The organism is Psychrobacter sp. TB67, assembly GCF_000511065.1.
Classification (GTDB): domain Bacteria; phylum Pseudomonadota; class Gammaproteobacteria; order Pseudomonadales; family Moraxellaceae; genus Psychrobacter; species Psychrobacter okhotskensis.
The window spans coordinates 1-57,671 of record NZ_AYYA01000067.1; the positions used below are offsets into that span (position 1 = coordinate 1).

The following is a 57,671-nucleotide window of genomic DNA, read 5'->3' on the forward strand; positions in this document are numbered from 1 at the left end:
ATACGACCACGAGTCTCAGCAGTTAAACGCTGCCGATAAGGCTTGGCTTTACGTCTGAGACACTGCCATAACCTGCCGCCCTTACGCTTGTTTGTCCATATATAGCGATAAATGCTCATATGACTGAGTCCACCATGAACACCTGCTATTTGCTGGGGACTCCAGTTCTCTTTAAGCTTGTCTGTGACCCAGTCCCATACGTCAGCGATGATGCTGAGCGCATTGTTTGATCGTCTTGCACAAGCTTTCTTATGAGCGTTATTGACTCGATAACCGCGCAGGCTTTTATTGCGTCTGATTTCTCTTAATATGGTACTGGGACTTCTGTTTAACGCCCGCGCTATAAAATTAATACTATGTTCTGCCCCTATAAGGGCATAAATCTGGTATCGTTCCCCTAGGCTTAGATGCGTATAGTTCATGGTTGCAATCTCACTTTGGTCGGTGGATAAAGACTTTGATGCTAGCGCATCTAGGTCTTTTTTTCACCTCACATTTGGTATTGCACTTCATGTGTTAATCTAAGTACCAAATAAAAATGATAAAAACAAAAAAGAATTATAAATAGTTTTATGGGGCATTATCAACAATGGCTGCTTAAGCAAAAGCGATTGATAAAAGACTGTAAGCAACTGATTATATGCGTTATAATGGCCGCTGTTAGATGTAAGTCAGTATTTATTACTATTAGTAAGCATTTTGCTTGAGTGGCAGATTCGATCGACTTAACCATCAGTCACACTGCCATTCCCTCTATATTAATAGATGTAGTAGTATTAGCGCTGGTTTAGTGTAATCACCTTACAAAAACAAGAGGCGCGGCTTGCTTTTATGAGCAAAAAGCCGTAAAATCTTGCCTTTAATTTTTCCCTGTCGTGTTCGTCGTAAAAGCGTTGGTATAATATCATCCACGGCACACGGGTTAAACGGAGTCAGACAATGTACGCAGTAATCAAAACTGGTGGTAAACAGCACCGTGTAGTCGTCGATGAGCTTTTAAAAGTTGAATTACTAAAAGCAGAAAAAGGCGAAACAATCAAATTTGAAGATGTGTTGATGGTTGTTGACGGTGAAACTGTCAAAATCGGTCAGCCTATCGTTGAAGGTGCTAGCGTAGAAGTAGAAGTGGTTGAACATGGTCGCGGCGAAAAAATCCGTATCATCAAGCACAACCGTCGTAAGCATTATCACAAAGAGCAAGGTCACCGCCAATGGTACACCTTGTTAAAAATCAAAGCGATTAATGCCTAATTATCCACTTAGCAATTACTGCTAAATAGCGCACTAAATGCTTAAGAGTTGTCGCATTAGCGATAAGTCACATTAACAAGGAGATTTTCTCATGGCACATAAAAAAGCTGCCGGTTCAAGCCGTAACGGTCGTGATTCAAACCCAAAAATGCTCGGCGTAAAAATCTTTGGCGGTCAAGCCATCGTTGCCGGTAACATCATCGTTCGTCAACGTGGTACAGAATTCCACGCAGGCGAAGGCGTTGGCATGGGTCGTGACCATACTTTATTTGCACTGAATGACGGTGTGGTAAAGTTTGCGACCAAAGGTAAATTCAACCGTCGTTATGTTATGGTTGAAAGCGCATAATTGCCCATCTAGGTTGTTTTATTCTTTTCGAGTAAAACAATCTGATGACTAAAAAATCCTCTATTACCGTTTGGTAGTAGAGGATTTTTTATGTCTGTAAGCCAGAGCAAGTCTAAGCTTGTGAACCAATCGACCCTATAAGGTTTTATATAAATATCTTGATATAGTGTGTAACAGAGGTGGTTACAAGCGCGTATGGCAGGCGTAGTAATGATTGCAAATCATGACTAGGCGCGTAATGAAAAAACTGGCACACTGTGCGCATTGCTTAATAAGGCTGGTTTTATCTAGGCTATTAAACAGTATTGAAAACAAAAATTTTAATAACAACATTTATTTTTTAGCGATTACGCATTTTGAGAGAGGATTAATAATGACTTTACTAAATAAACAAACCACGAGCCTAAAACAAAAAATGAGGAGCGGTGCTTTAGCAGGTGTGTTGATGACCTCACTTGGTGTCGCAGCGCCGATGATGGCACTCACACAATCAGCGACGGCTGCCCCTGCGGATAACTTGACGGCTGCTAAGCGTTTAAATACACTGTTAGCCAATACCAAGAGTATGACGGCTAACTTTAGCCAAACAACCAAAGGCGCTAATAGTGGCACGTTTTCTGGCTCTATGAGTGTGCAGCGTCCAAACAACTTTCGCTGGGAAACAAAGTCACCTTCACAGCAGCTAATCATTGCTAATGGCAGATCGATGTGGGTTTATGACAAAGATTTAGAGCAAGCGACTAAGCAAAACGTCGATAGCCAAGTGGGTAATACCCCAGCACTCTTATTATCAGGTGATCCAAGCAAAATCGATAAAAACTTTAAAATCACCCAGCCGTATGATAATAAAAACTACTATGTGCTTTATCCAAAGTCGGATAGTGCCAGCTTTAAGAGTTTATCAATGAGCTTTAGTGGTGGTAAGCCAGTCATGATGGTGCTAAATGATACCTTAGGTCAAACGACCTCTATCAAGTTTAGTGGCATCAAACTGAACCCGAGCATCAGCAGCAGCCAGTTTAAATTTACCCCGCCAAAGGGCGTTGATATTATTAACCAATAATTAACAATCAGTACTGTTAATCTAACTGTAGTGATTTAGAAAAACTGGTTTAAAAATTTGCTTCAAAAAAAGGACAAGCCTATTAGGTTTGTCCTTTTTTATGGTCTTAAAAATAGTATACAGTTCTCATTGCAAGCTGTTTAAGAGCGTACTTTGAGGCTAAGAGAGCGCTTTAATGGCTGCCATATCTGGCATCGGTGGTAACTCATCTAAATGATTCAATCCAAAGGCATCTAAGAATTGTGGCGTGGTATGTAGCAATGCTGGTCGACCCAAGGTTTCCTTATAACCCTTCTCTTCAATCCAGCCTTTATCGAACAGCTGACGCAATATATTACTCGATAGCGTGACACCGCGCACGTGCTCGATGTCACTGCGGGTCACTGGCTGCTTATAAGCAATCACACTCAGTGTCTCAAGTAAGGCTTGGCTAAGGCGCTCTTGACGCTGCGGGAATACACGCTGAATCAAGCCACTGTAGCTATCCGCAATTTGTAGGCGATAACCACTGGCCGTCTCATGCAAGCTTAGTACACCCGTATCCAAGCGCTGCTGTAATAATGCCAAAGCTTGTTTGAGATCTTTGCTAGACACAGACAAGTGCTTCTTTAAATCATGAGCGGTGAGTGGTGCTTCGGATGCATGCAGCAGCACTTCAATATGTTTGCTCATCTCTGCTAAATGTAGATGCTGCGTATCTGTCATTTTACATATTCTCTATTAAAAACCATTAAGCCAACCACTGTAACGTTAATGACCCTAGGTGGCTGTCTTCAGCAGATTCATTACCAGTAGCAGTATCGTTAGGGTGACTCTCTAAATCAGCGTTTATAACACCAACTAGCTGGCGTTTCATCAGCTCGAGCACGGCAACGAAGCTAACCACCACACCTATCTTGCCTTGAGTTTTATCTAATAGCCCATAAAACGAGCGCGCGCCATTCATACTTAATTGACGGCTAATACTGGCGATACGGTCAGCAAGAGGAACGGCATCGACTTTAATGGTATGCATCTGATAGTCGGGCTGTAACTGCATTTTAAATAAGCTATCAATCAACAGATTTGGCGAGTAATTGGGCAGCTCGGCATTCATAATATCTTGACTGGGCATACTAGCCATCGCCAAAAACACATCGCGTTCAAGACGCACAAGACTGTCCAAACGCTGACTGGCGGCTTTGATTTGGGCGTATTCCTCAAGGCGCTCAATCAGTTCAGCCTTTGGATCGCGCTCATCGGTAGGGGTTTCTGGCTTTGGTAACAAAAGCTCCGTTTTGATTGCAATTAATGTCGACGCCATTAGAAGATAGTCACCGGCCAATTCAAAATGCTCGGTGTCCAACTCACTAATATAAGCCAAATACTGCTCAGTGATGGGCAATATTGGCATTTGGGTCAGATCAACGTTATTTTTTTTGACTAAATATAACAAAAAATCTAAGGGCCCAGCAAATTGCTCGAGCCAAATGGCAAATGCTTGCGGCGGCACATAGAGATCTTCTGGCAGATGCTGCACTGGCGTTTGATAGATACGCAGTGACATATCATGAATTTCTACGCTAGACTCAATTAATCGTTCACTCTGCATGTCGGTAGTCTAGTATCGTAATCAATGATAATTTATTTAAGTTTAGCAAGCGGACGGATACCAATCGCACGGCGCGTTTTATCCAACTGTTTTTGGCTGTGACGACGGGCTTTAGCAGCGCCCATTTGCAAGATTTCCTCCAACTCTTTTGGATTAGCCATCAGTTCTTCATAGCGTGCGCGGAATGGCGCAATTTCATCGTTGATTTTATCAAACAGCGCTTGCTTGGCATCACCCCAACCTATACCTGCAGCGAATTGCGTACGCATATCAGCAATTTCTGCAGGTGTGGCAAAGGCTTTATAAATCTCAAAAATAGCAGAATCGTCAGGATCTTTTGGCTCTTCTGGCAATTGTGAGTTGGTCACAATTTTCATGATCGCTTTATGCATCTGCTTTTCAGCGCTAACTTGTGGATTTAGCTCACCAAATAGCGGAATAGTATTGCCATAGCTCTTACTCATCTTACGTCCATCAAGACCCGTCAATAGCGGCATCTCATCATCGACCACCGCAGAGGGTAGCGTAAATAGCGGCTTATATTTATGATTAAAAGTACCCGCAATATCACGCGCCATTTCAATATGTTGAATTTGATCACGTCCTACTGGTACGTGAGTAGCATTAAACATTAAGATATCCGCAGCCATTAATACCGGATAGCCAAACAGACCCATCGTGATACCTTGGTCGGGATCAACATCTTCTTTATTCATGTTGGCATCTACCGATGCTTTGTAAGCATGAGCACGATTCATTAAACCCTTGGCACATGAACAATTTAAAACCCAAGCCAATTCTGGTATTTCGGGAACATCTGATTGACGATAAAAGGTCACACGCTCAGGGTCAAGACCGCAGGCAATCCAAGTTGCAGCAATCGCTTTAGTAGACTCATGAATAATAGCAGGGTCATGGCATTTAATAATGCCATGATAATCGGCTAAAAAGAAAAAAGCTTCATCATTACTGTTCTGAATAGATTGAATCGCTGGGCGAATGGCGCCTACATAGTTGCCTAAGTGTGGAATGCCTGAAGTGGTAATGCCAGTTAAAATGCGTTTGGCTTGTGTCGAGTTATCAGAGATTTGGCTGTCAGAAGTTTGATTATCAGAAGTGCGGTTATTATTCATGGAAAATCCGTTATTTATTTATAAAGGTTTTATTTATCGAATTATTATAATTGCGTGGTTATTGAAACGCTATTTATGTGGTTATTTATGTATTGATGACAAGATAAAATATTAGCTGCAAAGTATAGCAAATTTTCCCAGCAATTTTCTTAAGAATAGGAGTCTACTTATAAATACCAGTCCGACCATCAGGCCCATTTTTGAAGCGGCGATGGAACCACATCCACTGAGTCGGATCAATACGAATCAACCCTTCTAAGATTTCATTGACACGGCTAGCATCACCAACCTCGTCGTTACTGGGATAATGATCTAATGCTGGGGTAATGGTTAAATGATAATGCGGGCGTTTGCCACTCGGCAGATTATCAGGCGTCTGCCGATAGGTATGCAATGCCATGACCGCAGGTGGCTTGTCTTTGCTACCTAGCTTTGCCATGCGTCTTGAAGCGGTGATAGTCGCTGCTGGCACACCAAAAAATGGTGCCATTACTCCTTGCTTAAGACCATAATCTTGGTCAGGAGAGTACCAGATAACATGTCCGGCTTTGATAGAGTTGACCAAACTGCGCATGTCTCGACTAGAAATCTGTGTACCGAATATATTGGTGCGGCCATTATAAATAAACCAATCAAGTAATGGATTATTCTGCGTGCGATACATACAGTCTACAGGGAAAAATTGTGCACAAAGTAAGCCGCCCAAATCGAGCATGGTATAGTGAGCGCCTAGTAGAATGACTGGACGACCTTCGTTTTGGGCATTAACGAGATGCTGTAATCCAGAGATAGAAACGGTGCGGGTAAAGACATTTGGTCGGAACCATGCACATAAGGTTTCGAACACACCAATACCTTGGTTGACAAAGACTTGCTTAGCCATCAGCTCACGTTCGACTTCTGGCTTCTCTGGAAAGGCCAGCCTTAAGTTAATCAGCGTATCACGTCGCCGCGATCCTGCTACTTTATAGGTTAAAATACCTACTTTACGCCCAAGCCAAAACTGCCAACGTAGTGGCAGATAAATCATCGGTAGAAAAATAACCAGTAGTAGCCAAATCGCCCAATATTTAGGCAATAAAAACTGCCATTGAAAAGGCTTTTTATCTGCTTGTGCCGTACGTTTATGGGTTTGAGTAATCGTTGGCGTGCCGATAGGAATAGCGGGTGACTTCGCTGCTTTCCCATGCTGCGCGGCAGTTGGCGCTGGCATATCGGTCTTTGATGACTTGCTTGGATCGTATTGTTCGGGCGCTTTCATAATATCCTTCTGCGCTATAAATAACGGCGTATCATAAATAGATAGGTAATATGATGGGGTAGCGTTAGGCGCTTTGCAAGCAACATTTTCGCAAAGTGCGGCAATAAGAGCGGTGTGCAACGCAACCGCTTACGCCATACATCGCTTGTCAATAAAGAGATGAGTGGGCATAAAAAAACCCCATAAGCTGTGACCAGCTTATGGGGTTTTGCAAATCTATTCTTTTGCTTAATACGGTTAAATCGACTCTGAGAAAAAGACGATAACCACAAAAAGCAAAGAAGTAGTTTTGATTAACGTTTCGAGAATTGTGGACGTTTACGTGCTTTACGTAGGCCCAATTTCTTACGTTCAACTTGACGTGAATCACGAGTCACAAAACCAGCTGCTTTTAGAGCAGGTTTGTTGGCTTCGTCAAGCTCGATCAATGCACGCGTGATGCCGTGGCGAATAGCGCCCGCTTGACCACTGATACCGCCGCCTTTAACCGTAATGAAAAGATCATAAGCAGTAGGTGAGTCAAGTAATTCTAGAGGCTGACGAACAACCATGCGTGAGGTTTCGCGGCTGAAATATTCATCAAGTGGCTTGCCGTTAACAACAATGCTACCAGTACCTTTAGCTAAAAAGACACGAGCAGTAGAAGTTTTGCGGCGACCAGTTCCGTAATTGCGTTCCATAAGTGTATCCTTAGATGTCTAGTGCTTTAGGTTGCTGTGCTTCATGTGGATGTTCAGTACCCGCATATAGTTTCAGCTTCTTGATCATCGCATAGCCAAGAGGACCTTTTGGAAGCATACCCTTAACCGCTTTGTGTAGAACATCTTCAGGCTTATGTGCAAGCAGTTTACTGAAGTTGGTTTCTTTGATACCACCTGGATAGCCACTGTGACGATAGTATTTTTTATCTTGCGCTTTTTTACCCGTTACCGTGATTTTGTCAGCATTGATGACAACAATAAAGTCACCAGTGTCAACGTGCGGCGTAAAAGACGGCTTATGCTTGCCACGTAAGCGAGTAGCGATTTGAGTGGCTAAGCGACCAAGGGTTTTGCCGTCAGCATCTACGACATACCAGTCATGGGTCACTTCAGCTGGTTTTGCACTAAGTGTTTTCATGATAAAACCTTAAAATTAGAATTCGTTGAGAGTTTAGCTGGGAACGGGGCTCTCAAAAAACAGACTGCACATTATAAGCAGTAGCGCCTACGCTTGCAAGCTGCATTGGGGTTTATTTTCGCCTTATATACATTAAACTGCAGCGTTGGCCAGTTTTTTAGCGGTTCTAAACATTTGTAACGTTTGTTAATCGTTTTTATTAACCAAACAATTATGACGATGATAGCTGATAAAGTCCAGCGACAACTTGTCCCACTTTGGTTTGTTTGAGGCAATCAAAGCTGATTGGCGCTTGTATCATTGATGTTTCATTGAATATATTCGCTAGCTGATTCAATTGTGCTGCTAAGTCTTTATCGGCCTCTAAATAAATAAGGGTCGTGGGGCTAATGAGCGACTGGCTGATAAGCGTCGTTAAAATCGGCTGCCACAAATCTTCAGCATAGGGCGGATCGATAAAGACAATATCAAAAGGGCGCGAGACAAGGTGACTTTGCATCAATACTTGCTCTGCGGTGCCATTGATAATCTGATAGGTATCAGCGTCGAGGCGCAACTGCTCAGCGCTTTGCTGCAGCATGTCGCTTTGTGCTCGATTCATCTCGATAAAGGTGCAGTGTGCCGCACCACGAGACAGTGCCTCAAAGCCTAAGACGCCACTACCGGCACAGCTGTCGAGCACGTATGCACCATGAATATCAGCAAGTAACCAATTAAATAGGGTCTCCCGCAGGCGATCAGGGGTCGGACGTAAACCTTCGGCATCGATGAAGCTGACGCTGCGCCGTTTAAACTGTCCACCGATAATACGTACCTGACCGGCAGCCGACGATTTTGCTTGATGAGACGTTTTACGCTTAGTGCTATGCGATGTTGCTAATTTTTTCATGGTCACCGTTCTTATTCTTTATGGGTCTTTATTCGCTCGCTGTCGTGGGTGCTGCTTGCGCGGCTGCCTGCTCTGCTAACGCTGCTTCTTTGTCGCGCAGGGCATCACGCATGACTTTTTCAAAGGCTTTTTGACGTTTGATGACTTTTAGTTGGTCAGCTGTTGGTGGCAAGATAGGATCATTTTTGCGTTGTAATACCCAATAGTCAAATAGCGCGCGACCAATAGGTGCTGCCACGGCACTACCGCCGCCACCGTTTTCGACCAACACGGCAAGGGCGATTTGTGGGTCTTCTACTGGCGCAAAACCGTTGAACCACGCATGATCCCAGTGGCGCTTGTCTATCGCAGACTTATCATAACGTTTGCCTTGAGCGATGGATTTTACCTGTGCCGTACCAGTCTTACCCGCGATACGATAGCGCGGCGTATAGATACCACGTCCCGTGCCACCTTTCACCACACTTTCCATCGCATCATGCATGCGTAGCCAATCAGAGGGTTTGCCGTTATAGTCGATTTTGCCATCGGGTTTGGTGATGACCTTGACCTCTGCTGCCCCATCGCTGCTTTTCAGCAGATGCGGGGTAATGTGATAGCCCTTGTTGGCAGTCATCGCTGTCGCATTGGCGATCTGTAGCGGCGTGGCTAAGAAATACCCTTGACCGATGCTGACTGAGATCGTCTCACCCGGTAGCCAGCCTTTATCGTACGTGTCTTTTTTCCATTTTGGCGATGGCATAATGCCTGACTTTTCATTGGGCAGGTCAATGCCAGTCTCCTCGCCAAAGCCAAAACGTACCATCCAATCATGCAGACGCTGAATGCCCATCTCATAGGCCAGCTTATAATAGTAGGTATCAACCGACATCACGATAGACTTTTTGAGATCGACTGTGCCGTGACCACCACGTTTCCAATCGCGAAAACGGTGGGTATCTCCGGGCAGACTGAAATAACCAGGATCATAAATAGTGGTGTCCCAATCACGCAGACCGTAATGAATCCCGCCCAAACCTTCAAAAGGCTTGATAGTAGAGCCGGGCGGGTAAGTGCCCTGTAATGCCCGATTATATAGTGGCTGATCCAGATCGTCCCGTAGTGAGCCATAGTCTCTAAACGAGATGCCAGAGATAAAAGGGTTGGGGTCATAGCTTGGATTACTGACAAAGGCCAGTACGTCACCGTTTTGCGGGTCTATCGCCACAATAGCGCCGCGACGACCATCGAGCTGCTGCTGAGCGACGGTTTGTAAACCGTAATCTAAGCTCAGGGTAATATCATTACCTGCAATCGGCGGTTTGGTGTCTAGTTGGCGAATAATATTGCCGTGAGCGTCTGTCTCTACCGATTGGTAGCCCGGTTGTCCAAGTAAAATATCTTCATAAAAATCTTCAATACCGATTTTGCCAATGAGATCCGTGCCCGCATAGCGATCTTTGTCAATGCGCTTGCTTTCTTTGTCGTTGATACGGCCGACGTAACCAATGACGTGGGCGAACAGCTCGTCGTAAGGGTATGAGCGTGTCAACTTGCTCTGGATAGTAACACCGCGAAAGAAAGGCTTGCGCTCGCTGAACTGCGCCAATTGTGCTTCGGTTAAATCGATTTTAATGGTCACTGGATCGTTTTTACTTTTGCTCAGACGTGCCAAAATATCCGTGATGTCTTTATCGGTAAGCTCAAAGATGGGCGCGAGCAAATTTAAGGTACGTTCTGGGTTTTCGACCTCATCAGGGCTGAGCATCGCCGTAAATACAGGCTGATTGTCCGCCAGTATCACCCCATTACGATCATAAATATAACCACGGCTTGGCGGTGCAGATATCAGCTTAATGCGATTGTTGTCTGCCTGTGTCGTATATTTATCATGAGCATAGACTTGCAAATAACCATAGCGTAGTAGCAAACCACTCAGACCCAAAAATATTAGTAGCCCAAAGATAATGATCCGGTGCGCAAAAATACGGTTGACCTGTTCGGTGTCGGAAGCTAGCGGTTTATTCATATAAAATCAGTACTCAGGCGGTCGGCGAAACATCAGAAGCGGGATAAAACGGTGGGATAGTCAGTCTAAGCGCGATGAATATAAAGGATAAGATTAATGATTTCAATCAGATACAGTGCTATGCGCAATCATTAACTTGCAATGACTGGTGTGTTGAATTTCGCTGCAAATTAATCACAAATTATAACAGAACAAATGCGAGGGCGCAGTACTCTGCGATTTATTTTATCGTTGGCATCATGAGTGATTGAGATAAATGGGTTTGAGATATTTACGATTATGAGGATGATTCTTTTACGATTACTTTCACAATACCAGTGAGGCAACAGAACTTGTCATCTCTAGTCACAACTTGGCTAGGGTCGACGTGTGCTAATGAATAGCAAGTATGCTAAAATCAGGCGATTTATTTTATATCGTCAATTCTATATAGCATTGACGCGCTGTCAGAGTCGCGCAGGCTATTATAGAGTATTACTTGCATTGATAGGACTTGCACTTATCTGTCTTATATTCAAAAATATTAAATCAATTAAAAATATTTTAAACCAATTAAAGGTACCTTGAACGAATTAACAGGGTCTTGAACCGGTTGGTTATTAGTAGTTATTTTGGGGGAACGTCTTTTGAGCGTTCTTAATTTGCTAAGCATATTTTATTAGCAACGACAATCATCATGTCAGGGACAACCAAAGTCATGGACGCAACTTCATTGTGGCAAACGATAGCTGAGCACCCAGAGTTTTTTGCCATGCTAACCATCCCACCCGTGACGGCATTCGTCACTTGGATACACGTGTGGATGGCGCTCAAAATGCTGTTTTATCCTGTTAAGTTTTGGGGTATTCGTATTCCGAACTTTCCGTTTTTTGGCCTACCGGGTATCGGCTGGCAAGGTATCGTGCCGCGAAAAGCGGGCAAGATATCTGGGGTAATTGTAGATCAAACGCTCTCTAAGCTCGGTTCGCTTGATGAGTTTTTTAAGGCGATGGAGCCGGATCAAATGGCAGTTTTTATCACTGATACCGTGGATAAAAACCTTGAGCCACTGATTGATGAGATTATGCTCGACCATTCGCCAGCCCTCTGGGGCAACTTGCCCTATGCCTTAAAGCGTCGCGTCTACGCCCAAGCACACAAAGAGTTGCCCAGTATCATGCAGTCGCTGGTGACGGATTTGACTTATCATGTCGAAGACTTGGTCGATATGCGTAAAATGATTGTTAATACCATGGAAAACGATCGGCGCTTAATGGTCGATATGTTTTTGAAGGTAGGCCAAAAAGAGATTAACTTTATTTGGCATATCAGTGCGCTGATTGGATTGGTTTTCGGTATTGTGCAAATGTTCATTTTTTTGGTGGTGCCGCAGCATTGGACCGTACCTTTCTTTGCCGCTATTTGGGGGTTTCTCACCAACTGGATCGCCATTTGGATGGTGTTTAATCCAATAGAGCCGCACTTTATACCGTATGTGAAGTTTTTTGCGCTACAAAGTCGCTTCCCGTTCATTAGGCCGCAGCTGCCGCATATTGGCCAGTATCGTTTTCAGGGCGGCTTTATGAAGCGTCAAGAAGAAGTCTCTGAGGTTTTCGCTGAGATTGTGGTAAAAGATTTGGTGACGCTTGAGAACATCATGAATGAGATGATGTATGGTGACCGTGCTGCACAAACGCGTGAGCTCATGAAGTCGCACTTATATAAGGTGTTAGAATCGCCGGTCATTAGTACGACGTTAAGAGTAGGGCTGGGTCGCCGTGAGTATGGGCAGTTAAAAAATACTATTATTGATAAATCCATCGTCGCGACCATGGTGCCACTACGTGATCCTGAGTTGAATGAAAGCCGTGCCAGTAAGATATTTGGGCTGTTCCGAGATCGTATTCGCGCATTATCGCCAAATGAGTTTCAGAACTTATTACGTCCGGCGTTTCGGGAAGATGAGATGACGCTTATCGTCTTGGGTGGACTGACTGGGTTTTTGGCAGGTTGGTTGCATCTGGTGTTGGTGTTTTTCCCAGCGATGCAGTAGGGCAGTAGGGCAGTAAGTAACTTTTTTTACAGACTTAATAAAAGCACAACCAGTGTAAGACAGCTTCTTTGTATTAATAAATCGTATTAGTACATCACGATAATAGTAGCGGGTTTTATGGGCTTCTATAGCGATTAAAACCTCTGTTTGTAACCGTAAACTATGACCGCATTAAGGACTATATAGCGTTCGCCAGTGGCTAATAAATGCCATCGGCGACTCTTAGATAGTATCCAAGGTAAACAAGGTTAGACCATATGTTAATCACAGAATTGGGTTATTTTGCCTTGCTGGCCGCCTTTATATTGGCGATTTTGCAAGTGGTGTTGCCAACTATTGGCATCATGCGTGATCACGTTGCTTGGCAGCGTTTGGCACCAAGTTTGGCATGGGCACAGTTTGCTGCCATGATTACCTCATTTGGCGCTTTGATGGCCGGCTTTTATTACAATGACTTTAGCTTGGTCTACGTCACCCAGCATTCTAATACCTTGTTGCCTTGGTACTATAAGCTATCAGCAACGTGGGGCGGGCATGAAGGTTCGTTATTGTTATGGATGACCATCATGGCCACTTGGTGTGCCTTGGTGTCATATTTTAGCCGTGGTCTGCCGCTGTCGATGCGTGCGCGGGTATTGGTGATATTGGCTGGCGTACAGATGATGATGCTGGCGATGTTAATCTTTACCTCGTCGCCGTTTGATCGTACTTTGCCAAACCTGCCTGTCGATGGCGCGGATCTGAACCCTGTTCTACAAGATTTCGGTCTGATTATTCATCCGCCGATGCTATATATGGGCTATGTGGGCATGGTCGTGCCGTTTGCGTTTTGTATGGCAGCATTATGGGAAGGGCGCTTGGATGCCGTTTGGACGCGTTGGTCGCGTCCATGGGCACTCGCTGCTTGGGGTTTCTTAACCATTGGTATCGCGCTGGGTTCTTGGTGGGCCTATTACGAGCTTGGCTGGGGCGGTTGGTGGTTTTGGGATCCAGTAGAGAACGCGTCACTGATGCCATGGCTTGCCGGTTTGGCATTACTACATTCGTTGGCAGTGACTGAAAAGCGTGGTGTCTTTAAGGCATGGACGATTATGCTGGCGATTTTTGCCTTTGCGCTGAGCTTACTTGGCACGTTCCTAGTACGCTCTGGCGTTATCACTTCGGTGCATTCGTTCGCCGCTGATCCAACTCGTGGCTTAGTCATCTTAGCTATCTTAGGGGTTATTATTGGTGGCGGCCTGTTGATGTTCGCAGTGCGCGGTTGGCGTTTGACGGTCGAGAGTCAGTACCAGCTTATCTCGCGTGAGTCATTCTTAGTCATCAATAACGTCATTATTCTGATTGCTACCTTAGTGGTCTTGCTGGGTACGCTATATCCTATCATTGCTGATTCCTTTAATTTGGGTCAAGTATCGGTAGGCCCTCCTTACTTTAATGCGCTATTTGTCCCCTTAACGTGGTTGTTATTGATTGCGATGGGTATGGGCTCTAATATCCGCTGGAAAAAAGACAAGCGCCCATTACTTGGCGTTGGTATGGTCATAGCTGTTAGCAGCTTAGTATTGGCAGCGATTATTGCTTACTTTGTCCACCCGTCTTCTATGCTCAATATTGGTGTCACTTTGGCCGTTAGTTTTTGGGTATTGTTCTGGATGGTCGTCGACTTTAAAGACAAAACCAAAAATGCACCGAGCTTTTTTAAAGGCTTGGGTCAATTGCGTTTGAGCTACTGGGGTCAGCAAACGGCACATATTGGTGTGTTGATAGCGGTTATCGGCATCGCCTTCACTAGTAGCCTAAGCATCGAGCGTGATGTGGCATTGGGCGAAAATGATAGCGTGCATGTGCAAGGTTATGACTTTACTGTAAAGGATTTTCATGAAGTCAGAGGCAGTAACTTCGATGGTATGCAAGCGGAAGTGGAGGTGACCAAAGACGGTCGCGCAGTGACTACCTTGTATCCTGAAAAGCGTACTTACGTGGTGAGTATGATGCCGATGACTGAGGCGGCAATTGATGCCAGTCTCATGCGTGATGTCTATGTCGCACTTGGCGAACCAATTGCTGAAGACAGCAACCAATGGGCGGTACGTATCTATGTGAAGCCGTTGATTCGTTGGATATGGCTTGGTGCTATTATCATGGCTCTAGGTGGATTGCTAAGTATGCTAGACAAGCGTTATCGCATCAAAAAGCCTAAGACTGTCAGCCAAAATGCGATGGATTCAGCAGGCTTTGTGACTGTAGCAGATGTGGAAGCACCGGCAGTAAAGATGGGGGACAATTAGTATGAGTACGTCAAACAACACCTCTAACCAAAATGCTAATAAGACCATCAATAAAAAGCAGCTAAAGATATGGTTTCTGATTCCGCTCATCGTTTTTGCAGGCTTTGTGGTTATGCTCTATATGCGTTTGGGCCAGCCGACTGAAATCGTCACCAATACTGCTCTTGAGCGTCCGGTGCCTGCATTTGAGCTGCCGTTATTGTCAGATACCAGTCGTATTATGACCAACGACAATCTGCCTGATCGGCCGTTTTTGATGAATATTTGGGGCTCTTGGTGTCCCACTTGTATTATCGAGCATCCTTTTTTAATGCAGTTAGAAGAGCGCGGCGTCAATTTGGTTGGCGTCAATTACAAAGATGACATCGGGGATGCGCTAGGATATCTTAACCGCGGCGGCGATCCCTTCTCGATGTCTATTCAGGATTTGTCGGGTCAGTTTGCGTTAGATTTAGGTTTGACGGGAGCACCTGAGACTTTCGTGGTCGATGGTGAAGGGGTTATTCGTCAGCATATTATCGGTGAGATTAATGAGAGTAATTGGCAAAGTCGTATCACGCCTTGTCTCATGGTACTCAACGAAGCCAATAAACGCAATGTCAGTCCCGACCCCAATCAGGTCAAGGAGGCGTGCAAATGATAACGATGCCTATAATGACTATGAAGACAATGACTATGCCGACAAAGCACATGAAAACTCTGACCACAGCATTGGCTAGCTTCATATTTGCGTGTTTGCTAAGTATAAGCCTTGGTATAACTATAAACATGGGCATAAGTATGAGCGCTTATGCCGCCATCGATGTTTACGACTTTGACTCTATACAACAAGAAGCTCAGTATCGAGGTCTCATTGAAGAGTTTCGTTGTCCAAAATGCCAAAATCAAAACCTTGCAGGTTCTGATGCGCCTATTGCCCAAGATTTAAAGCAAAAAACCTACAATATGGTCAAAGATGGTCGGAGTGATACCGAGATTCGCAGTTATATGCAGGAGCGTTATGGCGACTTCATCAGTTATAAACCGCCTGTCCGTCCCTCAACGTGGATACTATGGTTTTTTCCACCATTATTACTCGTGCTTTTAATAGTTGGTTGGTTTTGGCGAAGCAAGCGCCATCAGCGTGTTGCTAGTGGTCAAAGCGGCGTGACGGTAAATAATGGCGCTGCTGCATTGACGGTAGCAGAACAAGCTGAACTTGATCGCCTGTTATCACGTGCTGATAGCAAAGATAGCGTCAACAGAACAGATCATGACATCACCAGCATCGAGGACAAAAAATGAACCTATTTTCTACTGTTGGCTTATTTATTGCCCTAAGCTTACTTATCGCTTTAGTTCTTGGTTTTATCACCATAATGCCGTGGTTAAGAGCCTCACGCGCAACAGATAAGCCCGTGGACAATCAGCTACTCGATATTAATATCGCTGTCTTTCGCGCTCGTCTAGCAGAGCTAAAAACTGATAAGGATGCTGGCACGATTGATGATAGTCATTATCAATCCCAAAAGCTTGAGCTTGAACGTCAGCTTTTAGATGCGCAGCGCGTAGTGACGCCGATGATTGCGCCCGGTATCAAAAGCCGGTTAATCATTGTAGTCTGGGTGCCAGTGTTGGCAGCGATGGCGTATCTGATGGTCGGTGATCGCACGCCTGTATTTGAGCTGTGGGCGGCCGAGGATAAAGTCGGTCAAGTTGCTGATGATTTATTGGCAGGTAGGATTGACCAGCCGCCAGCTTGGGCCATCGAAGATGGTCAACAGTTGATTAGCGCTATGCAGACCAACGTCTATCGCCATGCTGATGATTATAATCGCTGGATGCGCTTGTCCGAGCTGTTCTTATCACTAGAAGCGACAGATTCTGCACTAGAGGCTTTGTCGCGTGCCTATCGCTTAGCGCCCGATAATGAAGAGATTGCGACGACCTATGCGCAGATTAGCTTTTTTGCTAATAAAGGGCAATTAGATGCTAATAGCCGCCGCGTTCTAGAAGGAGTGCTGGCCAAAAATCCACAGCATGAAGGCGCGCAAATGCTCATGGCAATGGGTGAGGCACGCAGTAGTAACTTTGATCAAGCACAAGGCTGGATTACGCGTCTGCGCGCTAGCATTTCAGCAAAGCCAGGGGATCATACGCAAGCGCTGGCCAGCTTGGATGAGCTGAGTGCCAATGTGAGCGCTCAGCAACAACAAGCGTCTGAAGGTATTGACGTTACAATAACCATCAATACTAGCTTGTTACCGTTGGTCAAAGCCGATGATGTCTTGTTTGTAGCGATACGCGATGTCAAAGGTGGTCCGCCGTTTGCTGCTAAGCGTTTGCCAATTAGCGTGATTAAGCAAGGTGAGGTTAATATCAGTCTAAGCGATCTCGATGCCATGATGCCGACACGGACACTAAAATCTGCCCGTGCGGACAAGGTACAGCTGGCCGTCATTGCCCGTATTAGTCACAGCGGTAATGCAGTCGCCGAGTCCGGCGATTTATCAGGTAATCCTGTGGTGATTAGCGCTGAGCAAAATCAGGTCAATGTCGACATTAATCAACAGGTTCCTTAATCTTTATTTCTATGTTTTTTACTTTTGATACCAGCGCTGTTGCCCATCCGAGCAGCGCGCAATAGCATTATTTGAACAGCTAAGTCATGGCAACTTATCGCTGTAATACTGAAAATACTTGAGCTTTGTAAAGCCACAAGGTAAGGTAGCTTTGCAATCAACCAATCCCTGAGTTTTATTTGTCCCAAAATCCCAATTATTAAGGAGAATCGTGTAATGATGCGTATTATTTTGCTAGGTCCACCAGGCGCCGGTAAAGGTACCCAAGCCCAGTTTATCTCTAAAGAATATGATATTCCGCAGATCTCAACGGGTGATATGCTGCGTGCAGCAATCAAAGAAGGTAGTGAGCTTGGCAAACAAGCCAAAGACATTATGAATGCTGGTGGTTTGGTTTCTGACGATCTCATCATTAACCTAGTGAAAGAACGTATCGCTAAGCCTGATTGTGTCAATGGTTGTATTTTTGACGGTTTCCCGCGTACGATTCCACAGGCGCAAGCGCTTGCTGATGCAGACGTCGCGATTGATCATGTGATCGAAATCAGTGTCCCTGATGACGAAATCGTCAAGCGCCTATCTGGTCGCCGCCAACATCCAGGCTCAGGTCGCGTCTATCATGTCGATCACAATCCACCAAAGGTCGAGGGTATCGACGACGTGACTGGCGAAGCGCTTATCCAGCGTGAAGATGACAAAGAGTCGACCATTCGTGATCGCTTAGCGACGTATCATGAGCAGACATCAGCGCTCGTTGGTTTCTATCAAGACAAAGCCAGCAAAGGCGCTGATGCGCCTAAGTATGATAAGTTTGATGGTACTCAAGGCATTGATGATGTGAAGCAGCAGATTTTGTCTGCGCTAAAAGGCTAAAATATCCTCGATATGTAGTCTATTTATATAAAAGAGACCTCGACTTTGAATAGTCGGGGTTTTTTTATTTGAAAGTCATAGCTTTTAGTCAATATTTGCGTAGCGCGAGATAAAATAACCAGTGTATAGTTAAATATAAATCGTCAAGCTATTGTTAATGGAACAGATGTGACATGGATAAACCAACACTAAATATCATATTTCATCCTGATCTCATAAAGCCATCCTTTGCATCTGAAGTCTTTTTAATATTAAAAGAGACCGTAATTTGGAATAAGCAAATGACTTCTAGGTATACAGAAAGCTTTGGTCTTTCTTATCATTATTCAGGAATGAGTTATGATGAGAAAAAAATGCCAAAGATTATTCAAGAGATAGCTTTGATCATAGCAGGGGTAGTTGGTTATTTACCGAATAATTGCTTAGTAAATTATTACCTAGATGGTAGTAGCAAGATGGGCTTTCATTCAGACGATACGAGTCAGTTAGCTGATGGAACAGGTGTCGCTATTTTGTCGTTGGGGGTGGCTCGAGATATGCTCTTTAAGCACAAATATTTTGAAAATATTACGGAGTCTTTTCATCTTACGAATGGAACGTTAATATATATGAATGATAGTATTCAAAAAGAGTGGTTACACTCGATTCCTAAAAGTGACACTCAGTCCGGCAGAATCAGTCTTACCTTTAGAAAATTAATAAAGTGATGACTAAAAACTAATTATATCTTAAACATAAAAAAGCCGCTTACTCATTATAAGTAAACGACTTTTAGATACTGCTATATCAATACGTCATCAAGCTAAAACTTATGCGTTACCTTCAGCATCGATTTGCGCTTGCTGTTGGCTTTGCGCATAGGCTTGATCAAAGTTAACAGGCGCTAGCAATAACTGTGGGAAGCTACCACGGGTAACGATGTCACTGATGACTTCACGAGCATACGGGAACAAAACGTTCGGGCAATAAGCACCTAGGATTTGACCGATTTGATCTTCTGGAATGTCTTTTAGCAAGAAAATACCCGCTTGATGCACCTCAGCGATAAATGCCGCTTCTTCTGCATTTTTTGCAGTAACGCTAACGGTCAAAATCACTTGATAATGATCGTCGTCTAGCTTTTCAGCATTGCTTGATAGATTGATATCAAGCTCAGGGTTCCACTCTTTGGTGAATACGCCTGCGCCTGGTACTTCAAGTGACATGTCTTTGACATAGATGCGCTCTAGTGCCAATTGTGGTTGTGCTTGTTCTTCAGCCATGATAATTCCTCTAAAAGTTAATCAAATGAGTGGGCAAACAATAATTGTAATATAAATCGAGACTATGTTTCGAAGTTATTTTGAAGTTATTTCGATATGATCTCGATGTTTTTTACCAATATTTTTTATTTGCCATTGTCTCTCTTTATGCACGTTATACATGCGGTATTTGCACCTGCGATTCTGACACAGGTGGTTTTCACCAACGTAAAGATAGCACAGGTAAAGAGAGACCGTCAGCAAAGTTAGCAGATTAACCTGCTAATAGCTCGTCAAGTTTGCCCTGTTGATTCATTTGATTCAGCTCATCAAACCCACCGACGAAAGTGTCACCGACGAAAATCTGTGGCACAGTGCGGTAGTTATTGGTTTTTTTCATTAGCGCTTGGCGTTCTTCGCTGCTGATGTCATGCATGCCGACTTCTTCGTAATCAACGCCTTTAGATTTTAGTAGTTGTTTGGCGTTTGAGCAGTAAGGGCAGATAGGGGTGGTATAAACTTTAACAGATACAGTCATGGTAAATCCTTATTTATTGGTTTTTGGCGACAGTTTTATTATAAACACTCATGTTATAAAAAATATTATAATCCGTCACCAACGAGTAAATGGCAAATGTAATTGCGTATGCTCATTATAAAGTGGGGATGGGTAGGATAAATTCAAGCCAATCCAGTCCAAAAGCTGTGACAGTAGCATAAATGCCACACAAAAAAAGACACCCAATAAAGAAGTGTCTTTTTTCGAATTTTGCGCTACTAGCAGTGAGAACGAGCGCGTAGGCTAAACAAGCTATTTAATTCAGTAATTTTAAGCAAGTTATGCAAACTACTTATGCAAGCTCGGTTTTGCCTTGCCTTTATTTTTAGACTTGGCATCTTTTACACCGACCAATGGCATGCCAGCACTTTGCCAACCGCCCACACCGCCTTCTAAGCGGTAAACACTGTCTTTGCCAATCATTTGGATGGCTGCGCCTGCTTGCACGCCCATATCGCAAATGATGATGACTGGCTGCTCAATTGCACGAATCTCTTCGATGCGGTCTTTGAGGTCAGTAAAAGGTATGTTGCGGCTGCCTTGGATATAACCGGTCTCAAACTTCTTTTTGGCGCGAATATCGATAAGCTGCGCGTTTTGCGAGTTCACCATCATCCCAAGGCTATTGGGCGATATTTTCTTACCGCTACGTTTGTTTTCGATGGCAAAGAACAGTACGGCAAGTACGGCCAATATGCCAAATAAAAACGGGTGGTTGCCCACAAATTCTAGCGCACGATCCAAAACATACCTCCAAAAATAAGTGTTCTATTAAGCTGAGAAGACAGCCTAACGATTGCGAACAAGGCGCTATTATACCGATAAGGCCATCTATAGTAAACGTGTGATGCTCAACCTAGGGTTCAGCGCTTAATAAGACAATGTATGAGTAAGACAATGCTTAATAAGGCTTAGTGTCCGCTTCTTCTCTTAACGTGACCAAGTTCTCAACGCGGCGCTGTAATACCACGCCATCAGCGACCGCTTGCCATAACGCGCAGCCTTTGCTGTTGTGAGTGTGCCGACAATCACGGAACTGGCAATCACCTGCCAGTGGCGCAAGCTCCACAAAGCCTGAAATGATATCATCTGGCGTCAAATGCCAAATGCCATATTCGCGAATACCTGGGGTATCAACGATTCCGCCTTGGGTTAAATCTTCGGGCTGGAAGGGTAACAAGCGGCTCGTAGTGGTGGTATGTTGACCAAGCTTTGAGTTCTCCGAGATGATATTGACGATTTGCCCAGAGGCTGGTAATAGCGCATTGATTAAGCTGCTTTTACCGACACCAGACTGACCCGCAAAAATCACCAATTTTTTATCGATGTAGCGCTTTAGCTCATCTAACCCTTCTTGCTCATCGCTATCAGCAATATTTTCTGGGCAGTCAACAGAGGTCAATACACTTTCATAACCAAGCGCCGCATATTGCGCCAATAATTCACTAGTATCGACGCCGTTTTCTTGCGCCAGTAAATCAGCTTTATTAAGGACGAGTAGAGGTCTTACACCCGCATGATGACAAACGACCAAATAGCGATCAATGAGGGTCGGTGCAGCAGCAGGTAGCGGCGCAAATACAATGGCGAGAATATCGACATTGGCAGCGACGGGTTTGAGCTTATGATAACGGTCAGGACGCGAAACCAGCGAGGTGCGCGGTTTGACGGATTCGATACGTCCAAAGCCAGTGTTAGGGTCGGCGTTCCAGCGTACTTGGTCACCAGCGGCCAACATCGGCAAGTTGGTACGTACGTGACAACGCCAAATATCGCCTAGCCCCAGCTCCTGCCAAAACGGCTCAGGGTCGTCAGGCGCAACCTCCGGCTGCACTGGAATGACAGCGGGCAAGCTGGTCACTTGTACTTCTAATTGCTTACCATAATGCGCCATGACCACGCCATCCATCAAACTGTCATCGATGCTGTCTTGACTGTCCAGCTGTTGTTTGTCGATGCGACGAATCTGTTGTTTAGTCAGCTTGCGTTGCCGGATTAATGCCATGGGAGTGTGACCTATTAAAAAAATATTGCTAAGTGTAGCGTGAAAATTTGCTAACATACAGCCTAAAGCGCTTGCGCCAGACAGTGGTTTTGTAATGTTTGAGTTTTTTTAGGCGTTACGAGCTAATAGGCGCATCGCCATGTCATTTGCACATTGCCAGCTATTGATGATTTATTTAAGTAACATTGCTACAAAATTGTCTCAGCTGCAAAACTGTCTCAAACTTTATTGACCATAGGATATTTTATGACTACCGGCGACCATCCCAATAAAATCAAAATCAAAAATCAAGGTAAAAAAGGGTTGGTATGGATTGACCTAGAAATGACCGGACTTGATACCATCAACGATGAAATCATCGAGATTGCTACCGTGGTGACGGATGAGGATCTCAATGTCCTTGCCGAAGGGCCTGTGTTTGCGATCAAGGTATCGGATCAAGTGTTAAATAAAATGGATGACTGGAATACCAAGCAACATGGCCAATCAGGCTTGGTTGACCGTGTACGCCGTAGTACCGTGACCTTGGCAGAAGCAGAAGCTGAAACCATTAAGTTCCTTAATAAATGGGTCGATAGTGGTAAGTCGCCCATGTGTGGTAACTCAATCTGCCAAGATCGCCGCTTTATGGCGCGTCAAATGCCAGAGCTTGAGCGATTTTTCCACTATCGCAACCTGGATGTCTCATCGATTAAAGAGCTGTGCTTTCGCTGGCGTCCTGATATTCTCAGAAATTTTGAAAAAGGTGGCAGTCATTTAGCCTTAGACGATATTCGCGATTCTATCCGTGAGCTAAAACATTATCGTCAGCATTTCTTTAAACTCATGCCTTAGGATAATGGTGAGCAGAATAACGGTTCGCAGAATGTGAAATGTGAAAAGCTATAAAAAAGGGTCTGTTACTTATGCAACAGACCCTTTTTCTTTTAAATGAAGGGTACTTGATGAGGCGAACTCTACACTGAATATTTAAATTCAAACAAGCCAAATTCAGTACTGTTACCTTTAGAATGGTTGCTTGCTGAATCTTCACCTTCTGTCGTAATTGCGCCAACGACCACCACGACTTTGGGTTGACGTTTGTCTTCGTCGAGCAAGCGCCAATCACCAAGAACGTAACGGATTTTGTCATTAGCCGTCTGATGAATATCTGGACGATGAGTATGTCCGTGTAATAGCGCATCGTGATTATTCACTGCGGCTGCCACTGCTTGCTCATTAACGTCCATAATATGCGCCGCTTTATTGGCGTTATTTTTTTGACTTTTTTTACGCATGTTCTCGGCGATAGCCAAGCGTTTTTTTAGCGGTTTATTCAGCAAATACCACTGGATTAACGGGTTACGCATCACTTTGCGAAAAAACTGATATTTCTTATCATCAGTACATAGCGCGTCGCCATGCTCTAAGCGATAATTCTGCTGTCCAACCGCTACAGGGTAAGGCTCAAAAATAAGTTCGCCACCAAATAAATTGCAAAATGGCTGCCCTAATAAAAAGTCACGATTACCATGCATGACTAAAATCTCGCAACCTGCGATCCGTAGTTTTTTTAATTTGACAATTAATGGTGTGAGCCAATGGGTTTGACGCTCGTCTTCTGATAAGGACAAATAAACATCATCACCCAGCCAAACCTCAAACCAATCGCCTAAGATAAACAAACGTTTTAACGCAGGCAGAGCAAGGCAATCATCGAGCAGCGCCAAAAAAGCCTGCACTAAGGCAGGCTCTTCCGGTGATAAATGCAAATCGCTAATCAATACTTGCCGCACGCTATGAGGGCGGGTGGTAATTAGGTGGTCAAAACTTTGCATTTATCCTTGTCCTAATGTAGTAAACCAAATATAAACCTATTATGGCGTCAGACTCGCTTACTGTACTAGTCGTACAATTTTCGCTTGTCTTCCTTGTACTATATTCATCTTTGTTTCACTATAGATTATTAAAAATGTACTCGTTCAAGTTGCTTATTCAGAAACAACTTATTCAGAGACAATAGTCGCTGAATTGATAATGACTGGCTCTTTTGGTACGTCAGCATGCATGCCGAAACGACCCGTTGGTACGCCGCGCATTTTTTCGATGACATCCATACCGCTGGTTACTTTACCAAATACCGTATAGCCCCAACCCTGCATGTTTTTGCCAGAGTGGTTTAGGAAGTCGTTGTCTTTGACGTTAACGAAAAACTGGCTGGTTGCTGAATGCGGATCTTGCGTACGCGCCATCGCAATCGTACCTTTGTCGTTTTTTAGACCATTGTCCGCTTCGTTTTCAACGGGTGCGTTGGTTGCTTTTTCATTCATTTCAGCGTCCATTCCGCCGCCTTGAATCATAAAGCCATCAATAATGCGATGAAAAATCGTGCCGTCATAATGACCAGACTTTACATAGTTTAAAAAGTTCTCTACCGTTTTTGGTGCTTTTTCTTCGTTGAGTTCGATAACGATCGCACCCATACTGGTGTCAAGTTCTACTACTGGTGGCATGTCTACCATGGGATAATCCTTTTTGATTGCAGCGCCTAAAATGACGCTGTTAAGTGGTGGATAAAAAGTTGGTGGTTAAAAGTTAGCGTTAGTCTAACGGCTTTTTTGTCGTCTGTCATGTATCAGGCTGTTAATGCATTTGCAAAAGCTGATAGAATAACGCAACTTTCCCTTTTTAATGGTTTTTGAACGCCAGTGTCAATACGTTAATTTTGACACCCCAATTTTAATAACTGAGTTTTTGACCATTTATTTTTAATACCTTAATGCTAACTATTTGATTTTATTGGTTAGTCTTAACAGCTTGGTTTAATTTTTCATGGGGCGTGATGGCACGCGGCATGAATGGACAATTTGCGTTAGGAGCAATGCCCGATGAGTGAGCACTCAAACAACAATGTACAGAAAGATGAACAAAAAAACGACTTTATTCGTAATATCATTCGTGACGATGTCAATGCGCAAAAATACCAGCAGATTGTAACCCGTTTTCCGCCTGAGCCAAACGGCTACTTGCACTTGGGTCACGTTAAATCTATCTGTCTAAACTTTGGCGTCGCTAAAGAGTTTGGTGGCATCTGTCATTTGCGCTACGACGACACCAATCCAACCGCAGAAAAACAAGATTACATCGACAATATCAAAAACGATGTGCAGTGGTTGGGCTTTGACTGGGCAGGCGAGGCGCTACATGCTTCTAGCTACTTTGACCAGTTGTATGCGTGGGCGGTACAATTGATTGAGCAGGGTGATGCGTATGTCGACTTACAAACTCCAGAGCAAATCCGCGATAATCGTGGCTCATTTAATGAAGCCGGCAAACCGTCACCACAGCGTGATGCCAGTGTCGCAGACAACTTAAAGTTGTTCGAAGACATGAAACACGGTAAGTTCGAAGACGGCAAAGCGGTATTGCGTGCCAAAATTGACATGTCTGATGCCAATATGAACATGCGCGACCCCATTATCTATCGTGTGATGCATCAAGAACATCATCAGACCGGTGATAAATGGTGCATCTATCCTATGTATGATTTTGCCCATCCGTTGTCAGATGCGCTAGAAGGCATTACCCATTCGTTATGTACGCTAGAGTTTGAAGATCATCGTCCGTTTTATGATTGGATCGTCAATAAAATCGGCTTCGAGCAACCACCGCATCAGTATGAGTTCTCACGCCTCAATGTCGACCATACGTTGACCAGTAAGCGTAAGCTCAAGCAATTGGTCGATGAAGGTATCGTCGATGGCTGGGATGATCCGCGCATGCCAACCGTCGCTGGTATGCGTCGCCGTGGCTATACGCCTGAAGGCTTGCGTGATTTCTGTGATCGCGTTGGTATCTCCAAAGCGGATGGTGTGACCGATATGCGTCTGCTAGAGTTTAGTATTCGTCAGTCGTTAGACAATACTACGGCACGCGGTATGGCGGTGCTTAAGCCATTAAAAGTGACGATAACCAACTTTAGCGATGCGGTCAGTCAGTGGGAAACGCTCAAAGCGGACAGCGTCAATGCGCGCTTTGACGCTGAGGCAAAAACCTTATGGTTGACTCAGCCGAACCATCCTAATGTCGATATGGGCGAACGTGAGATTCCGTTTACCGAGACGCTTTATATCGATCAAGGCGACTACGAGATTGAGCCGCCAGCAGGCTATAAACGCCTATCACCCGAAAAGCCAGAAATCCGTCTGCGTAATACCTATGTCTTGGCCGTGACTGAGCATGTGCTAGATGATGCAGGCAATGTCGTTGAGCTAAAAGCAACGATTGATCCGGCAACGCTAGGCAATAACCCTGAAGGTCGTAAGGTCAAAGGTGTGATTCATTGGGTATCGGCCAGCCAAGGGGTTCCAGCCACCGTGCGCTTATACGAGCAGCTATTCAGTGTCGAAGATCCGAGTAGCGTCGCTGACGTGCATCAAGCATTGAATCCTAACTCGTTGACCAAGCTAAATGCCGTGGTTGAGCCATCATTGGTCAATGCGGATGCTGGCACACGCTTTCAGTTTGAGCGTGAAGGCTATTTTATCTCTGATAGCGAAGAGCACAGCAGTGACCAGCCTGTCTTTAATCAAATCGTCAGCTTACGTGACAGCTATAAACCGGCTTAATTTATTGCGATTAGCGCTACTAGCGTTTATTTGAGACAATACTAAACAAAAGTAGTTTGCAAGCTGGCCCATTTCTAGTACGCTAGGGATGGGCTTTTTTGTGGATAATACCAAACCCAAAAAATACGATTAGTTTTGTCAAACTTGCTTAGTCTACTAAATGTAGTGCTTGCACGCGTTTTCCTTACTACTCAAGTTTTTGTGAATGGTATAAGTGTAAATTTTAATCGTAAGGTGTGAGGGTGCAATCATGGCAAAATTTTTAAATAGCAGCGGGACGACGTATCATCTAGAAGAATTGATTAAAAATGCGTCTGACAGATTGATTATTATTAGCCCCTACTTAAAGTTAAATGAGCGTATTAAAGAGCTGTTAGAAGACCGTAATCGTCTCAAAATCGATATCCGTATTGTCTATGGCAAAAATGATTTACATCCAGAAGAGATTAATTGGCTAAAAAACCTGACCTTTATTCGTACTAGCTTTTGCAAAAACTTGCATGCCAAATGCTACCTTAATGAAAATGAATGCATCATTACCAGCCTCAATCTCTATGAGTTTAGCCAAGTGAATAATAATGAGATGGGGGTGCTTATTTATCGTAATGAAGATGCCAAATTATATGCTGATACTTATGAGGAAGCGCAGCGCATTATTCGTATCAGTGATGAAGTGCGCATGTCCCTTGAAAAAGTACATGATAGCGATAACAAGAGCGCCCTTAACAACGGCTCTAATAATGGCGCTAATAAAGCTTCTAAGAATGGGTCGAGAAATACGTCCAGTATGCTATCTAGTGCTGGCAAGGTAAGCACAGATCCAGTTGCCAGTAACGCTACAGAAGCGGCAACGCCTAATTATTCTAAGCTGACGACGGCGAAGCTGGCGAAAGAATTGGGCTTTAAGACGCAAGAGTTAAACGATAAGCTCCTTGCCGCAGGCTATCTAATAGAGCAAGAAGGCGAGTTGGTATTGACGGATACTGGCCGTGCGGCTGGTGGTACCAGCAAACGTGGTAAATTTGGCGAGTTTTGTTTATGGGACTCTGGGATGGTGGTATAGATGCAGGTTTCATCGGAGCTTATGCGTTTAGACCTAAATGGCATAAGCGCATTACAATCCGTCACAAGACATTCATAACCAGTTTGTTAAGATGAAATAGGATTTCCTGACGGGTACTCCGTTATTTTTATAGCGCTACACGTCAATGATAATAATAGAGCGCATGACCTTCTTTAGATGCTAACCTTTTAATATTAGCTTTTAGATACTAGCGCTCATCACTAACGATAGTTAAGGAATTAAGCATGGCACATTTACGTTTAGGTGACAGCGCACCGAATTTTGACGCCACAACCACAGAAGGCGATATCAATTTTTACGATTGGGCAGGCGACAGCTGGGTCGTTTTCTTTTCGCATCCTGCAGACTATACGCCAGTATGTACCACTGAGCTTGGTCGTACTGCGGCATTAGGCGGCGAGTTTCAAAAGCGCAATGTAAAGGCGATCGCTTTATCAGTTGATGGCTTAGAAGATCACAAAGGCTGGGTTAGCGATATTGAAGAGACTCAAGGAACTGCTGTCAACTTTCCTATCATTGCAGACTCTGAGCGCACAGTAGCCAATCTTTATGACATGATTCACCCCAATGCGGATAATACAGCGACGGTTAGAAGTGTCTTTATCATCGACCCTAACAAAAAGGTACGCTTGACCTTAACCTATCCAGCCAGCTGTGGTCGTAACTTTGACGAGATTGTACGAGTCATTGACGCCATGCAGTTGTCTGATAAATATAACGTCGCTACGCCGGTCGATTGGAAGGACGGCGATGATGTTATCATTCCACCAAGCGTGAAGAATGAAGACATCGCAGCCAATTATCCTAAAGGTCATACAGAAATTAAGCCTTATTTGCGCACCACGCCAGCACCTAATAAATAAAGTGAGCGTTTTTGCAATTGCTTAAAAAATAAAAACCCTATAACTTACTGTTATGGGGTTTTTTACCATTCATATCACAAGCAGCGACAAGGTTTTGCTATGATAAAAACCAATAGTCACTGTGCTAAGCGAGCAATAACAAGCTTCTGCGCTTTGATGATACAACGATAGTCATAAAAATTTACCGTTATCGTTCTTTTCGGAAATAATACTTAAAAGGAATTTACCATGAAAAAACTATATATAACTCGTACTGCACCCAACCCTCGAAAAGCCCTTATATTACTTGCCTCAAAAGGTATCGATGTCGATGATATGGATGATATCGATGTGGTCGACATTGATTTTGCTGCCAAGGAACAGATGTCAGAGGCTTTTACTAAGATAAATCCCATGCAGACAGTGCCAGTTTTAACCCTAGATGATGGCACAGTGCTCAATGATTCGCAGGCGGTTTGTGAATACCTTGACCGCGTTTATGGTGAGCGCTCAGTGATGGGCAATGATGTGGTTCAGCGTGCACAAGTCTGTTCGATGCGCCGTATTGCGGAGTTTGAAGTGCTTTATAACTTGATGTTGGCCTTTCAACACAGCCATCCATCAAAGGCACAACGTGTTGAGCAAGTCCCTGAATTTGTAGCACCATCCATCGCTCGTGCGGTCAAAGCTTTGGCATACTTTGAAACCAGCCTAGAAGGTCATGACTATTTGGTCGGGGATCAACTGAGCTTTGCAGATATCGTGCTATATCTAGGCTTGGACTTTGGCAAAGCATTAAAAGTAGATCCTACTGCCCATGGCGAAAACCTTGCGCAGTTTTATGCGAGAATGCATGAGCGCTTTAGCATTAAAAAAATGGCAAAAGCGAAGCCTACGGAAGCTAATGAATAGTGAACATTTAATCCTTATCTGCTAAAGCCCTAAATATTTTGTGCTGTGTACTGAACGTCCAAATAGGGATGGTTAACAAAATCTGTTGATCATCCCTATTTTTTTTGGACTTACTATGTCCATTTAGAAGGCGGACTTAAAAAACAATTAATAAAACGAAACGTTTCATTACATAAGACAATAGGATCGAGGTTATAGTAGTTAAATTGTACCGGATTGCTGCTATTAGTTTTATCGATATAAATAAAGATAAAAATCTTTATAAGTTAATACAGTAAAAGTAGATATTAGATATAGTCGATCAATATATAGTTTGGAGACAAGGAAAGCGAGCCAAAGTACTACAGCTAGTAGGCTAAGCAAGGCGGACAGCGTATCCAATTTATATAAGATTGACTATAAGCTTAGTAAGAGGGATGTAATATGGTAGGTATGAAGACACAACCCACCACAAAATTACTGTTATTGCCCAGTGTATTGGCAGTAATCCTGACATTGGGAGCGTGTCGGAAGAACGCGCCACCTGCCGAAAATGAGGCGTCAGACACTACGCAAAGTGCAGAGGTCATCGGTAGTGCAGCGGAGATTGAGAATGGCGCTGATATTAATGAGTCTGATATTGACGAGACAGTAGACGCGTCTAAGGTCGCCGAACTTAGCTCAGAACAACAAATGATTGCCAACCTCGCTCGCTATCGTTGGACACTCTTGACTGCCAAGGATGCGAGCGCTCAAGCATTAGCACCACTAATGAATATTAACGACCAGGTGACGCTATTATTCAATCAACATCAAGGTCAAAATACCTTAAGTTATAGCGTTGGTTGCAATACGATGAGTGCTGGCTACGAGTTACAAGCCCAGACACTGACGACCGAAGACAGTATGAGCACCAAGATGTCTTGTGGCGATCTTGATAGTGCAGAAAATCTGTTGAATACGTTGATGCAAGGTAATAGTGAGCTGTCTGTGTCTGCAGGTGAGCCTCCACTATTGACGCAAGTGACCAATGATTCGATGACTTTGGTTTGGACGGGTAGGCTTACGGCACAAGCAAAGTACAGTGGTAAAGGCAAGACCGTATTTTGGGCCGTGAATAGTGAAAAAGTGGCTTGTGGCGATGGTGATTCGAGTATGTGCCTGCAAGTCAAGCCTGTCACTTATGATGATCAAGGCCTGAAAACCAGCGAAGGTGAGTGGACGGCATTCAACGGTGATATTGATGGCTACCAGCACGACGGCATGCACGAAGAAGTACTACGCCTACAACGCTATCAAGTCAATGACATCGAAAATCCTGATAATGAGTCAACCGAAGCGTACGCCTATGTATTGGATGCGGTGATTGAAAGTTCTGTGGTAGAGTAAGTTGGTCAACAGCTTTATTTAGATGCTGGTTTTCAAAAACTATTAACAGCATTGGTTTAAACCAAAAACACGCATCATTTGATCGCGTGTTTTTTTATGGAGATTTTCTTTATTTTATTATATTTTGGCTTCTTATCTTATCGTAAGTTACCTAAGTCTTCTTCGGTTAAACGCCAGCGTCCTTTTTTCTTAGAGGCCCCGCGTCCACGCATGGCGCTATTTAGGAGCAATTTGTTCATTGAATGGCTTGAGTGCGCATGACAAATGGCGCAGGCAAGACCATCAGCGGCATCTTGTTGTGGCACGACATCTAAAGACAGTATGCGGCAGACCATCTCCTGTACTTGTTCTTTGGCTGCGGCACCATAACCGCAAACCGCCTGTTTAATCTGGCGTGCGGTATACTCTGATACTTCCAAATCCAGTGCCACCATCGCGGCGATGGCTGCGCCTCTTGCTTGCCCAAGTTTCAGCGCAGAGTCTGGGTTTTCTGCCATGAATACTTGTTCAATTGCCGTATAGATAGGCTCTTCTGCATATTTTAAATGATGCTGAGTAATACGCGTCAAGCCATTAAAAATACGCTTTAGGCGTTCAGGCATCTCTTTGGTATCCGTACGAATAGTACCCGCATCAATATACGTCAGCTTATCGCCCGTTTGTTGCACGATACCATAACCCGTCATACGTGAGCCTGGGTCAATCCCGATAATAATTGCCATAGTCTTCCGTCTTGCTTTCATTTTGTTTAATGGCTTAAAAATAGGCCTTAAGTTTGATAGTATAGCAATCAATCCCCATATACATCATATGTTAGCCATCTTAATTTGCATGGCGCTCAATTTATTGGTTTTTATTTTATAGGACGACACTTTATGGGTCAGATAGTTGGTATTGCCATCGTTTGGTTTATTATCGAGATGCTACTGTGGTATTTAATTGCTCAGTTTATGAGCGGTTGGTGGGTATTCATGTGGTTCATTATCGCCGCTGTCATCGGTATCACCTTTATTCGTAAAGGTATGGCAGCGCTAAATCCGATGGCTCAGCAAATGAAAGCGGGCGGCATGATGAACCCAGCGATGCGTCCACAAGAATCAACCATGCTTAAAAGTGTGGCCATGGCAGCGGCTGGCATTTTGCTACTTATTCCAGGTGTGCTTAGTGATTTGCTCGCGTTATTGGTGGTACTACCGCCGGTGCAAAAGAAGCTCAAAGACTTTGCTAATAATTACGTCATGAACAACCAACAAAAAATGATGGAGATGATGGCCAAACAGATGGGCGGCGGTCAAAACCCGTTCGGCGGTGCAGGTGGTATGGGTGGACAAAATCCATTTGGTGGCGCTGGTGGCGGTATTAATGGTCAAAACCCATTCGGTCAACAACAACAAAATCCGTTTGGGGATGTGTTCAAGCAGCATACAACTGTTGACGGCACGGCAAAAAATATACCTAAAGATGTCAAAAAGATTACCAAATCTGCTAATGATGAATAAAAGTTAGTGAAAAATCGAACATAAAAAAGCCCCTTACGTCAGTGACGAGAGGGGCTTTTTGGTGGTTGTTATCAGCTTTTTACAAACTTATAGGTATTAATAAACCTAGTGAATATAAATAGAGAGACAACTAACCGAATATAACAACCGAAGTGCCGCCGTAAGATGGTGACCCATGAACCGTGAAGTTCAGGGCGGATGCGTCATTGCCTCTGCAGGTTTCCTGATACACCGCAAGCGGTGCAGGCATACACAATGAAGCAATAGGTACCACATCCTGGTAAAGCATTATCGGCTCAGGGAATAAACATCTACTAGCCAACACTTCAGAATAGATTTATCTTAACCAATGGCATAGCTGATTGCAAGCGCGGTTTACAGATTTATACGTCTCTTTAGAAATGCGCAGCAATCATAGCAGCGGTATTTTATACAATAACTAATAGAAGAAAAGGCTTGAAAGCGTTGAAACAGCAGGATAAACGCGCAGTTTTTCAGCAATTTCAAGATGTATGCTAATATAGACAACTTTCGACATCCTAATATAGCAGTATAGGCGTTCATTCACTTGAGGAGCGGTAATCTATGACCAGTACCCAGCAACAATCTGAATCTATTGACGACAATCAGGCGCAGCTTGATAGCAAGCAAGAAAGCGCACAGCATAAAAAAACACCGCATGTCTTAATGATATTGGACGGCTTTGGTCATCGTGAAGAAGACAAGGATAACGCCATTGCTGCGGCTAATATGCCGAATCTAGATAAGATCTATCAGAAATATCCGCATGGATTGATTTCGGCGTCAGGTGAAGATGTTGGTTTGCCAGATGGTCAGTTTGGTAACTCTGAAGTGGGACATATGAACCTAGGTGCTGGTCGTGTGCTATATCAAGACTCAACGCGTATCTCAAGTGAGCTTGCCAATCGCGAGTTCTATAAAAACGAAGCCTTGGTCGATGCCGTAAAAGCGGCGAACGAGCTTGGCGGCAATGTGCATATCATGGGCTTACTGTCTGATGGTGGCGTGCATTCGCATCAAGACCATATCGAAGGAATGTGTCATTCGGCGTTGGTACACGGTGCCAAAAACGTGTTTGTCCATTGTTTTTTAGATGGTCGTGATACGCCGCCTAAGTCTGCTGATAAGTATATCAATCGTCTGCGTGAGTATTTGAACAAGCTCAATGCCCATTATGAAGGTCGCGTACAGATTGCCAGTATCATCGGTCGCTACTATGCGATGGATCGTGACAATCGCTGGGATCGAGTACAGAAGGCCTATGAGCTTATTACGGAAGGTAAAGCTGATCGTCTATCTACCCGTGCTGATGGTGCTGTCCAAGCTGCCTACAAAGCCCGCGAAACTGATGAGTTTATCAATCCGACTACCGTGATCGAGAGCGGCGACACGCCTTATACTGTCGATGATAATGATGCACTTATCTTTATGAATTTCCGTGCTGACCGCGCCCGTGAGCTAGCGCAAGCGTTTGTGCTGCCAGATCATGAGTTTTCAGGTTTTGCCCGTCATAAGCAACCAAAGTTGGCGGCGTTTGTCATGTTGACCAAGTACTCAGACATTTTAGCTGATAGCCCGAAGACCAGTATTGCTTATTACCCAACCTCTCTGACCAATACGCTGGGTGAATATTTGCAAGAGCAAGGTAAAACGCAACTGCGCATAGCCGAAACTGAAAAATACGCGCACGTGACGTTTTTCTTTAGTGGTGGTCGCGAAGCAGAGTATAAAGGCGAGACACGTATTCTTGTGCCGTCGCCAGATGTCGCCACTTATGACTTGCAGCCAGAAATGAGCGCTCCTGAAGTGACCGATAAGTTGGTAGCAGCAATTGAGTCGGGCAAATATGATGTATTGATTGTCAATTATGCCAATGGTGATATGGTAGGGCATACCGGTATCTTTGAAGCAGCCGTGCAAGCGGTAGAGGCGTTAGATGTCTGTGTTGGCCGTATTGAGTCAGCAGTACGAGCAGCTGGCGGCGATATGCTCATTACCGCTGACCATGGCAATGTTGAGCAAATGCAAGACTACGAAAGTGGGCAGGTGCATACCCAACATACCACCGAGCATGTGCCTCTGATTTATATTGGTGAGCAAAAAGTACAAGTACGTAGTGGCGGTAAGCTTAGCGATATCGCACCGACCATCTTGTCATTGATGAATATCACTGCGCCAGAAGAAATGACGGGTGAAAACCTATTGATTCCAGTATCGTGATTCAGTCCTTCTGAGCTTTTCGTCTGTTAACTACTATGATGTTATCAGGGCAGATGAAGCGGTTAGTGCATGAAGAAAAAGGATAAAGAGCAAGGAAGGAAAGGGGAAGGGTATCTACGATCCTTCCCTTTTTTAGGATAGATTTTTAATCTATTTGCTCTAATCTTCGCTGCCTTCTTAATGCTACATTACAAGATATTATTCATCAATTGCCATATAATAACGTTGCATATTTTCTTTTTATTTAGGTGAGTTTTTTATGCATTCTATCTGCCTTAAGCGCTCATCAGCGTCTGAACGACTAAAAAAATCATCAATGATGACCGCATTGATAACGTCGACCGTCTTGAAACCCGTACTCATAGCCAGTTTCATAGGGTTGAATATCGCTGGCATGCAAGCACAGGCTGCTATAGATGACGAGAGCAGCCCGACGGCCAGTCTGCAGCTTATCAGTCTCAATGCTGATGAGTTATCGGTAGAAAATGATGCAGATGATTTGTCTGATATTGCCGATATGTTAGATGCTGCTGACGCGTCTGATGATGCAATAGATAGCGTTGCAGATGAAAGCGCTTTGACTGATGAAGCAGACGATATCAACACGGATATCCCCGCTGAAGTGGAACAAGTGTCACTGAATGCCATCTCTCCTGAGACTTTAAAGACGTTTGTGGCGGTCGTAGATTTGGTACGCCGTGAATATGTGGATACCGTCAATGACGAAGAGTTATTTAACAATGCGATGAGTGGTATGTTGACCAAACTAGACAGCCACGCTGAATTTTTGGATGCTGAGGCCTACGAAAACCTGCGCGCTTTTACCGAAGGGGATGTCGGCGACGTCGGCATCAAAGTGATGTATCGACCAAAGGCTGGCTATTGGGTGGTCACCGAGGTGCTTAATGACTCACCCGCAGATAAAAAAGGCATAGCAGTCGGTGATTACTTGCATCAGGTTGATGAGTTTAAGCTGGATGACGACAGACAAAGCAATGATGTCGAGCAGCTTTTGACCGGCATTGCAGGCACACAAGTGGATATTGTCACGTCTAAAGCGGGTCGCCGTAAGCATACTACGACGTTACAGCGTAACAATAATCATCCGCAAGTGATTGAGACACGTTTTGTAGACGGTCTGGCGGTGATTAAACTGCCTGCTTTTCAGAACAACAGTCGTGAAAAGTTGCTGCAAGGTCTCATTAGCCTAGAGTCTCCGGTCTCTGGCATTTTATTAGACATGCGTGATAATCCGGGTGGTGTTCTAACCTCTGCGGTGAGTGTGGCCAGCTTATTTATGGTGGACACCGATGTGGTACAAGTGAGAGGTCGCCAAGATGATTCTCGGGTTTTATCGACACAAGGCGCTGCGATACTCAAGCCATTGCCCGTAGTGGTGTTACAAAACCGCTATTCTGCCTCCGCTGCAGAAGTATTAGCAAGCAGCTTACAAGCACAAAAACGCGCCACTATTGTTGGTGAGGTGAGCTATGGCAAAGGTTCGGTACAGTCGGTGATACCTTTGAATGACGAGCAGGCTGTTAAGCTAACCGTGGCCAATTATGTGACGGCGGCAGGCAATAAGATAGACGGTATCGGGGTCGAGCCTGATGTCGCTTTATTAGGCAATGAGAATACTTGGGAGCAGCAGGCTCTGGATTTACTCAGGGCACAAGCACTGGCGTCGGGTATTCGCTTTGTGAGAAATTCAGCTGTAGAGGATAATACGCTCGAAGATCGGACAAATAAAAAATAAGTAGCTAACGATAGCTCTAAATATAATTGATACCACTCAAAAAAATTACAGCAGCAAAGGGAAAGGGTGCAAGTACTATGCATTGCATGCTAAGCGATTTTGACACGGCCAATCGTATTTTTGACGTTTGATATTACTTGTTGACCATCATATCGTTACGCTCAAAGCTGCTTATTATCTGCAAAAGTTAATCGGACTGATCTTCATCAATATCGAGCTTTTTCATACGATAGCGTAAAGAGCGAAACGTCGTTCCTAACAGTTCTGCGGCTTGCGTCTTGTTCCAGCCTGTCTGCTTAAGAGCAGTAATAATCAGATTTTTCTCTTGTTCTTGCAGGTAATGCTCTAGCCCTTTGGCAGGTAACTGACCTTCAAAACCGTCTTTAACTTCCTTTAAGCCATTTTGCAAACTGTCTTGTTCATCAAGCGCCGCGTGATTGCTCGTTAATTGCTGCTCTGTAGAATTGGCGACACTACGATTAGGTTCTGCGTTATTAGCCCTCGAACGCTGAATGGTTGAGGGATAATGCTGAGTAATGGTGCGATAAGGATGTAGATTGGTCTTTGTTTGCTCAGCACTATGCGCTGTTGAGGCTTGGCTGACTTCTTCTTTACTGCTGACAGATGTCATTGTTGGCTGGTCAGCTGATTTATGGTTAGATGTTGGCGTTGTATTATCAACTGCATTGGTATTTTGACTTTGCTGAGTATGAATCTCTTGATGAGTATCAAGTTCCGCTAGACCCAAATGGCTGACGTCAATGGTGCAGGTTTCTGCCAATGTCACAGCGCGCTCAAGTAAATTGCGTAGCTCACGGACATTACCAGCGAAATCATGGTGCTGCAAGCGCTCGCAAGCGGCCGCTGTCAATGAGGGCGGGGTGTCTAATTGCCATTCTTCTGCGATCATTGCCAAAAAATGCTTGGCTAAGACGGGAATATCATCACGGCGCGCATTAAGCGTGGGCAGCTTTAGTTCAATCACATTGATACGGTAGTACAAGTCTTGCCGAAACAGTCCATCTTGTACCAGTTGGTTCAAGTCTTTATGGGTCGCAGATAAGATACGGATATCGACGGGTACTTCTTTGGTATCACCGATGGCGCGCACGGTTTTTTCTTGGATGGCGCGTAGTAGTTTGACTTGCATTGCTAAGGGCAAATCTGCCACTTCATCTAAAAATAACGTGCCACCATTTGCTTGTTGGAACAGGCCTTGCTTATCAGCAACGGCTCCGGTAAAGCTGCCTTTTTTATGACCAAAAAACTCTGACTCCATGAGCTCTGAAGGAATCGCACCGCAGTTTACGGGTACAAAACTGCCATCTCGACGTGGGCTTAAATCATGGATCAGTTTGGCAACCACTTCTTTGCCTGTGCCCGAAGCTCCCGATAAAAATACTGGCGCTTGTGAGCGTGCCAATTTTAAAATAGTGTTTTTGAGTGGGTGCATGACAGCAGAGTCACCGATCAAACGGCTATCCAACATTTGCTGCTCGGGTGAGCATTCAGGTGTGGTTTCTGCTTCGTTATTTTGGTGAATGACCTTGAGCGCATTTTCGACCAACTGGCGTAAGCGTGGCAGCTCAAGCGGTTTATTGACGAAATCAAAAGCCCCTAACTTCAACGCTTCTATAGCCAAATCCATACTACCATGGGCAGTAATCACGGCTATTGGTGTACTAGAGTTATTGCTGATGTCCTTGACCAACTCTAGTCCTGAGCCATCCGGTAATTTGAGATCGGTCAAACAAAAGTCATAGTTGTTTTGCTGCCAGTAGGCGCGTGCCTGCGATAAGGTATAAGCCACATCGCTTTTGATCCCCATCTTGGTTAAGGTGATTTGCATCAAGCGGCACAAATCCACTTCATCATCAACGACTAGCGCGGTTACTGTCATACTTCATCTCATTTTATTATCGGCATCATTATCGACATCGATAGCAGGGGCAATCAAGCGAAAGCAGGTTTTTTGGAGTTCAGGAATATAGAGTAAACGAGCCTGATTGGCTTCACAGAACGCCTGCGATAAATACAATCCCAAACCTGTTCCGGCTTTGTCAGTAGTGAAAAACGGATTGAATAAATGCTGTAAATCACTGGCATTAACGCCCATACCACCATCTAAAATATCGATTATAACATCGTTATCGGCACAATAAATTTCGATTTCCACAAAAGCATGAGGGTGAGCGTAGCTACTGTGACGTAGACCGTTGTTGATTAAATTAATTAATACTTGTTCTAACTGGTGCGTATCGAATGAGATAGTGGATTGACTATGGACACGCAAAAACACGTCATGATCTCGAAAATAATTGTCCAAAAACACCGGCAACCACTCAGCCAGTAGAATCGATTGCTGATTAGCGGTCTGTTGGCGCGACAGTTTTAAGATGTCTTCAATAATACGGTTGACGCGTTTGGTTTGCGCAAAGATCATTTTATAAAGCTCGTGATTGCCTGTTATATCGCTGTCGGTAGCAGCTGTCGGCGCTACTAAGGGCTCAAGAGTAGAGCTGATAGTATTGTTATTATGATCGGCGGCCTTCTTCTCACCTTCTTCGACATCTTCCATCAGTAGCTGACTGGCCTGTGAAATAGCGGCGAGCGGGTTTCTGATTTCATGAGCGATACTGGCAGTCAGTTGCCCAAGCGAGGCAAGCTTTAACTGTTGAGCGCTGGCTTGCTCACGGCGCAAGTCTTCTAGCAGGATAAGCTTGCTGTTATCTTTTAGCGGGATAATCTGTACGCGTAGCTTGCCGACGACAGAGGCATTTGCGACGGCAGGCAATTCATAAACAAAGCTACGTGATTGCCCTTCAGCGACCGATAAACAAGCATCAAGAAGTTGCAGATGCTGTTCTCTGAGCTGCTGCTGAAAGTCAGCAAGAAGGGCGGCTTCGAGGTTGTTTTGCTCATAACTTAAATGACTAGGCGTATCAATCAGAGACGCCAGCGGAGGATTGGGGATACTGAGTAGCTGATGGGCGGCTAGGTTTGCCAATACAATCTGCTGTCTATCAATCACTATGACCCCATTGACCATTTGGGTGATGACTTCTTGATTGATTACATTCAGTCGTTCGACCTCTTTGGCATGATGCGCGGCGACTTGTTCGACTTGTACCAAGCGCTGGGAAATAGACCAGCTCAAAATTCCTACTGCCAAAAAGCTTGCTGACATCAGCAAGGCATCGCCCAAATTTTCCAAGCTCATGCTATTGGCAATGGCATAAAAAAACTGCTGGTAAATAACAAAAATAATGGCGAGTAAGGTAATGATGAGCGCTTGCGAGCCATGCAGTAGCATGAAGCTGGCGGCAACAACGACCATATAAAGCATGGTGAGCTGTAAATCAGGAGCGCCATTGGTATACAGCAAAAGGCTCAAAATAATGACGTCTAATACCAGTCCAAAACCCAGCTGACGCCGTAAATGCTTGGTGACTACATAAAATAAGCCAAGCAAAATCAGACTAATAATGACATAAAAACTCAGCGCCGTTTGCTGCAATAGACTTGGCAGTAATAAGCCATTATCAGCTTTGACCGTCACATACACCATCAGCATAAAAAACAGGCTAACGATAAATCGATAACTGCTATAGATCAGTCCCAATCGACGTAACTGCGGTAGCGGCAGCGTTTCATCTTGCTGAAGATAATGGGTAATGACAGAAACGGCTCTGAGCGCAAATTTCATAAATTGGCCGTAATAAAAAGAGTATTAAGGGGTCTACGGTTGAATGAGACCATGACGAATAGCGAGATGGGTCAACTTCACATCACTATCAACGCCGACTTTTTCATAAATGCGATAGCGATAGGTATTGATGGTTTTGACACTCACAAACAACTGGTCGGCAATTTGCTGAGGACTTTGGCAATTAACCACCATCATCGCCACTTGTTTTTCGCGGTCACTCAACAAGTCAAAAGGTGAGTTGGCATTATCTGACAGTAAAACGTCAGCCAACTGTTCGGCGACATCTTGGCTAAAATAACGCCCGCCTTGATAGATTTTTTTGACCGCGCGTATCATCTCATCAAGTGGTGTGCCTTTAGTGATGTAACCATTGACGCCCGCTTTAATCAACATAGATGGATATGGTTGCGCCGACATACTACTAACGGCCAAAATCTTGATGCCCAAATCCAGCTGAATTAAGCGCTTAGTTGCTTCAAGCCCGCCGATATTGGGCATATTAACGTCGAGCAAAATTACATCGGGGTGCAGCTGTTTGGCCAGTTTAATCGCCATATCACCGCTGTCAGCTTCACCAACGACCTCGATATCAGCACTGTCTGCTAGCATACGGCTAATACCCATCCGCACTAAATCATGATCATCTACTACTAATACTCGTATCATAGTTGTACTCTTTGCTGTCTATCAAAATGAAGGTTGCATGGTGAACGTTAAACCATCTGAAGCAATCTGTATATCTGTAAGAACAATCGAGATTTTTATTATTTTATAATAGGATTTGCAGAGCAATTATTTTTATCCTCTACTATCATCATATATTGCTCTAGTGTTAATTAATATTGCTAGAATCTAATTTAAATGTAGCAAAATTTCAAGCAGGTTAAAAAATACTCATCTAATTGATTTAGTAGATTAAACTTAAATGCAAACCATGATACACTAAAAATACAAAAACTCTATGTGAGTACCTACAAACATAACCACAAACGCTACGTACGTTGTTGCTATTAGTTAGTCTGTAACTGATTATCTATTGAATAGCAGCGCGACAGCAGGGGGAAGAATGAAGCTCTTACCATTAACCAAACAGCAGCTAGTTGTTGCTATGATTTCATTGAGTCTGGGCAGTATTGCGCAAGCTGCACTTACGATTAATGGTAGCGCTGATACTGGCTCTAGTGCTCGTATGAGTTGGGGCGGTGCTGATAGCTTGTCTGAAGCACGTAATATCATGTATAAGTCTAATGATTCGACCATTAAAAAAGTCGATAATGGCTATGGCACGACCAATATTACGAACAGTAAGACCAGTAGTTTCGGTAGCAGCAACAACAGCTATAATAACGCCAATAGCTATAACACCACTTATCGCGGTAGCTTTGGCAGCAGCAGTATGATTCCGATTAGCACTGACTCGCGCAGTGTGGCGGTGATCGATGCCGAAACTGGTGAATCTATTTACGAAAAAAATGCCGACGTCGCCCGCCCTATGGCGAGTATCACCAAGCTAATGACGGCGATGGTGGTGTTAGATGCTGGTCTTGATATGCGTGAAGAGATTACCCTAGATCCTGAAGATTTCGTCGGTCCAAAACGCGCCAGCTCAAACCTTAAATCTGGCGATCGTTTGAATCGTGCTGAAATGCTATTAATGGCATTGATGAAATCAGAAAACCCTGCTGCCAAAAGTCTCTCGCGTAACTATCCAGGCGGCTATGATGCCTTTATACGAGCGATGAACCGTAAAGCGCAAGAGCTTGGCATGACGACGGCTTATTTTGGTGATCCAACGGGTCTCGATAAACGTAATGTGGCTTCGTCAAATGACTTGGTAAAAATGGTACGTGCTGCTGGTAACTATGATGTAATCCGTCGCTTCTCTACGACTAAGAGTTATGACTTTTACGTGGCCAATTACTCAAATGGTAACCGTACTTATAAAGCCAACAATACCAGCTCTCTAGTCCGTTCAGGCGATTATCCAATTGGTATCTCAAAAACCGGCTTTATTAATGAGGCAGGTCGTTGTGTGGTAATGGAAACCCGTGTGAATAACCGTCCTGCTATTATTGTCATTTTGGGCGCAAACAGCTCAGCGACGCGTTGGGGTGATGCCAAAAATATCCTAAACAGTTTGGCGACTCGCCGTACAGTGTAAGCGGATTGGTTTAGTGGGTATAAAGAGGCTGTTATGTAATGTAACGGCCTTTTTATTGTGTTGAATTTAGGACGTGTCCTAGGAAAATTATATGACTCAAGCATCGATTATCACACCAGCACCAAAGCTATACTTATTGACCAATGATGATGAGTTTGCGCTGCTGTATCGCAAATTAAAAGCAGCATTAGCGACAGGGTTTATCGGGCTGTTACAAATTCGTCGTAAGCAAGTCCTGTCATTGCCTGATGGTGACGCACATTTATACGAAGAGGCTAGACAGATAGCTGAGTTGGCTAAAGCATACAATGTGCCAGTCGTCATCAATGATGATATCAAGCTGGCTGCCAAGCTTGGCGTTGGGGTTCACTTAGGGCAAGAAGATGGTGAAATTAAAGATGCCAAGCAAGATCTATTAGCAGATCAAATTATTGGTCGCACCTGTCATGGCAATGTAGAGCTGGTAAAAGGAGCGCACGCTGCTGGCGCCAGTTATGCTGCAATGGGTGCAGTATTTGCCTCTACGACCAAACCTAAGGCAGACGTTATTTCGCGTCAGCAGCTGGTCGATGGATGTCAGCAGGGTATTGCACTATGCGTCATAGGCGGCTTGACTGCAGAAAATATCGTTGAGCTGGCAGGTTTGCCGATTGCTTATGTGGCAGTAGTAGGGGATATTATGGATTTGCCAGAGCATAAAATAGCTGAGCGTTGTCAACAGTGGCAGCAGGCGCTCAACGTCTGGAGTGCGCCTGCTTAGTAACAGGTGGTGGGTATAATTACCGAGTGAGTGCTTAAAGGTTTCTTAAATAGTTTCATTGTTCATTAGCTTTTAAGCTAGGGCGTGTCCTCATTTTAAAAATGGTGATAAAAATGAGGTAAATTGCAGTCAAACAAGGAAAATAGTGCAGATAATATCGAGATATTACCTAGCTATTTGACGATGTTTGGCAAGATTTAACCATTTTTAGCCCATTTAGATTGCTATCGGTTGAATTGAGGACACGCCCTAGGAATATCGCTAAAAAAAGACGTTATTTGGCATGATCCATACATAAAGTAGCGTAGGGCAGTGCTTCCAAGCGTTGCTCTTCAATCAGTTTGCCACATACCTCACACTCACCATAAGTGCCATTTTCGATACGGCTCAAGGCATTTTCGACATAGACTAAATTTTGGCGCGCTTCATCTCTCAGACTTTGGCGCATATCGTTCTGACGATAGGAGATGGCTTGATCTTCCCAATGCTCGTTAAGGTCATCTTGTGGGTTTTGGATATGATCTTCTATTTTATCAATCCTTGTTTCATATTCTTTTTTAAGCTTTAACAAGTTTTGCTTGGCATTATTGACATCAATAGTCATTTTATTCTCCTGAGGTTATTGTTATTGTTATTGTCGAGCGCAATTATTATAAAATTGTTATAAATAGGCACTTTATTATAAAGCGTCTTTCTATCATAAACAGCCTGACTATTAAGTACCACCACGAAATGTTACTGACTTTTAAAGTACTTAAAACGAACTTCAGGTAGCAAGCGCGCGATATGGCTGCCGCAGTATCCAGTTAAGGTAAGCACTATCGCAATCTTTAGGTTTTCACAGTTTTTATGTCGCTACAGTCGCCAAAATTTATGGCAGTTCCTTGTGAGCAATCGTTAGAAAACTGGTAGAATACACCGCTTTTGAAGATTGTCAGACCTATTTTATAAACTAACATGAGCAAAGCCAGCCGATAGAAGAGATACGATTATAAGAAATGGCTGGTCATACCCCTTTTCGAAAAATCATTGAATGAAAAACCATTGAATAAAGCCATAAAACGATTGATTAACAGACAGACTGATGCATAGGAGCAGGTAATGAATTTTTTGCGTATGAGTGAGCTTGATTTAAAAGAGAAGGTTGTATTGATTCGAGAGGATCTCAATGTGCCTATTAAAGACGGCAAGGTTACGAGTGCAGCTCGCTTGCAAGCAAGTTTACCTACGATTAAAATGGCGTTAGAAAAAGGCGCGGCGGTGATTGTCTGCTCACATCTCGGTCGGCCAACCGAAGGAAGTTTTGAATCGATCTACTCTCTAGCACCTGTTGCTGACTATTTAAGCGACAAATTGGCCGCGCCCGTTAGTTTAAACACCGACTATCTGACTCAGGGTGTTTCAATCAAAGCAGGTGAAGTGGTACTACTAGAAAACGTGCGCTTTAATAAAGGCGAGAAGAAAAACGATGCCGATTTGGCGCACACTTATGCAGATTTGTGCGATGTGTTTGTGATGGATGCTTTTGGTACTGCTCACCGTGCACAAGCGTCAACGGAGGGTGTGACCCAAGCGATGCATCAAGCCGACAAGACAGTCTGTGCAGGACCATTATTGGCCGCTGAGCTTGATGCCTTGAGCTTAGCGCTTGAAACGCCAGCGCAACCGATGCTAGCCATTGTTGGTGGCTCAAAAGTATCTACCAAGCTAGAAGTACTACACAGCTTGGCAGAAGTGTGCGCCCAAATTATCGTTGGTGGCGGTATTGCCAATACTTTCTTAGCAGCACAAGGTCATAGTGTTGGTGCGTCTTTATATGAAGCAGATTTGCTCGATACCGCTCGTGACATTATGACTAAAACTGAGATTTTATTGCCTGAGTATGTTGTTGTCGCTGATAAAAATGAGATCGATTTTGCTGACTTTACTGGCTCATTACAACAAGCCACTGCTACCATCAAGTCAGTTGATGCGATTGGCGACAATGATATGATATTAGATATCGCTCCAGAAAGCGCCAAGCAATTGGCTGAGGCTATTACTAATGCAAAGACCATTTTGTGGAATGGTCCAGTGGGGGTTTTTGAGGTGGATGCTTTCGGTCATGGGACGCAAATAGTGGCAGATGCAGTCAAAAATAGTCAAGGTTTTTCAATCGCTGGCGGTGGTGATACTTTAGCTGCTATCGATAAATATCAAGTAGCCGATGGCGTGAGCTATATGTCAACGGGTGGTGGTGCCTTCTTAGAGTTCGTAGAAGGCAAGGTATTACCTGCCGTTGCTGCATTACAAATTAGAGCATAACTGCTTAACGATACTTCAGCAATTGAGTAACATTAGATGTACAACCTATGATGAGCATCTAAGTTACTCTATAAAAAGTTAGGCTATAAAAATAATAGGGTGACTGTGGTATTTGTCTTATCATTCTTGTTTAACTTGCTAGTATGAAAGCACTAAGTACGAACAGGCACGGATTATTATTAAGTAGTAATTATTTGTTTCTATACTGAAAATTATTATTGCATGTCTAATTTGCACTCTATAAAATAGCGCAAATCATGTATTTGACATGCTTTATTTACGAGAGGTTTATTATGTTAAAACGCCATTTATTACTTGCTAGCGTACTTGCTGGTACTTTTGCAATCACTGCATGTAGCCAAGAAACGCAAGACAAAACTGAAGCTGCTGCTGAGTCAGCGGGTGATGACGCTGCTGCTAACACTGACGCTGCCGCTGCCGAAACAGAAGCCGCTGCTGCTGAAGCTGAAGCTGCTGCACAAAATGCTGGTGCTGAAGTCGCCGAAGGCGCTGATAATGCTGGTGCCGCTGCTACTGATGCACTAGCAAATACTGGTGAAGCGGTTGTGGTAGGCGCAAATGAAGCCGTATCTGCTACTGCTGGCGCGGTTGCTGATGGTGCAGCTGCTGTTGAAGATAAAGCCAGTGAAAATGCCGTAGAAGCAGAACAACAGTACTAATTAGTAGTTTTGATTTTAAGCATTGGTTATAAATACCAGTTGCTATATAAGCCCTCAAAATATTTAGAAAGCTTTGGTAATCGCCAAGGCTTTTTGCGTTGTATCGATTAATAAATTTAAACATCCAATACCGTGAATAATTCGTGAACCCAAACCTGTCATCTCAATAAATAGTCGTGCAACCGCTACGAAGCACGATCAAAATTTGCTATAATCGGCGCGTGCTAATTGCTAATCAAAATCCTGCATTTTTTCCCACCCGTTCTATAGTGCTGCTTGTCGATTTAACAACCTTGCAGCGAGGATAGAACACTTGTAATCACCACATAATTACAAGTATTTATTTTAAAATCTAATCAGAGAGCGTTTTATGGCCTTAATATCGTTACGTCAACTTCTAGATCATGCCGCTGAACACAACTATGGTGTTCCTGCTTTTAACGTCAACAACTTAGAGCAGATGCGTGCAATTATGATGGCGGCCGACGCCTGTGACTCACCTGTCATCGTCCAAGCCAGTGCTGGAGCACGTAGTTATGCAGGGTCGGCGTTTTTACGTCATTTGATTATCGCAGCTATCGAAGAGTGGCCACATATCCCAGTAGTGATGCATCAGGATCATGGTATGTCACCTGCTATTTGCCAGCGCTCAATTCAGCTTGGCTTCTCATCAGTGATGATGGACGGCTCGCTCGGTGAAGATGGCAAAACGCCAATGGACTATGATTATAATGCCAGCGTGACTCGCGAAGTCGTCAAGATGGCACACGCATGTGGCGTGTCGGTAGAAGGCGAAATTGGTTGCTTGGGCAGTCTTGAGACCGGTATGGCAGGCGAAGAAGACGGCTCTGGAGCAGAAGGTATATTAGATCACGAGCAGCTATTGACCAGTGCTGATGAAGCTGAGCAGTTCGTTAAAGACACCAACGTTGATGCGCTAGCCATTGCCATTGGTACCAGTCACGGTGCTTATAAATTCACGCGTCCACCGACGGGCGATATCTTATCCATTGAGCGCGTAAAAGAGATTCATGCCCGTATTCCTAACACCCATTTGGTCATGCATGGTTCGTCGTCAGTGCCGCAAGAGTGGCTTAAAGTCATCAATGAAAATGGCGGTGATATCGGTGAGACTTATGGTGTACCGGTTGAGCAAATCGTTGAAGCGATTAAGCATGGTGTCCGTAAAGTCAATATCGATACCGATTTACGTTTGGCATCAACAGGTGCAATCCGTAAATTCTTAGTAGAAAACCCAAGCGAGTTTGATCCCCGTAAATACTTTAAAGCGTCTATGGTTGCGATGTCAGATATCTGTACCAATCGTTTTGAAGCTTTTGGTTCTGCTGGTCAAGCACATAAGATTCGCCCTATTAGTCTTGAAGGTATGGTCGATTTTTATTAGTAGATTTGACGTTAAAAGTACTTATCGAATAAATGATTATTGAGATATTTCGTTCTGCAGCTGGCTGAATTTTATGATAATTCTTATAAGAGATAGTGGGTTATGATTGGATTGATTAGCGGACAAGTGCAGTATTTGATGGCACCGACTGCCTGTGTCATGACCACCTCTGGTGTCGGCTATGATATTGAGCTACCGCTACCGTCATTTTGCCAGTTGCGTCTCAACGAGCAGGCGAGCATTTGGACGCATTTTCATGTGCGTGAAGATGCGCAGCTGCTTTATGGTTTTATCGATCGTAAAGAGCGCGATGTCTTTCGTCAATTGATTAAAATAAATGGCGTTGGCGCAAAAATGGCATTAGCCATGCTATCGGCAATGTCAGCTGCTGAGCTAAAAATGCACGTCGAGCAAGAGTCAGAGACGGCATTAACCCGTATCCCGGGTATTGGTAAAAAGACAGCACAGCGCCTATTGATTGAGCTAAAAGATAAGCTGAAAAATATTGAAGTCGATAGCGGTCATTTAGAGTTTGCTATGCAACCTGCTGAGGTGTCTCACGAGGGCAACATCATCGCTGAGGTTGAAGGCGCTTTGATCAGTCTTGGCTATAAAGAAAGAGAAGCTCAGCAAGCGATTAAAGCTGCTAAAAGTAATGGCGATACCTTTGCCGATACCCAAGGTTTGCTAAAAGCCACGTTGCAACAGTTGTCAGGCTTTTAATTCATTTAGCTCACTACTATTATTAACTATAAATAACTCTTAAATAGATAAGCGACATTCATTGTCGCTTATTTTTGTTTTAGGCTGTGCTTTATTTAGTGGCTGCTTTAAGATGTTTTGCATGACTTATGCGTAGCGTTTGGTTATGCTATTTATACCTAATTTTTTAATATAATGATAAAACATATGATGCAAGATCGTTTGATTAATCCATTCGAGGGGGCAGGTGATGCGCCTGACTCCAATATTCGACCGGCATTATTGGCTGAATACATTGGTCAGCCGGTGGTGCGTGAGCAGATGGAAGTTTTTATTGGTGCGGCACGTGGTCGTGGTGAGCCATTGGATCATACACTGATTTTTGGTCCACCAGGTTTGGGTAAAACCACGCTTGCCAATATTATTGCTCGTGAGATGGGTGGTAATCTGCGTTCTACCTCAGGGCCAGTGCTTGAGCGTCCAGGTGATTTGGCAGCGATGCTGACCAATTTAGAAGAAGGTGATGTCCTATTTATCGATGAAATCCATCGTTTGAGTTCGGTCATTGAAGAGATACTGTATCCAGCGATGGAAGATTTTCAGCTAGATATTATGATTGGCGAAGGGCCGGCGGCGCGTTCTATCAAGCTTGATTTGCCGCCCTTTACTCTAGTTGCGGCAACCACCCGAGCAGGTCTGCTGACGTCGCCATTGCGTGATCGTTTTGGGATTGTGCAGCGCTTAGAGTTTTACAATATAGCTGACTTGACGACGATTGTGAGTCGTGCCGCCCGCTTGATGCGTGTACCGATGAGTGAAGACGGGGCGGTAGAGATCGCGCGCCGTGCACGTGGGACGCCAAGGATTGCCAATCGTTTACTGCGCCGTGTGCGTGATTATGCTGAAGTGAGAGGCGACGGTAGTATCAATGGTGCGATTGCGGGTAGTGCACTCGATATGCTGGCCGTTGATAGACGTGGTCTTGACCATCTGGACAGACGTTATATTGAGATATTACACGAGCGTTTTGATGGTGGTCCAGCTGGCGTTGAAGCAGTCGCAGCGGCTATGGCTGAGGATCGCGGTACGCTCGAGGATGTGATTGAGCCATACCTCATTCAGCAAGGTTATGTATTACGTACGGCGCGTGGTCGGGTATTAACGCAGATGGCGATTGATCAAATGCTTTAATAATGAAAACAAAATGCGCCTACTTTTAATTTAAATCATTAAAAGTAGGCGCATTTTTTATGAAGGATATAAAGCTCAAAAATATGCTTAAGCTAGAACCCGCCAAATAACGACAATCATAGCCAATAAATAAAAGATAGGCGCAAACCAACCGACTTGTGTAGCGATGGCAATAAACACGGCAAAACCTGACAGCGCTAGCCAATCACGGCGACGATCATTAAGCATGTCAGCGCGTATCTGCTGTATTTCTCGCAGCTGACTGTCTTGGCGCGACCCTTGTGAGGCAAGGCTTTGTAGACCTTGATCTAGTAGCTTAGGAATATCAGTCGTTGATAATAAAATCTCTGGCAACTGCTGGCGTAAGTGTTGCAAGTTACGCATCGGATCGAGCTGCTCTTTAATCCAGCTACTTAAAATGGGCTTGGCGAGCGACCAGATATCAAGGTCAGGATATAAATCACGACCAAGTCCTTCGACATGCACCAAGGTTTTAAGTAGCAGCATTAATTGCGGCGGAATACTCATATGGTGGCGACGGGCGATATCTAAAATCTGCATTAACACACCAGCAAAGTCGATATCATTAATAGATTTTTGCAGCATCGGGCCGACAGTACGTTTCATATCGCGCATTAAAGCATGCTTATCGGTATTGGGCGGTATCCAACCAGCACGGCTGACGATATCAACCATCGCCGTAAAGTTGTTATTCATTACCGCCAACAGCATACGCGCGACGATAAGCTGATCGTCTTTTGATAGCGTACCCATTATGGCGCAATCAAGACCAATATAGCGTGGCTCATGACCCAAATCCACCGCTGCCATATCTGCAGTGAGTGTTTTGACTGGCGGCGTTTCTACAAAGACATTACCCGGATGCATATCGGCATGAAAAAAGTTATCGCGAAATACTTGGGTAAAAAATATCGTTAAGCCTTTCTTTGCCAATGCTGCTCGGTCATAACCAAGCTTATCAAACACCTCAACTTGCGAGATAGGGACGCCTTGAATACGCTCCATCACCATCACATTTTTGGCAGCATCATAAACTTCAGGCACATACATTAATGCTGAACCCAAGAAGTTATTGCGCATTTGGGTGGTATTATCTGCCTCTAACGTCAAGTCTAGCTCGTTAAGCATGACTTGACGATAATCCTCAACAATATCGATGATATGTACGGCACGCGCCGCTTCAATACGAGCGGATGCCCAGCTTGCCAATTCACGTAGTAGCTCAAAGTCAGAAATAATCGTGGTGCGGATATCGGGACGAACCACCTTTATGACGACTTCACGACCATCATGCAGGGCGGCAGTGTGTACTTGGGCGATAGAAGCAGCCGCTAGCGGTTTGACATCAAAGCGTGCGAACAATGTGCCAATAGACTGCCCAAGACCATGCTTAGGGTCTTGGATTTGGGTAATGGCCACATCAGAGTTAAATGGTTTAACCTTGTCTTGTAGCTGAACCAGTTGAGCGATGATCTCAGGCAGCACCAAATCACGACGTGTTGACAGTAGTTGGCCTAATTTTAAAAACAGCGTACCCATGTCCTCAAGCGCATATTTAATCGCGTTTGGCTGATGCTTTTTACCCCAAGCGGCTGGATGCAAGCGAATTAAACGTGCTAAAGGTTGCAGCTGTGGCGCCTCTTCAATAGAAAAGTGCGTATCAATGCGATATATTGCGGCGATACGCCAAAGCTCAAGTAAACGGGCGCGATGGGATAATAGCATGGGCAAAATTACTCTAAGTAAATTTAAAAGATATGATCAAACTAGATAAATTTTAGAGGTAATACTATCATGGTAAAGATATTTTAAGAATGGCTGAGCCTTATATTATTCATTTAGGGCAGATTGGGTCTGTCAAAAATTTCTATAAGGATTTAAAGTGAAAATAAATAAACTATGGTTGCCACTCTTGACAGTGATTTTCATTAATCACGCTGCTTTTGCGTTTGAGTGTGATTCACCTGAAAAAGAGATTTTTGAGACTACAGATTGTCTATATTCCGGGCGTGCCATAGTTATGGATGATAAAACGCAAAAAGTTGGATTTGTAGATGAAAAGGGAGAGGTAGCGATCCCGCTTATTTACGATGATGGACATAGATTTTCAGAAGGCCTAGCCTCTGTCTATTTGAAAGGAAGAGTTGGTGTAATCAATACTTTAGGAGAAGTCGTTGTCCCATTTAAGTATGATCGTATTACTCTTTTTTCAGAAGGGTTTGCATCCATTTATTTTAAAGGGAAAGCCGGTATAATCAATAATTTGGGAGAGATTGTTGTTCCCTTTGAGTATGATTATATCGCTCCTTTTTCAGAAAGATTAGCTGGGGCGAAAAAGGGTAAGAAAATGGGGTATATTGATTCAATGAATAATATAGTAATCCCTTTTACTTATGACCAAACAGATAAGTTCTCAGAAGGCTTTGGGTCAGTCAAGCTGAATGATAAGTGGGGCTTTATTGATAGAGTAGGCAAAGTAGTAATCCCCATAAAATTTGAAGGACTAGGTGATTTTCAAGAAGGTTATGTCGCTTTATTAACCAACAACAAGTTTGGGTTTGTTGATACAAAAGGAGACGTTGTAATCTCTCCGAAATATCAATATGCTTTCAGATTTTCAGAGAGCTTAGCGAGAGCAAGTATAGATGATAAATGGGGTTATATTAATAAGTTGGACGACATAATAATACCTTTTAAGTATGATTATGCCACCGACTTCAAAAATGGATTAGCTACGGTTACTGTAAATGAACAAAAATTTATAATTGATAAAATGGGCAAGATTATAGAAAAAGACAATAAATAGTAAATTCGTTATAAAATAATAAAAGACTACTCGTTGCCCTTAAGCTTTTCCTGCTCTATTCTAATGGCAGCAAGTTTGGCCTCTTCACGTTCGACATCAGCCCGCAGCTTTAAAAGCTGCTGTTTAAGGTCGTTGACTTCTGCCGCTTCAACTGGATCAGGCACACTATTGCCCGCCACATCATTGGCCCAATCGCTGACATCATTAAAAGCACGTTTGGCACTATGACGCCAGCTGCCTTTGAGTTGGGATATGAGTAGATGCAACTGACTGGCCATTGGCTTACCGATAAATGGCTCAAGCTGTCCTGCCACATCTGGGTCAAAGCCTGCGACCAACTGCTTTAGCTGCATCAGCACTTTATAGTCACCAGCGATTGGCAAGTTGCCCTCAGTGCCGCGCATCAGATTGAGCAATTGCGCTGGATTGTCTACGGTAATGGTACAGTCTGGACGACTATGACCGATCCGGGCGCGCTCCATACTGGCTTGTTGGCGCTCGTTCATACGGCCGCTCGGCTCAAACACGCTGTCCGTCGTCACCGGCTCAAAACGCAAACGCTCATGGGTGAATAGAATATCCAAACGAATTTCAGGCATTGCTATATTCAGTCGCAATACTTTGCCAGCAAGCGGTGCCAATCCTGATTTGGTAATCTCATCACTCGCAATGGCAAGGTTAATCAGCTTTTCGGCACCTGCCAAAAGTAGAACAGTCAGCATAAGGCTCTCGCATGTTTGGTTGAGCGCCATAAGCCTGGCGCATATTTCAATATTGGCTGTTATGACTAGGATTAAACGCCTGCCTAATGACAGACGTTTTTACATTATGAAGAAGCTTGTTTGTATAAGCAGCTTTTAAAACTATGCTTTAAAGCCGCGATGCACAGCAACGATACCAGCGGTCAAGTTGTGATAATCACAATTCTCAAAGCCCGCTTGCTGCATCATTTGCTTTAGCGTCTGCTGATCAGGGTGCATACGAATCGATTCAGCCAAGTATTGATAGCTTTCTGCATCATTGGCAATCAGCTTGCCCATCATTGGTAATGCGGTAAATGAGTATAAATCATAGGCTTTTGATAATGGCTCAAACACAGGTTTTGAGAATTCTAAAATCAATAAACGACCGCCCGGTTTCAGTACGCGATACATAGATTTTAACGCAGCGTCTTTGTCCGTGACATTCCGCAGACCAAAGCTGATGGTAAGCAAATCAAAGCTATTGTCATCAAATGGCGCTAATGTTTCAGCATTGGCAAGTACAAAATCGACATTATTGCAGCCAGCATTAATCAAGCGCTCACGACCAACTTCTAACATGGCCGCATTAATATCAGATAACACGACTTTACCGTTGCGACCGACTTCACGACTAAATACTTTGGCCAAATCACCCGTACCGCCAGCGATATCGAGTACATGCTGACCCGCACGTACGCCTGACAAGCTAATCGCATAACGTTTCCATAAGCGATGAATACCAAATGACATTAAGTCATTCATAATGTCGTATTTTTTGGCGACTGAGGTAAAGACATCAGCAACGCGCGCTTGCTTTTCTGCTTTATTGACCGTTTTATAACCAAAATGCGTTTGCTCATTACCATCAGTATCAGGCGTATGCGGATTATTGATGTCATCACGCTGGTTAAAAAGTGTTTGTTTGGCAGTTTGTGCTTGCGCTGAAGTGTTGCTTGCGCTGTCATTCAACGTATTATTAGCGTTGGTGGTATGGTTTGGCATAGTCGTTTGTTGACCTTGTGGGGTTCCGGTTGGTAAGTTTTGCACTTGCGTAAAGTCATTACTTTTACTTTTTTTGACGCTAGCATCAATACTCGTATCAGTCGTTGCATTAGGCACAGGACTTTGACGTGCTTTTACTTGAGCGGTGATGTTTTGACTGTGAGTGATGCTGTCTCTGACCAATTTATCTTGCAGCTGACCATTAATCGTGGTGTTGAGCGCTGGCTTTTGGTCAGAGGGAGTAGTGTTATCATTGGTATTATCGGTCATAGCATTATCCTGTTATTCACTTTTATGATTATTTTTTGAGATACTTTTTCGATTATATATTGTTTCTGTTAACGAATTTCACCAGTTAACTGAGTCTCTAATTAGCCCTATGATACACCAAACGCCAAGGGCTTATTGCCATTATCCGTATCATGAACTTCGTCAATAATTTCAAGCTCACGTTCACAAAACGGTTCGATAAAGCTGCTTACGCTTTTAAGGGGTTTCATGGCTTTAAAACCGGTATCGATAAAGTCATACAGTGGTTGAAAGTTGTAGCGATAGGCGGTGCCTTTTGCTAACGCGAACGCTTGTTTGAGCATAAATGAGTTCAAATGCTTGTCAGTGCGGTAGCAAACATCCTTAAGATTGGTAATCTGAATGCGGCGCTTATTCGCTTCATCGACAGTACGATAGGCGGCTAGCATATTGTCTTCGGTAATTGGTAAGTCTTGGGCAAGTAGCCACTGAGCCAAATGTAAATCTAGCTCAATCGCTAGAATTGCTGCTTGGATACCCATACTGCCAGCTTCTAAAGCTGATTCTTTTGCAAGGCGTTCAAGCTTTTTGGCTTTTGGCAAAATCCGCTCTAACTGCTTGGCCAATAACTTAAACTCATCACCGCCGTATAGTTGCGTCAGAAAATAGTCTGCCATCAGTTGGTTTTTTGGCTGTTCGAATAGTTCACTATGCGTACGTTGGAGTCGCGCTTGTTGCCATACTTGCACTTCATTGAGTTTGGTGTTTAATTCAGCATCTTGATGATGTGGTAGCGCCCAAAAATGTGTGAGGTGCTGTTGTAAATCGGTTAAGGCAGACATAGTAAAAATCCTATATAAAGGTAAAAATTATGTGTAGGTTGAGAATGAAGTGGTCAAAGTTATGCTGAGTTTTGATGCCTATTTTGAGCCTTTTTTTATTATTTTATGATCCTATTAAAGCATGCTCTCAAGATTGTGTTCACCTTAAAAGAAAATAAAGCAGAATACAAATGTCAAACTGTTACATAGCAGCGTTATTTACCGAATTGGTCAAATGCTATGATTAAGCAGATGTGCTTTCAATCATAGGACGATGACCATTATGAGCAAAAATGACAATACGACTGAACCCAACGCAGCACAAGCGGTCAGTGCCCAATTTAGTGAGCAAGTGATAGAGGAGCGCTTAACCCCTAATCCACTGAATCAGTTTTCTATGGATAAAGATGCACTACGGTTGGCACTGGTCACCGCTCAATATGCCCTACGAGCAACGCGGCAACAGACGCCGCCAACCCTCAACAAACCAACAGGGCTTTTGGTGTTGGTCAATGGTATGGAGCAGGCAGGCAAAGGCACTGCTGTTAAGCAATTGCGCCAGTGGGTAGATCCTCGGCTACTCAAGGTTGAGGCAACCATCGGTGATTGTCCCTTAGCGTATCAGCCGATTTGGCAAGCACATACCAAAGCGCTGCCGCGTCATGGCGATGTGATGGTTTATTTTGGTAATTGGTATGCCGATTTGCTCTATAACGTTATGCGTATGGCAACATCAGACCATGATGATAAACCATCGAAAAATCAAAAACCAGAAGGTGCCAAGTCTGACAATGACAAATCTGACAACGAAAAGGCGTTACCGATTGCGCAATGGCAAGCGTATCTACAGCAGCAACTCATTAAGCTGCAAGCGTTCGAACAAGATTTAGCCGCCAATCAAACCCGACTGCTTAAATGTTGGTTCCATGTCAATATCGAAACGTTACAACAGCGATTAAATGACGCTGAAGCCGACCCGCAGTTTTTGTATCAAATTGATTGGAATAGTACAGAGATAGTTGCGCAGTTTAATGAGGTAGCCGCGACACTGCTCCGCCAGCAAGATGATTGGATCATTATTGATGGTGATGATAAGTCAGATGCCGCCGATCGCTTCTGTCATGAAGTACTACAAGCGATGCAAACCGCGCTAGTAAGCAGCAAAATAAATACGGCAACAACCTCAGAGACTGACAAGCAAGCTCAGCAAGCAATTAAATCAGCGAAATTTAAACCTGTAAAAATCCCTAAATTTTTAGAAGACATCGATGATGCCGATATCGATAAGTCTGACTACCGTGATGCGTTGGCAGAAAAACAAGCACGTCTTGCTGAGTTGCTACGTGCGCGCAAAGGTCGGCATATCGTTTTCGCCTTTGAAGGGATGGACGCTGCTGGTAAAGGCGGGGCGATCAAAAGATTGGTGGCACCCCTCGACCCACGCGAGTATCAAATTTATAATATCGGCGCGCCAATGCTGTATGAGTTACAACACCCTTATCTATGGCGATTTTGGACCAAACTGCCAAACGAGCAAACGGATCGTATTAGTCGTATCGCCATCTTTGATCGTACTTGGTATGGTCGCGTCTTGGTTGAGCGTATTGAAGGATTTGCCACAGATGATGAATGGCAGCGTGCATATGATGAAATTAATCGCTTCGAGGCGGACTTGGCCACCGCAGGGACGTTGGTCATCAAATACTGGTTGGCTATTGATAAAAAAGAACAGCTTAAGCGTTTTGAAGCGCGTGAAGAGACGCCGCATAAGCAGTTTAAATTAACCGATGATGATTGGCGTAATCGCGATAAGTGGTCAGATTATGTGCAATCTGCGGCTGATATGCTGGCACATACCGACACAGCGTATGCACCTTGGTGCGTCATCGCCACCAATGAGAAGCGTCAGGCGCGTTTGGATGTGTTAGATCACGCTATTAAACAGCTGTTGGCGCTCTCAGACAGTTAACGGTTATAACCAGCCATAGTAAGGTTGGTTATTTCTCAAATGCCTAATAATATATAACTAAATAAAGAGGTTAGCAGGTTCGCACACTGGCAGTTACAAATCTTGCAATATCATCATGCATTATTTGCCTAGATTTAATATAATAGGCACGTAATGATTTCTGCCTTCTACTAAATGAGATGTGTGGACAAAGCATTCGTTTTATTTAATATAAATATTTTAAATATTTTGATGAAGTCGATTACAATGGAAGCTATAAGCCGCAAGATGCTTTAATCAAATGATTTGGCATTATCACTTGCGGCTTTGTGACATGTTGAATGATGTATCTATGGTCCTTGATATTGCATGGTACTGACGCCCTGTATTAATGATAGCTAAATTAATGATAGATAAGGGTTAAGGTAAATACGTGCGCTAGGGCAGTAGATCGAAGCTGTAATTTGACCAGCACATTGCGCATACGCTCTTAAGTTTTGCATACTGGAAACGGTATCATTATTGGCGTCGCAATGTTAATAACCGCAGATAATTTCAATCACCTTACGCAGGGCGTATCAACGTATGGGTATTACCAACAGTTCTACTGAGCCAGCCAAATCAGTTGGCTCTATGA

The 57,671-nt window shown here is 44.0% G+C and carries 53 protein-coding genes and 1 other RNA gene (1 of these 54 running past the window's edge); 29 read left to right on the forward strand and 25 right to left on the reverse strand.

All coding sequences use genetic code 11. The features are described 5' to 3' along the window. Nucleotides 1–422, reverse strand: a 422-nt coding sequence (locus tag W293_RS0112710; protein ID WP_025652747.1) for a helix-turn-helix domain-containing protein, incomplete at its 3' end; no start/stop codon positions are given. 517 nt (nucleotides 423–939) lie between these two features. Between W293_RS0112710 and rplU the strand changes: the two genes are divergently transcribed. The 3 genes from rplU to lolA all read left to right on the forward strand — a co-directional run bounded on the left by rplU (nucleotide 940) and on the right by lolA (nucleotide 2,663). After that, nucleotides 940–1,251 (forward strand): 50S ribosomal protein L21, encoded by a 312-nt coding sequence (gene rplU, locus W293_RS0112715; RefSeq protein ID WP_025652795.1) that lies wholly within the window; start codon nucleotides 940–942, stop codon nucleotides 1,249–1,251. Nucleotides 1,252–1,342: 91 nt separating this feature from the next. Beyond that, complete coding sequence (rpmA, locus tag W293_RS0112720) at nucleotides 1,343–1,600, forward strand: 50S ribosomal protein L27 (RefSeq protein WP_010199200.1); 258 nt, start codon at nucleotides 1,343–1,345, stop codon at nucleotides 1,598–1,600. Between the two features lie 373 nt (nucleotides 1,601–1,973). Further along, nucleotides 1,974–2,663 carry an outer membrane lipoprotein chaperone LolA gene (gene lolA / locus W293_RS0112725; RefSeq protein ID WP_025652796.1) on the forward strand — a complete coding sequence of 230 codons (690 nt, stop codon included), beginning with the start codon at nucleotides 1,974–1,976 and terminating at the stop codon, nucleotides 2,661–2,663. Nucleotides 2,664–2,822: 159 nt separating this feature from the next. Here lolA and scpB read toward each other — a convergent pair whose 3' ends face one another. The 8 genes from scpB to mrdA all read right to left on the reverse strand — a co-directional run bounded on the left by scpB (nucleotide 2,823) and on the right by mrdA (nucleotide 10,664). Then, nucleotides 2,823–3,368 carry an SMC-Scp complex subunit ScpB gene (gene scpB / locus W293_RS0112730; protein ID WP_025652797.1) on the reverse strand — a complete coding sequence of 182 codons (546 nt, stop codon included), beginning with the start codon at nucleotides 3,366–3,368 and terminating at the stop codon, nucleotides 2,823–2,825. A gap of 25 nt (nucleotides 3,369–3,393) precedes the next feature. Further along, nucleotides 3,394–4,254 carry a segregation and condensation protein A gene (locus W293_RS0112735; protein ID WP_025652798.1) on the reverse strand — a complete coding sequence of 287 codons (861 nt, stop codon included), beginning with the start codon at nucleotides 4,252–4,254 and terminating at the stop codon, nucleotides 3,394–3,396. Nucleotides 4,255–4,286: 32 nt separating this feature from the next. Further along, a complete protein-coding gene (gene trpS / locus W293_RS0112740) occupies nucleotides 4,287–5,387 on the reverse strand; it encodes a tryptophan--tRNA ligase (RefSeq protein WP_025652799.1) in 1,101 nt (366 codons plus the stop codon). 163 nt (nucleotides 5,388–5,550) lie between these two features. Continuing rightward, a complete protein-coding gene (locus W293_RS0112745; RefSeq protein ID WP_037026150.1) occupies nucleotides 5,551–6,648 on the reverse strand; it encodes a lysophospholipid acyltransferase family protein in 1,098 nt (365 codons plus the stop codon). 293 nt (nucleotides 6,649–6,941) lie between these two features. Beyond that, complete coding sequence (rpsI, locus tag W293_RS0112750; RefSeq protein ID WP_025652801.1) at nucleotides 6,942–7,328, reverse strand: 30S ribosomal protein S9; 387 nt, start codon at nucleotides 7,326–7,328, stop codon at nucleotides 6,942–6,944. Between the two features lie 10 nt (nucleotides 7,329–7,338). Next, the gene (rplM, locus tag W293_RS0112755; protein WP_010199223.1) at nucleotides 7,339–7,767 is read right to left on the reverse strand and encodes a 50S ribosomal protein L13; all 429 of its coding nucleotides are present in this window, start codon (nucleotides 7,765–7,767) and stop codon (nucleotides 7,339–7,341) included. A gap of 211 nt (nucleotides 7,768–7,978) precedes the next feature. Continuing rightward, on the reverse strand, nucleotides 7,979–8,656 hold the full coding sequence (gene rsmD / locus W293_RS0112760; protein WP_025652802.1) for a 16S rRNA (guanine(966)-N(2))-methyltransferase RsmD: 678 nt from the start codon (nucleotides 8,654–8,656) through the stop codon (nucleotides 7,979–7,981). A gap of 28 nt (nucleotides 8,657–8,684) precedes the next feature. After that, entirely contained in the window at nucleotides 8,685–10,664 is a 1,980-nt protein-coding gene (gene mrdA / locus W293_RS0112765) for a penicillin-binding protein 2 (protein ID WP_025652803.1), read from the reverse strand. Between the two features lie 697 nt (nucleotides 10,665–11,361). On the opposite strand from mrdA, the gene W293_RS0112770 reads away from it, so the two are divergent. The 7 genes from W293_RS0112770 to W293_RS0112805 all read left to right on the forward strand — a co-directional run bounded on the left by W293_RS0112770 (nucleotide 11,362) and on the right by W293_RS0112805 (nucleotide 19,125). Further along, entirely contained in the window at nucleotides 11,362–12,696 is a 1,335-nt protein-coding gene (locus W293_RS0112770; protein ID WP_025652804.1) for a membrane protein, read from the forward strand. A 257-nt stretch (nucleotides 12,697–12,953) separates the two neighbouring features. Beyond that, nucleotides 12,954–14,984 (forward strand): heme lyase CcmF/NrfE family subunit, encoded by a 2,031-nt coding sequence (locus tag W293_RS0112775; protein ID WP_025652805.1) that lies wholly within the window; start codon nucleotides 12,954–12,956, stop codon nucleotides 14,982–14,984. 1 nt (nucleotide 14,985) lies between these two features. After that, nucleotides 14,986–15,624 (forward strand): DsbE family thiol:disulfide interchange protein, encoded by a 639-nt coding sequence (locus W293_RS0112780; RefSeq protein WP_025652806.1) that lies wholly within the window; start codon nucleotides 14,986–14,988, stop codon nucleotides 15,622–15,624. Nucleotides 15,625–15,764: 140 nt separating this feature from the next. Then, nucleotides 15,765–16,268 (forward strand): cytochrome c-type biogenesis protein, encoded by a 504-nt coding sequence (locus tag W293_RS0112785; RefSeq protein ID WP_374190022.1) that lies wholly within the window; start codon nucleotides 15,765–15,767, stop codon nucleotides 16,266–16,268. After that, nucleotides 16,265–17,545 (forward strand): c-type cytochrome biogenesis protein CcmI, encoded by a 1,281-nt coding sequence (gene ccmI / locus W293_RS0112790; RefSeq protein ID WP_025652808.1) that lies wholly within the window; start codon nucleotides 16,265–16,267, stop codon nucleotides 17,543–17,545. The genes W293_RS0112785 and ccmI overlap by 4 nt, the downstream gene beginning before the upstream one ends. A 216-nt stretch (nucleotides 17,546–17,761) precedes the next feature. Then, nucleotides 17,762–18,418 (forward strand): adenylate kinase, encoded by a 657-nt coding sequence (gene adk / locus W293_RS0112800; RefSeq protein ID WP_025652809.1) that lies wholly within the window; start codon nucleotides 17,762–17,764, stop codon nucleotides 18,416–18,418. 173 nt (nucleotides 18,419–18,591) lie between these two features. Continuing rightward, entirely contained in the window at nucleotides 18,592–19,125 is a 534-nt protein-coding gene (locus tag W293_RS0112805) for an alpha-ketoglutarate-dependent dioxygenase AlkB (RefSeq protein ID WP_025652810.1), read from the forward strand. 102 nt (nucleotides 19,126–19,227) lie between these two features. Here W293_RS0112805 and secB read toward each other — a convergent pair whose 3' ends face one another. The 4 genes from secB to rsgA form a co-directional block, all read right to left on the reverse strand. Continuing rightward, nucleotides 19,228–19,680, reverse strand: a complete 453-nt coding sequence (secB, locus tag W293_RS0112810; RefSeq protein WP_025652811.1) for a protein-export chaperone SecB — start codon at nucleotides 19,678–19,680, stop codon at nucleotides 19,228–19,230. Between the two features lie 253 nt (nucleotides 19,681–19,933). Further along, on the reverse strand, nucleotides 19,934–20,197 hold the full coding sequence (grxC, locus tag W293_RS0112815; protein WP_025652812.1) for a glutaredoxin 3: 264 nt from the start codon (nucleotides 20,195–20,197) through the stop codon (nucleotides 19,934–19,936). A 309-nt stretch (nucleotides 20,198–20,506) separates the two neighbouring features. Then, a complete protein-coding gene (locus W293_RS0112820; protein ID WP_025652813.1) occupies nucleotides 20,507–20,962 on the reverse strand; it encodes a rhodanese-like domain-containing protein in 456 nt (151 codons plus the stop codon). 157 nt (nucleotides 20,963–21,119) lie between these two features. Beyond that, nucleotides 21,120–22,223: a ribosome small subunit-dependent GTPase A gene (gene rsgA, locus W293_RS0112825; RefSeq protein ID WP_025652814.1), complete on the reverse strand. Its 1,104-nt coding sequence runs from the start codon at nucleotides 22,221–22,223 to the stop codon at nucleotides 21,120–21,122. Nucleotides 22,224–22,469: 246 nt separating this feature from the next. On the opposite strand from rsgA, the gene orn reads away from it, so the two are divergent. Beyond that, a complete protein-coding gene (orn, locus tag W293_RS0112830) occupies nucleotides 22,470–23,057 on the forward strand; it encodes an oligoribonuclease (protein ID WP_025652815.1) in 588 nt (195 codons plus the stop codon). A gap of 122 nt (nucleotides 23,058–23,179) precedes the next feature. Here the strand turns inward: orn and W293_RS0112835 are convergent, their stop codons facing one another. Both W293_RS0112835 and W293_RS0112840 read right to left on the reverse strand, forming a co-directional pair. Continuing rightward, nucleotides 23,180–24,040, reverse strand: a complete 861-nt coding sequence (locus W293_RS0112835) for a UDP-2,3-diacylglucosamine diphosphatase (RefSeq protein ID WP_025652816.1) — start codon at nucleotides 24,038–24,040, stop codon at nucleotides 23,180–23,182. Between the two features lie 168 nt (nucleotides 24,041–24,208). Next, the gene (locus tag W293_RS0112840; protein ID WP_025652817.1) at nucleotides 24,209–24,724 is read right to left on the reverse strand and encodes a peptidylprolyl isomerase; all 516 of its coding nucleotides are present in this window, start codon (nucleotides 24,722–24,724) and stop codon (nucleotides 24,209–24,211) included. A 366-nt stretch (nucleotides 24,725–25,090) separates the two neighbouring features. Here W293_RS0112840 and W293_RS0112845 point away from each other — a divergent pair, with 366 nt between their 5' ends. The 5 genes from W293_RS0112845 (at nucleotide 25,091) to W293_RS0112865 (ending at nucleotide 31,036) form a co-directional block, all read left to right on the forward strand. Then, complete coding sequence (locus W293_RS0112845; RefSeq protein ID WP_025652818.1) at nucleotides 25,091–26,830, forward strand: glutamine--tRNA ligase/YqeY domain fusion protein; 1,740 nt, start codon at nucleotides 25,091–25,093, stop codon at nucleotides 26,828–26,830. 250 nt (nucleotides 26,831–27,080) lie between these two features. After that, nucleotides 27,081–27,893: a phospholipase D family protein gene (locus W293_RS0112850; protein WP_025652819.1), complete on the forward strand. Its 813-nt coding sequence runs from the start codon at nucleotides 27,081–27,083 to the stop codon at nucleotides 27,891–27,893. 245 nt (nucleotides 27,894–28,138) lie between these two features. Then, the gene (locus W293_RS0112855; protein ID WP_025652820.1) at nucleotides 28,139–28,777 is read left to right on the forward strand and encodes a peroxiredoxin; all 639 of its coding nucleotides are present in this window, start codon (nucleotides 28,139–28,141) and stop codon (nucleotides 28,775–28,777) included. Between the two features lie 228 nt (nucleotides 28,778–29,005). Continuing rightward, nucleotides 29,006–29,668 carry a glutathione S-transferase family protein gene (locus W293_RS0112860; RefSeq protein WP_025652821.1) on the forward strand — a complete coding sequence of 221 codons (663 nt, stop codon included), beginning with the start codon at nucleotides 29,006–29,008 and terminating at the stop codon, nucleotides 29,666–29,668. Between the two features lie 432 nt (nucleotides 29,669–30,100). Next, nucleotides 30,101–31,036, forward strand: a complete 936-nt coding sequence (locus W293_RS0112865) for an META domain-containing protein (RefSeq protein ID WP_037026157.1) — start codon at nucleotides 30,101–30,103, stop codon at nucleotides 31,034–31,036. A 137-nt stretch (nucleotides 31,037–31,173) separates the two neighbouring features. Here the strand turns inward: W293_RS0112865 and ruvC are convergent, their stop codons facing one another. Beyond that, entirely contained in the window at nucleotides 31,174–31,758 is a 585-nt protein-coding gene (gene ruvC, locus W293_RS0112870) for a crossover junction endodeoxyribonuclease RuvC (protein WP_010199263.1), read from the reverse strand. Between the two features lie 153 nt (nucleotides 31,759–31,911). On the opposite strand from ruvC, the gene W293_RS0112875 reads away from it, so the two are divergent. After that, nucleotides 31,912–32,535, forward strand: a complete 624-nt coding sequence (locus W293_RS0112875) for an FxsA family protein (RefSeq protein ID WP_025652823.1) — start codon at nucleotides 31,912–31,914, stop codon at nucleotides 32,533–32,535. Between the two features lie 140 nt (nucleotides 32,536–32,675). Here the strand turns inward: W293_RS0112875 and ssrS are convergent. Next, nucleotides 32,676–32,871, reverse strand: a non-coding RNA gene (ssrS, locus tag W293_RS17050) — 6S RNA. A 249-nt stretch (nucleotides 32,872–33,120) separates the two neighbouring features. On the opposite strand from ssrS, the gene gpmI reads away from it, so the two are divergent. Both gpmI and W293_RS16470 read left to right on the forward strand, forming a co-directional pair. Then, nucleotides 33,121–34,776 carry a 2,3-bisphosphoglycerate-independent phosphoglycerate mutase gene (gene gpmI, locus W293_RS0112880; RefSeq protein ID WP_025652824.1) on the forward strand — a complete coding sequence of 552 codons (1,656 nt, stop codon included), beginning with the start codon at nucleotides 33,121–33,123 and terminating at the stop codon, nucleotides 34,774–34,776. A 259-nt stretch (nucleotides 34,777–35,035) separates the two neighbouring features. Beyond that, nucleotides 35,036–36,532 (forward strand): S41 family peptidase, encoded by a 1,497-nt coding sequence (locus tag W293_RS16470; protein WP_025652825.1) that lies wholly within the window; start codon nucleotides 35,036–35,038, stop codon nucleotides 36,530–36,532. A gap of 187 nt (nucleotides 36,533–36,719) precedes the next feature. Here the strand turns inward: W293_RS16470 and W293_RS0112890 are convergent, their stop codons facing one another. From W293_RS0112890 to W293_RS0112900, 3 genes are read right to left on the reverse strand one after another with little or no spacing between them, the layout of a single operon-like run. Then, the gene (locus W293_RS0112890) at nucleotides 36,720–38,432 is read right to left on the reverse strand and encodes a sigma-54-dependent transcriptional regulator (protein ID WP_025652826.1); all 1,713 of its coding nucleotides are present in this window, start codon (nucleotides 38,430–38,432) and stop codon (nucleotides 36,720–36,722) included. 3 nt (nucleotides 38,433–38,435) lie between these two features. After that, nucleotides 38,436–40,238 (reverse strand): sensor histidine kinase, encoded by a 1,803-nt coding sequence (locus W293_RS0112895; protein ID WP_025652827.1) that lies wholly within the window; start codon nucleotides 40,236–40,238, stop codon nucleotides 38,436–38,438. A gap of 33 nt (nucleotides 40,239–40,271) precedes the next feature. After that, nucleotides 40,272–40,907: a response regulator gene (locus tag W293_RS0112900; RefSeq protein WP_025652828.1), complete on the reverse strand. Its 636-nt coding sequence runs from the start codon at nucleotides 40,905–40,907 to the stop codon at nucleotides 40,272–40,274. A gap of 400 nt (nucleotides 40,908–41,307) precedes the next feature. On the opposite strand from W293_RS0112900, the gene W293_RS0112905 reads away from it, so the two are divergent. Further along, a complete protein-coding gene (locus W293_RS0112905; protein ID WP_025652829.1) occupies nucleotides 41,308–42,402 on the forward strand; it encodes a serine hydrolase in 1,095 nt (364 codons plus the stop codon). Between the two features lie 91 nt (nucleotides 42,403–42,493). Further along, nucleotides 42,494–43,162 carry a thiamine phosphate synthase gene (locus W293_RS0112910; protein ID WP_025652830.1) on the forward strand — a complete coding sequence of 223 codons (669 nt, stop codon included), beginning with the start codon at nucleotides 42,494–42,496 and terminating at the stop codon, nucleotides 43,160–43,162. Between the two features lie 274 nt (nucleotides 43,163–43,436). Here W293_RS0112910 and W293_RS0112915 read toward each other — a convergent pair whose 3' ends face one another. After that, nucleotides 43,437–43,766, reverse strand: coding sequence for a TraR/DksA family transcriptional regulator (locus W293_RS0112915; RefSeq protein WP_025652831.1), 330 nt, complete (start codon nucleotides 43,764–43,766; stop codon nucleotides 43,437–43,439). A 497-nt stretch (nucleotides 43,767–44,263) separates the two neighbouring features. Between W293_RS0112915 and W293_RS0112920 the strand changes: the two genes are divergently transcribed. From W293_RS0112920 to ruvB, 5 genes are all read left to right on the forward strand, one after another. Continuing rightward, nucleotides 44,264–45,466 (forward strand): phosphoglycerate kinase, encoded by a 1,203-nt coding sequence (locus tag W293_RS0112920; protein WP_025652832.1) that lies wholly within the window; start codon nucleotides 44,264–44,266, stop codon nucleotides 45,464–45,466. A 293-nt stretch (nucleotides 45,467–45,759) separates the two neighbouring features. Continuing rightward, nucleotides 45,760–46,146, forward strand: coding sequence for a hypothetical protein (locus tag W293_RS16825; RefSeq protein ID WP_025652833.1), 387 nt, complete (start codon nucleotides 45,760–45,762; stop codon nucleotides 46,144–46,146). Nucleotides 46,147–46,516: 370 nt separating this feature from the next. Continuing rightward, complete coding sequence (fba, locus tag W293_RS0112930; protein WP_025652834.1) at nucleotides 46,517–47,551, forward strand: class II fructose-bisphosphate aldolase; 1,035 nt, start codon at nucleotides 46,517–46,519, stop codon at nucleotides 47,549–47,551. Nucleotides 47,552–47,653: 102 nt separating this feature from the next. Further along, nucleotides 47,654–48,274, forward strand: a complete 621-nt coding sequence (gene ruvA, locus W293_RS0112935; protein ID WP_025652835.1) for a Holliday junction branch migration protein RuvA — start codon at nucleotides 47,654–47,656, stop codon at nucleotides 48,272–48,274. A gap of 189 nt (nucleotides 48,275–48,463) precedes the next feature. Beyond that, nucleotides 48,464–49,444 carry a Holliday junction branch migration DNA helicase RuvB gene (gene ruvB / locus W293_RS0112940; RefSeq protein ID WP_025652836.1) on the forward strand — a complete coding sequence of 327 codons (981 nt, stop codon included), beginning with the start codon at nucleotides 48,464–48,466 and terminating at the stop codon, nucleotides 49,442–49,444. An 87-nt stretch (nucleotides 49,445–49,531) separates the two neighbouring features. On the opposite strand, the gene W293_RS0112945 is transcribed toward ruvB, so the two are convergent. Then, nucleotides 49,532–51,190, reverse strand: coding sequence for an ABC1 kinase family protein (locus tag W293_RS0112945; RefSeq protein WP_025652838.1), 1,659 nt, complete (start codon nucleotides 51,188–51,190; stop codon nucleotides 49,532–49,534). A 157-nt stretch (nucleotides 51,191–51,347) separates the two neighbouring features. On the opposite strand from W293_RS0112945, the gene W293_RS16480 reads away from it, so the two are divergent. Continuing rightward, nucleotides 51,348–52,271 (forward strand): WG repeat-containing protein, encoded by a 924-nt coding sequence (locus W293_RS16480; RefSeq protein WP_025652839.1) that lies wholly within the window; start codon nucleotides 51,348–51,350, stop codon nucleotides 52,269–52,271. A 26-nt stretch (nucleotides 52,272–52,297) separates the two neighbouring features. On the opposite strand, the gene W293_RS0112955 is transcribed toward W293_RS16480, so the two are convergent. The 3 genes from W293_RS0112955 to W293_RS0112965 all read right to left on the reverse strand — a co-directional run bounded on the left by W293_RS0112955 (nucleotide 52,298) and on the right by W293_RS0112965 (nucleotide 55,107). After that, a complete protein-coding gene (locus W293_RS0112955; RefSeq protein WP_025652840.1) occupies nucleotides 52,298–52,993 on the reverse strand; it encodes an SCP2 domain-containing protein in 696 nt (231 codons plus the stop codon). Nucleotides 52,994–53,134: 141 nt separating this feature from the next. Beyond that, nucleotides 53,135–54,286, reverse strand: a complete 1,152-nt coding sequence (gene ubiE, locus W293_RS0112960; RefSeq protein WP_025652841.1) for a bifunctional demethylmenaquinone methyltransferase/2-methoxy-6-polyprenyl-1,4-benzoquinol methylase UbiE — start codon at nucleotides 54,284–54,286, stop codon at nucleotides 53,135–53,137. A gap of 107 nt (nucleotides 54,287–54,393) precedes the next feature. Beyond that, on the reverse strand, nucleotides 54,394–55,107 hold the full coding sequence (locus tag W293_RS0112965; protein WP_025652842.1) for an FFLEELY motif protein: 714 nt from the start codon (nucleotides 55,105–55,107) through the stop codon (nucleotides 54,394–54,396). Between the two features lie 262 nt (nucleotides 55,108–55,369). Between W293_RS0112965 and W293_RS0112970 the strand changes: the two genes are divergently transcribed. Next, a complete protein-coding gene (locus tag W293_RS0112970) occupies nucleotides 55,370–57,055 on the forward strand; it encodes an ATPase (protein ID WP_025652843.1) in 1,686 nt (561 codons plus the stop codon). 564 nt (nucleotides 57,056–57,619) lie between these two features. Beyond that, on the forward strand, nucleotides 57,620–57,671 hold the start of the coding sequence (locus tag W293_RS0112975) for an inorganic phosphate transporter (RefSeq protein ID WP_025652844.1). Its footprint extends 1,556 nt past the window's final position; only the first 52 of its 1,608 coding nucleotides appear in the window; it begins with the start codon at nucleotides 57,620–57,622; the stop codon falls past the right edge of the window.

Bases quoted from the DNA above. Each gene is read 5' to 3' on its own strand.
- trpS (WP_025652799.1), bottom strand. From the start codon at position 5,387: ATGAATAATAACCGCACTTCTGATAATCAAACTTCTGACAGCCAAATC.
- W293_RS16470 (WP_025652825.1), top strand. From the start codon at position 35,036: ATGCATTCTATCTGCCTTAAGCGCTCATCAGCGTCTGAACGACTAAAA.
- W293_RS0112920 (WP_025652832.1), top strand. From the start codon at position 44,264: ATGAATTTTTTGCGTATGAGTGAGCTTGATTTAAAAGAGAAGGTTGTA.
- W293_RS0112745 (WP_037026150.1), bottom strand. From the start codon at position 6,648: ATGAAAGCGCCCGAACAATACGATCCAAGCAAGTCATCAAAGACCGAT.
- rpmA (WP_010199200.1), top strand. From the start codon at position 1,343: ATGGCACATAAAAAAGCTGCCGGTTCAAGCCGTAACGGTCGTGATTCA.
- W293_RS0112970 (WP_025652843.1), top strand. From the start codon at position 55,370: ATGAGCAAAAATGACAATACGACTGAACCCAACGCAGCACAAGCGGTC.
- gpmI (WP_025652824.1), top strand. From the start codon at position 33,121: ATGACCAGTACCCAGCAACAATCTGAATCTATTGACGACAATCAGGCG.
- W293_RS0112955 (WP_025652840.1), bottom strand. From the start codon at position 52,993: ATGCTGACTGTTCTACTTTTGGCAGGTGCCGAAAAGCTGATTAACCTT.
- rplM (WP_010199223.1), bottom strand. From the start codon at position 7,767: ATGAAAACACTTAGTGCAAAACCAGCTGAAGTGACCCATGACTGGTAT.
- mrdA (WP_025652803.1), bottom strand. From the start codon at position 10,664: ATGAATAAACCGCTAGCTTCCGACACCGAACAGGTCAACCGTATTTTT.
- orn (WP_025652815.1), top strand. From the start codon at position 22,470: ATGACTACCGGCGACCATCCCAATAAAATCAAAATCAAAAATCAAGGT.
- W293_RS0112910 (WP_025652830.1), top strand. From the start codon at position 42,494: ATGACTCAAGCATCGATTATCACACCAGCACCAAAGCTATACTTATTG.
- rsgA (WP_025652814.1), bottom strand. From the start codon at position 22,223: ATGGCATTAATCCGGCAACGCAAGCTGACTAAACAACAGATTCGTCGC.
- rsmD (WP_025652802.1), bottom strand. From the start codon at position 8,656: ATGAAAAAATTAGCAACATCGCATAGCACTAAGCGTAAAACGTCTCAT.
- ruvB (WP_025652836.1), top strand. From the start codon at position 48,464: ATGCAAGATCGTTTGATTAATCCATTCGAGGGGGCAGGTGATGCGCCT.
- scpB (WP_025652797.1), bottom strand. From the start codon at position 3,368: ATGACAGATACGCAGCATCTACATTTAGCAGAGATGAGCAAACATATT.
- ccmI (WP_025652808.1), top strand. From the start codon at position 16,265: ATGAACCTATTTTCTACTGTTGGCTTATTTATTGCCCTAAGCTTACTT.
- secB (WP_025652811.1), bottom strand. From the start codon at position 19,680: ATGGCTGAAGAACAAGCACAACCACAATTGGCACTAGAGCGCATCTAT.
- rplU (WP_025652795.1), top strand. From the start codon at position 940: ATGTACGCAGTAATCAAAACTGGTGGTAAACAGCACCGTGTAGTCGTC.
- W293_RS0112805 (WP_025652810.1), top strand. From the start codon at position 18,592: ATGGATAAACCAACACTAAATATCATATTTCATCCTGATCTCATAAAG.
- W293_RS0112875 (WP_025652823.1), top strand. From the start codon at position 31,912: ATGGGTCAGATAGTTGGTATTGCCATCGTTTGGTTTATTATCGAGATG.
- W293_RS0112840 (WP_025652817.1), bottom strand. From the start codon at position 24,724: ATGGTAGACATGCCACCAGTAGTAGAACTTGACACCAGTATGGGTGCG.
- W293_RS0112965 (WP_025652842.1), bottom strand. From the start codon at position 55,107: ATGTCTGCCTTAACCGATTTACAACAGCACCTCACACATTTTTGGGCG.
- W293_RS0112890 (WP_025652826.1), bottom strand. From the start codon at position 38,432: ATGACAGTAACCGCGCTAGTCGTTGATGATGAAGTGGATTTGTGCCGC.
- W293_RS0112865 (WP_037026157.1), top strand. From the start codon at position 30,101: ATGAAGACACAACCCACCACAAAATTACTGTTATTGCCCAGTGTATTG.
- W293_RS0112855 (WP_025652820.1), top strand. From the start codon at position 28,139: ATGGCACATTTACGTTTAGGTGACAGCGCACCGAATTTTGACGCCACA.
- W293_RS0112945 (WP_025652838.1), bottom strand. From the start codon at position 51,190: ATGCTATTATCCCATCGCGCCCGTTTACTTGAGCTTTGGCGTATCGCC.
- W293_RS0112845 (WP_025652818.1), top strand. From the start codon at position 25,091: ATGAGTGAGCACTCAAACAACAATGTACAGAAAGATGAACAAAAAAAC.
- W293_RS0112915 (WP_025652831.1), bottom strand. From the start codon at position 43,766: ATGACTATTGATGTCAATAATGCCAAGCAAAACTTGTTAAAGCTTAAA.
- W293_RS0112780 (WP_025652806.1), top strand. From the start codon at position 14,986: ATGAGTACGTCAAACAACACCTCTAACCAAAATGCTAATAAGACCATC.
- W293_RS0112770 (WP_025652804.1), top strand. From the start codon at position 11,362: ATGGACGCAACTTCATTGTGGCAAACGATAGCTGAGCACCCAGAGTTT.
- W293_RS0112895 (WP_025652827.1), bottom strand. From the start codon at position 40,238: ATGAAATTTGCGCTCAGAGCCGTTTCTGTCATTACCCATTATCTTCAG.
- fba (WP_025652834.1), top strand. From the start codon at position 46,517: ATGGCCTTAATATCGTTACGTCAACTTCTAGATCATGCCGCTGAACAC.
- W293_RS0112775 (WP_025652805.1), top strand. From the start codon at position 12,954: ATGTTAATCACAGAATTGGGTTATTTTGCCTTGCTGGCCGCCTTTATA.
- ubiE (WP_025652841.1), bottom strand. From the start codon at position 54,286: ATGACCGATAATACCAATGATAACACTACTCCCTCTGACCAAAAGCCA.
- adk (WP_025652809.1), top strand. From the start codon at position 17,762: ATGATGCGTATTATTTTGCTAGGTCCACCAGGCGCCGGTAAAGGTACC.
- ruvA (WP_025652835.1), top strand. From the start codon at position 47,654: ATGATTGGATTGATTAGCGGACAAGTGCAGTATTTGATGGCACCGACT.
- W293_RS0112905 (WP_025652829.1), top strand. From the start codon at position 41,308: ATGAAGCTCTTACCATTAACCAAACAGCAGCTAGTTGTTGCTATGATT.
- W293_RS0112860 (WP_025652821.1), top strand. From the start codon at position 29,006: ATGAAAAAACTATATATAACTCGTACTGCACCCAACCCTCGAAAAGCC.
- rpsI (WP_025652801.1), bottom strand. From the start codon at position 7,328: ATGGAACGCAATTACGGAACTGGTCGCCGCAAAACTTCTACTGCTCGT.
- W293_RS0112850 (WP_025652819.1), top strand. From the start codon at position 27,081: ATGGCAAAATTTTTAAATAGCAGCGGGACGACGTATCATCTAGAAGAA.
- W293_RS16825 (WP_025652833.1), top strand. From the start codon at position 45,760: ATGTTAAAACGCCATTTATTACTTGCTAGCGTACTTGCTGGTACTTTT.
- ruvC (WP_010199263.1), bottom strand. From the start codon at position 31,758: ATGGCAATTATTATCGGGATTGACCCAGGCTCACGTATGACGGGTTAT.
- grxC (WP_025652812.1), bottom strand. From the start codon at position 20,197: ATGACTGTATCTGTTAAAGTTTATACCACCCCTATCTGCCCTTACTGC.
- W293_RS0112900 (WP_025652828.1), bottom strand. From the start codon at position 40,907: ATGATACGAGTATTAGTAGTAGATGATCATGATTTAGTGCGGATGGGT.
- W293_RS0112835 (WP_025652816.1), bottom strand. From the start codon at position 24,040: ATGCAAAGTTTTGACCACCTAATTACCACCCGCCCTCATAGCGTGCGG.
- W293_RS0112735 (WP_025652798.1), bottom strand. From the start codon at position 4,254: ATGCAGAGTGAACGATTAATTGAGTCTAGCGTAGAAATTCATGATATG.
- W293_RS0112785 (WP_374190022.1), top strand. From the start codon at position 15,765: ATGAGCGCTTATGCCGCCATCGATGTTTACGACTTTGACTCTATACAA.
- lolA (WP_025652796.1), top strand. From the start codon at position 1,974: ATGACTTTACTAAATAAACAAACCACGAGCCTAAAACAAAAAATGAGG.